Source organism: Streptomyces sp. NPDC031497, from assembly GCF_055580905.1.
The window spans coordinates 56,819-113,079 of record NZ_JBVIKO010000030.1 but is presented as its reverse complement, the minus strand read 5'-3'; the positions used below and the strand labels follow the sequence as shown (position 1 = coordinate 113,079).

Annotated in this window: 52 protein-coding genes (2 of these 52 running past the window's edge); 15 read left to right on the top strand and 37 right to left on the bottom strand. The window is 70.3% G+C overall.

Annotated features, from left to right (window positions below; translation table 11 throughout):
* On the bottom strand, positions 1 to 587 hold the 5' portion of the coding sequence (locus ACZ5K7_RS40940; protein WP_468922251.1) for a TetR/AcrR family transcriptional regulator. The gene continues 46 nt to the left of window position 1, outside the view; only the first 587 of its 633 coding nucleotides appear in the window; it begins with the start codon at positions 585 to 587; its stop codon lies off the left edge, out of view.
* Between the two features lie 429 nt (positions 588 to 1,016).
* Between ACZ5K7_RS40940 and ACZ5K7_RS40935 the strand changes: the two genes are divergently transcribed.
* From ACZ5K7_RS40935 to ACZ5K7_RS40925, 3 genes are all read left to right on the top strand, one after another.
* A complete protein-coding gene (locus ACZ5K7_RS40935; RefSeq protein ID WP_468922248.1) occupies positions 1,017 to 2,018 on the top strand; it encodes a type 1 glutamine amidotransferase family protein in 1,002 nt (333 codons plus the stop codon).
* Positions 2,019 to 2,108: 90 nt separating this feature from the next.
* Positions 2,109 to 2,483, top strand: a complete 375-nt coding sequence (locus ACZ5K7_RS40930) for an EthD family reductase (RefSeq protein ID WP_468922245.1) — start codon at positions 2,109 to 2,111, stop codon at positions 2,481 to 2,483.
* A 51-nt stretch (positions 2,484 to 2,534) separates the two neighbouring features.
* Positions 2,535 to 4,154, top strand: a complete 1,620-nt coding sequence (locus ACZ5K7_RS40925; protein ID WP_468922244.1) for an IS1380 family transposase — start codon at positions 2,535 to 2,537, stop codon at positions 4,152 to 4,154.
* 21 nt (positions 4,155 to 4,175) lie between these two features.
* Here ACZ5K7_RS40925 and ACZ5K7_RS40920 read toward each other — a convergent pair whose 3' ends face one another.
* A complete protein-coding gene (locus ACZ5K7_RS40920) occupies positions 4,176 to 5,624 on the bottom strand; it encodes a gamma-aminobutyraldehyde dehydrogenase (RefSeq protein ID WP_351712470.1) in 1,449 nt (482 codons plus the stop codon).
* Between the two features lie 165 nt (positions 5,625 to 5,789).
* Here ACZ5K7_RS40920 and ACZ5K7_RS40915 point away from each other — a divergent pair, with 165 nt between their 5' ends.
* The 7 genes from ACZ5K7_RS40915 (at position 5,790) to ACZ5K7_RS40885 (ending at position 12,582) form a co-directional block, all read left to right on the top strand.
* The gene (locus ACZ5K7_RS40915; protein ID WP_351712472.1) at positions 5,790 to 6,308 is read left to right on the top strand and encodes an Lrp/AsnC family transcriptional regulator; all 519 of its coding nucleotides are present in this window, start codon (positions 5,790 to 5,792) and stop codon (positions 6,306 to 6,308) included.
* Complete coding sequence (locus ACZ5K7_RS40910) at positions 6,293 to 7,675, top strand: aspartate aminotransferase family protein (protein WP_351712474.1); 1,383 nt, start codon at positions 6,293 to 6,295, stop codon at positions 7,673 to 7,675. Before ACZ5K7_RS40915 ends, ACZ5K7_RS40910 begins: the two co-directional genes overlap by 16 nt.
* Positions 7,676 to 7,865: 190 nt before the next feature.
* Positions 7,866 to 8,606: an ABC transporter ATP-binding protein gene (locus ACZ5K7_RS40905; protein ID WP_351712476.1), complete on the top strand. Its 741-nt coding sequence runs from the start codon at positions 7,866 to 7,868 to the stop codon at positions 8,604 to 8,606.
* The gene (locus ACZ5K7_RS40900; protein WP_468922239.1) at positions 8,588 to 9,982 is read left to right on the top strand and encodes a hypothetical protein; all 1,395 of its coding nucleotides are present in this window, start codon (positions 8,588 to 8,590) and stop codon (positions 9,980 to 9,982) included. Before ACZ5K7_RS40905 ends, ACZ5K7_RS40900 begins: the two co-directional genes overlap by 19 nt.
* Before the next feature lie 107 nt (positions 9,983 to 10,089).
* Positions 10,090 to 10,497, top strand: a complete 408-nt coding sequence (locus ACZ5K7_RS40895) for a VOC family protein (RefSeq protein WP_351712480.1) — start codon at positions 10,090 to 10,092, stop codon at positions 10,495 to 10,497.
* An 84-nt stretch (positions 10,498 to 10,581) separates the two neighbouring features.
* The gene (locus ACZ5K7_RS40890) at positions 10,582 to 11,712 is read left to right on the top strand and encodes an LOG family protein (RefSeq protein WP_468922236.1); all 1,131 of its coding nucleotides are present in this window, start codon (positions 10,582 to 10,584) and stop codon (positions 11,710 to 11,712) included.
* 138 nt (positions 11,713 to 11,850) lie between these two features.
* Complete coding sequence (locus ACZ5K7_RS40885; protein ID WP_351712484.1) at positions 11,851 to 12,582, top strand: LAETG motif-containing sortase-dependent surface protein; 732 nt, start codon at positions 11,851 to 11,853, stop codon at positions 12,580 to 12,582.
* Between the two features lie 90 nt (positions 12,583 to 12,672).
* Here the strand turns inward: ACZ5K7_RS40885 and ACZ5K7_RS40880 are convergent, their stop codons facing one another.
* The 10 genes from ACZ5K7_RS40880 to rpsB form a co-directional block, all read right to left on the bottom strand.
* Positions 12,673 to 13,695: an ABC transporter ATP-binding protein gene (locus ACZ5K7_RS40880; RefSeq protein ID WP_351712486.1), complete on the bottom strand. Its 1,023-nt coding sequence runs from the start codon at positions 13,693 to 13,695 to the stop codon at positions 12,673 to 12,675.
* Positions 13,695 to 15,293 (bottom strand): ABC transporter permease, encoded by a 1,599-nt coding sequence (locus ACZ5K7_RS40875; protein WP_468922232.1) that lies wholly within the window; start codon positions 15,291 to 15,293, stop codon positions 13,695 to 13,697. The genes ACZ5K7_RS40880 and ACZ5K7_RS40875 overlap by 1 nt, the downstream gene beginning before the upstream one ends.
* A 65-nt stretch (positions 15,294 to 15,358) precedes the next feature.
* Complete coding sequence (locus tag ACZ5K7_RS40870) at positions 15,359 to 16,426, bottom strand: thiamine ABC transporter substrate-binding protein (RefSeq protein ID WP_468922229.1); 1,068 nt, start codon at positions 16,424 to 16,426, stop codon at positions 15,359 to 15,361.
* 212 nt (positions 16,427 to 16,638) lie between these two features.
* Positions 16,639 to 17,745 (bottom strand): dual-specificity RNA methyltransferase RlmN, encoded by a 1,107-nt coding sequence (gene rlmN / locus ACZ5K7_RS40865; protein ID WP_351712492.1) that lies wholly within the window; start codon positions 17,743 to 17,745, stop codon positions 16,639 to 16,641.
* A gap of 951 nt (positions 17,746 to 18,696) precedes the next feature.
* Positions 18,697 to 19,938, bottom strand: coding sequence for a cytochrome P450 (locus tag ACZ5K7_RS40860; protein ID WP_468922225.1), 1,242 nt, complete (start codon positions 19,936 to 19,938; stop codon positions 18,697 to 18,699).
* Positions 19,939 to 20,092: 154 nt separating this feature from the next.
* Positions 20,093 to 21,436 carry a phosphatidate cytidylyltransferase gene (locus ACZ5K7_RS40855; protein WP_468922223.1) on the bottom strand — a complete coding sequence of 448 codons (1,344 nt, stop codon included), beginning with the start codon at positions 21,434 to 21,436 and terminating at the stop codon, positions 20,093 to 20,095.
* Positions 21,436 to 21,993, bottom strand: a complete 558-nt coding sequence (gene frr / locus ACZ5K7_RS40850) for a ribosome recycling factor (protein WP_351712500.1) — start codon at positions 21,991 to 21,993, stop codon at positions 21,436 to 21,438. Before frr ends, ACZ5K7_RS40855 begins: the two co-directional genes overlap by 1 nt.
* 145 nt (positions 21,994 to 22,138) lie before the next feature.
* A complete protein-coding gene (pyrH, locus tag ACZ5K7_RS40845; protein ID WP_351712502.1) occupies positions 22,139 to 22,897 on the bottom strand; it encodes a UMP kinase in 759 nt (252 codons plus the stop codon).
* Positions 22,898 to 23,105: 208 nt separating this feature from the next.
* Entirely contained in the window at positions 23,106 to 23,942 is an 837-nt protein-coding gene (gene tsf / locus ACZ5K7_RS40840) for a translation elongation factor Ts (RefSeq protein WP_351712504.1), read from the bottom strand.
* Positions 23,943 to 24,122: 180 nt separating this feature from the next.
* The gene (rpsB, locus tag ACZ5K7_RS40835; RefSeq protein WP_351712506.1) at positions 24,123 to 25,061 is read right to left on the bottom strand and encodes a 30S ribosomal protein S2; all 939 of its coding nucleotides are present in this window, start codon (positions 25,059 to 25,061) and stop codon (positions 24,123 to 24,125) included.
* 241 nt (positions 25,062 to 25,302) lie between these two features.
* Here rpsB and ACZ5K7_RS40830 point away from each other — a divergent pair, with 241 nt between their 5' ends.
* Positions 25,303 to 25,929, top strand: a complete 627-nt coding sequence (locus tag ACZ5K7_RS40830) for a murein hydrolase activator EnvC family protein (RefSeq protein WP_468922217.1) — start codon at positions 25,303 to 25,305, stop codon at positions 25,927 to 25,929.
* A 103-nt stretch (positions 25,930 to 26,032) separates the two neighbouring features.
* On the opposite strand, the gene ACZ5K7_RS40825 is transcribed toward ACZ5K7_RS40830, so the two are convergent.
* The 17 genes from ACZ5K7_RS40825 to ACZ5K7_RS40745 all read right to left on the bottom strand — a co-directional run bounded on the left by ACZ5K7_RS40825 (position 26,033) and on the right by ACZ5K7_RS40745 (position 39,304).
* Positions 26,033 to 26,590 (bottom strand): TetR/AcrR family transcriptional regulator, encoded by a 558-nt coding sequence (locus ACZ5K7_RS40825; RefSeq protein ID WP_351712573.1) that lies wholly within the window; start codon positions 26,588 to 26,590, stop codon positions 26,033 to 26,035.
* A gap of 138 nt (positions 26,591 to 26,728) precedes the next feature.
* Entirely contained in the window at positions 26,729 to 27,571 is an 843-nt protein-coding gene (gene whiG, locus ACZ5K7_RS40820; RefSeq protein ID WP_384485635.1) for an RNA polymerase sigma factor WhiG, read from the bottom strand.
* A 328-nt stretch (positions 27,572 to 27,899) separates the two neighbouring features.
* Complete coding sequence (gene dprA / locus ACZ5K7_RS40815) at positions 27,900 to 29,048, bottom strand: DNA-processing protein DprA (RefSeq protein WP_468922213.1); 1,149 nt, start codon at positions 29,046 to 29,048, stop codon at positions 27,900 to 27,902.
* Positions 29,045 to 30,655 (bottom strand): YifB family Mg chelatase-like AAA ATPase, encoded by a 1,611-nt coding sequence (locus ACZ5K7_RS40810; protein ID WP_468922211.1) that lies wholly within the window; start codon positions 30,653 to 30,655, stop codon positions 29,045 to 29,047. Before ACZ5K7_RS40810 ends, dprA begins: the two co-directional genes overlap by 4 nt.
* A 1-nt stretch (position 30,656) precedes the next feature.
* Positions 30,657 to 31,028 (bottom strand): YraN family protein, encoded by a 372-nt coding sequence (locus ACZ5K7_RS40805; protein ID WP_351712516.1) that lies wholly within the window; start codon positions 31,026 to 31,028, stop codon positions 30,657 to 30,659.
* 152 nt (positions 31,029 to 31,180) lie between these two features.
* Entirely contained in the window at positions 31,181 to 31,489 is a 309-nt protein-coding gene (locus ACZ5K7_RS40800) for a DUF2469 domain-containing protein (protein ID WP_043444228.1), read from the bottom strand.
* 56 nt (positions 31,490 to 31,545) lie between these two features.
* Entirely contained in the window at positions 31,546 to 32,070 is a 525-nt protein-coding gene (locus ACZ5K7_RS40795; RefSeq protein ID WP_468922208.1) for an NUDIX hydrolase, read from the bottom strand.
* Positions 32,060 to 32,845, bottom strand: coding sequence for a signal peptidase I (gene lepB / locus ACZ5K7_RS40790; protein ID WP_468922203.1), 786 nt, complete (start codon positions 32,843 to 32,845; stop codon positions 32,060 to 32,062). The genes ACZ5K7_RS40795 and lepB (ACZ5K7_RS40790) overlap by 11 nt, the downstream gene beginning before the upstream one ends.
* 121 nt (positions 32,846 to 32,966) lie before the next feature.
* Positions 32,967 to 33,995: a signal peptidase I gene (gene lepB / locus ACZ5K7_RS40785; protein ID WP_468922198.1), complete on the bottom strand. Its 1,029-nt coding sequence runs from the start codon at positions 33,993 to 33,995 to the stop codon at positions 32,967 to 32,969.
* A complete protein-coding gene (lepB, locus tag ACZ5K7_RS40780; RefSeq protein ID WP_450973418.1) occupies positions 33,886 to 34,974 on the bottom strand; it encodes a signal peptidase I in 1,089 nt (362 codons plus the stop codon). Before lepB (ACZ5K7_RS40780) ends, lepB (ACZ5K7_RS40785) begins: the two co-directional genes overlap by 110 nt.
* Positions 34,967 to 35,662 (bottom strand): signal peptidase I, encoded by a 696-nt coding sequence (gene lepB, locus ACZ5K7_RS40775; protein ID WP_351712526.1) that lies wholly within the window; start codon positions 35,660 to 35,662, stop codon positions 34,967 to 34,969. Before lepB (ACZ5K7_RS40775) ends, lepB (ACZ5K7_RS40780) begins: the two co-directional genes overlap by 8 nt.
* An 83-nt stretch (positions 35,663 to 35,745) precedes the next feature.
* On the bottom strand, positions 35,746 to 36,096 hold the full coding sequence (gene rplS / locus ACZ5K7_RS40770) for a 50S ribosomal protein L19 (protein WP_351323547.1): 351 nt from the start codon (positions 36,094 to 36,096) through the stop codon (positions 35,746 to 35,748).
* A 139-nt stretch (positions 36,097 to 36,235) separates the two neighbouring features.
* Positions 36,236 to 37,069: a tRNA (guanosine(37)-N1)-methyltransferase TrmD gene (trmD, locus tag ACZ5K7_RS40765; RefSeq protein ID WP_468922193.1), complete on the bottom strand. Its 834-nt coding sequence runs from the start codon at positions 37,067 to 37,069 to the stop codon at positions 36,236 to 36,238.
* Positions 37,069 to 37,611, bottom strand: a complete 543-nt coding sequence (gene rimM / locus ACZ5K7_RS40760; RefSeq protein ID WP_450973417.1) for a ribosome maturation factor RimM — start codon at positions 37,609 to 37,611, stop codon at positions 37,069 to 37,071. The genes trmD and rimM overlap by 1 nt, the downstream gene beginning before the upstream one ends.
* A 121-nt stretch (positions 37,612 to 37,732) precedes the next feature.
* Positions 37,733 to 37,972, bottom strand: coding sequence for an RNA-binding protein (locus ACZ5K7_RS40755; protein WP_014176063.1), 240 nt, complete (start codon positions 37,970 to 37,972; stop codon positions 37,733 to 37,735).
* Positions 37,973 to 37,977: 5 nt separating this feature from the next.
* Positions 37,978 to 38,397: a 30S ribosomal protein S16 gene (gene rpsP, locus ACZ5K7_RS40750; protein ID WP_351712532.1), complete on the bottom strand. Its 420-nt coding sequence runs from the start codon at positions 38,395 to 38,397 to the stop codon at positions 37,978 to 37,980.
* Between the two features lie 304 nt (positions 38,398 to 38,701).
* On the bottom strand, positions 38,702 to 39,304 hold the full coding sequence (locus ACZ5K7_RS40745) for a hypothetical protein (RefSeq protein ID WP_351712534.1): 603 nt from the start codon (positions 39,302 to 39,304) through the stop codon (positions 38,702 to 38,704).
* Positions 39,305 to 39,892: 588 nt separating this feature from the next.
* Between ACZ5K7_RS40745 and ACZ5K7_RS40740 the strand changes: the two genes are divergently transcribed.
* A complete protein-coding gene (locus tag ACZ5K7_RS40740) occupies positions 39,893 to 40,753 on the top strand; it encodes a methyltransferase domain-containing protein (RefSeq protein WP_351712536.1) in 861 nt (286 codons plus the stop codon).
* A gap of 106 nt (positions 40,754 to 40,859) precedes the next feature.
* Here the strand turns inward: ACZ5K7_RS40740 and ftsH are convergent, their stop codons facing one another.
* From ftsH to nsdA, 6 genes are all read right to left on the bottom strand, one after another.
* Complete coding sequence (gene ftsH, locus ACZ5K7_RS40735; RefSeq protein WP_468922187.1) at positions 40,860 to 42,803, bottom strand: ATP-dependent zinc metalloprotease FtsH; 1,944 nt, start codon at positions 42,801 to 42,803, stop codon at positions 40,860 to 40,862.
* Between the two features lie 49 nt (positions 42,804 to 42,852).
* Positions 42,853 to 44,403, bottom strand: coding sequence for a signal recognition particle protein (ffh, locus tag ACZ5K7_RS40730; RefSeq protein ID WP_351712540.1), 1,551 nt, complete (start codon positions 44,401 to 44,403; stop codon positions 42,853 to 42,855).
* Between the two features lie 93 nt (positions 44,404 to 44,496).
* Positions 44,497 to 46,953 (bottom strand): [protein-PII] uridylyltransferase, encoded by a 2,457-nt coding sequence (locus ACZ5K7_RS40725; protein ID WP_351712542.1) that lies wholly within the window; start codon positions 46,951 to 46,953, stop codon positions 44,497 to 44,499.
* A 35-nt stretch (positions 46,954 to 46,988) separates the two neighbouring features.
* Complete coding sequence (locus tag ACZ5K7_RS40720; RefSeq protein WP_093498850.1) at positions 46,989 to 47,327, bottom strand: P-II family nitrogen regulator; 339 nt, start codon at positions 47,325 to 47,327, stop codon at positions 46,989 to 46,991.
* The gene (locus tag ACZ5K7_RS40715; protein ID WP_351712544.1) at positions 47,324 to 48,661 is read right to left on the bottom strand and encodes an ammonium transporter; all 1,338 of its coding nucleotides are present in this window, start codon (positions 48,659 to 48,661) and stop codon (positions 47,324 to 47,326) included. The genes ACZ5K7_RS40720 and ACZ5K7_RS40715 overlap by 4 nt, the downstream gene beginning before the upstream one ends.
* A gap of 332 nt (positions 48,662 to 48,993) precedes the next feature.
* Positions 48,994 to 50,478, bottom strand: a complete 1,485-nt coding sequence (nsdA, locus tag ACZ5K7_RS40710; RefSeq protein ID WP_468922182.1) for a transcriptional repressor NsdA — start codon at positions 50,476 to 50,478, stop codon at positions 48,994 to 48,996.
* A 456-nt stretch (positions 50,479 to 50,934) separates the two neighbouring features.
* Here nsdA and ACZ5K7_RS40705 point away from each other — a divergent pair, with 456 nt between their 5' ends.
* Positions 50,935 to 51,591, top strand: a complete 657-nt coding sequence (locus ACZ5K7_RS40705) for a bifunctional DNA primase/polymerase (protein ID WP_468922179.1) — start codon at positions 50,935 to 50,937, stop codon at positions 51,589 to 51,591.
* 284 nt (positions 51,592 to 51,875) lie between these two features.
* Here ACZ5K7_RS40705 and ftsY read toward each other — a convergent pair whose 3' ends face one another.
* Positions 51,876 to 53,069, bottom strand: a complete 1,194-nt coding sequence (ftsY, locus tag ACZ5K7_RS40700) for a signal recognition particle-docking protein FtsY (RefSeq protein WP_351712550.1) — start codon at positions 53,067 to 53,069, stop codon at positions 51,876 to 51,878.
* A gap of 128 nt (positions 53,070 to 53,197) precedes the next feature.
* On the opposite strand from ftsY, the gene ACZ5K7_RS40695 reads away from it, so the two are divergent.
* Both ACZ5K7_RS40695 and ACZ5K7_RS40690 read left to right on the top strand, forming a co-directional pair.
* The gene (locus ACZ5K7_RS40695) at positions 53,198 to 54,670 is read left to right on the top strand and encodes a cytosine permease (protein ID WP_468922175.1); all 1,473 of its coding nucleotides are present in this window, start codon (positions 53,198 to 53,200) and stop codon (positions 54,668 to 54,670) included.
* Between the two features lie 58 nt (positions 54,671 to 54,728).
* Positions 54,729 to 55,700, top strand: a complete 972-nt coding sequence (locus ACZ5K7_RS40690) for an LLM class flavin-dependent oxidoreductase (protein WP_351712552.1) — start codon at positions 54,729 to 54,731, stop codon at positions 55,698 to 55,700.
* A gap of 244 nt (positions 55,701 to 55,944) precedes the next feature.
* Here the strand turns inward: ACZ5K7_RS40690 and ACZ5K7_RS40685 are convergent, their stop codons facing one another.
* On the bottom strand, positions 55,945 to 56,261 hold the 3' end of the coding sequence (locus ACZ5K7_RS40685) for a sugar porter family MFS transporter (protein ID WP_351712554.1). Its footprint extends 1,102 nt past the window's final position; 317 of the gene's 1,419 nt are visible here — the last part of the coding sequence; its start codon lies off the right edge, out of view — the gene reads right to left on this strand; the stop codon is at positions 55,945 to 55,947.

Sequence of the window (56,261 nt, the reverse complement as noted above, 5' to 3'; positions counted from 1 at the left end):
AGGAGCGTGCTCACCGCCTCCTCGACGGCGGAATCCGTCTCGCTGTCGGTCAGGACGAACTCCGTGAGCAGGAGCCGCGGCCAGAAGATCTGGCCGGAGATCATGCCGAGAAACTGGGTGGCGGCGGTCTCCACCGCGCAGGGTACGAGGGTTCCGGCTTCCTGCTCCGAGCGGAGGTAGGAGCACAGTCCCTCCAGGAAGTCCCGCTTCCCGAGGTCGAAGTTCATCCGCCCCAGCTCGGGGAATCGCGAGGTCTCGGCGATGACGGTCCTGAAGAGAGACGTCATGCCAGGGCTAGTCAGCAGGGACGCGTACTCCCCGCCGATCTGCCGGAGAGCGGCCCGGAGATCTCCGGGCTCGGGCGAGATGTGCCGGCGGCCCTCCAGCGTCCAGTACCGGCGCACGATCGCCTCGAAGAGCGCCGCCTTCGTGGGAAAGCGTTTGAAGAGCGTCGCCGTCGAGACGTCGGCCGTCCGCGCCACCTGAGCGAGCGAGGTGCGTTCGTAGCCGTTTTCCAGGAAGAGCTGGGTCGCGGCCTCGACGATGGCAGCGGCCTTCTCCTCCTTGACACGTTGCTGGTAGCCCATCCCGGTAACTGCTTCTCCTGAACCGTCGCAATCCCGCGTCGCGTGTCTGTCACCCCGCGTCGTCCGTCTGTGTCCTCGCCGGTGGCGGGTTGCGGCGGCTGTGCCGCAGACGCGGAGGACTCCATGCTACAAGCCCGGATGAGCTGAGTCACTCGACTCTGACCTGGGAACACGCGGGCCCAGTACACCGGCAATGAGTCGAGTGACTCACCTTGACATGCCCCGAGGGGTGTTCTACTTTTCGATGAAAGGTGAGTGACTCGACTCACCATTGCGTGTTCGAGGCTACGCCCAGACCTGGGCAAGCAGCATCCGGGGAGAGAACCCCATGTCGCGGCACCTCGGCTCAGGGGTGACCCGGAGTCGGCGCCTGGCACCGACCGCGCAGCGCTCCCCCGCCCCATCCTCATTCGTCCGTCAGGAGCCGGCATGCCCGCACAGCCCCAAGCACTGATCATCATGTCCTCGGCGAGGACCCTGAAGCTGGCCGAACCTCTGGACCACCCGGAGGTCCCCACCGGCTTCTACCTCAACGAACTCGCCAAGTTCATCCAGGAGTTCGGCGACGAATACGAGTTCGTGCTCGCCACCCCGGACGGAAATCAGCCGCAGCTCGACATCAACGGCTTCTCGCTGTGGCTCCACGCCTCCGACCCGCAGGCAGCAGCGCAGGCGACGGCGGAGCTCGCACCGACCAAGGACGCCGCGGCACTCAGGGAACGGCTCCCCGAGGCCCATGCGCGCCGCGAGGCCGAGGTCGCCGCCGCCGCGCCCGTCCTGGGCCGCCTCGATGTCTCAGAGCCGCTGCCGGGGACCGACTGGGAAGCGCGGATCTACCGTGCCGAACTGGAGAAGGCGCTCGCCGACCTCCCCCCGCGCCGCTACCTGTCCCTGCGCGAACTCGTCGCCATGGACCGCGATCCGCAGAACTCGTTCAGCTTCAGCGACGTCGCCTTCATGCACATGCCCGGCGGGCACGCGCCGATGGTCGACTCCGTCGACGACCCCTACCTGGGAGAGGTGCTGAATCGTCTCAACGAGGAGCGCGTCCTCGCCTCCCTCATCTGTCACGGTCCTGCCGCGCTCCTCTCCAGCCGATACCGCGTCGCGGCAGACGGCTCGACGGTCGAGGCGGCCTCCCGGTTCACCGGGGCGCGCATCACGGTGCTGCCGAAGAACGTCGAGCGGTACGTCCTCGAACAGGGCTATCTGAAGGTCCCGGGACGCACCACCCGCCTCGCCTTCAACCTCGACGACGCACTGAGCGACGCCGGGTTCGACGTACAGCCCTCCGAATTCGGCGAGATCCTGGTGGAACTCGACGAGCGGGCCCGCCTCCTGACAGGTAACGGGCCCGCGGCCTGCAGCCGTCAGGTAGAAACCCTGCGCGCATGGCTCAACACACGCGTAACGCCCAGCACTAGTAGCTGACGACCCACTCACCGACCGGGCCGCTCCAGGCCCCTCGACGATCCGATGACGAGACCGTCGGCGCCCCCACCATGAGAGAGGAAGGACAGCATGTACAAGATAGTTTCGTTCTGGACGGCCCCGCGGCCGCAGGACGTGGAAGCCTTCGAGGAGTACTACGAGAACGTACACGGGCCGATGGCCGCGCGGCTGCCGGGTCTGCTGAAGTTCGAGTCGTGCCGGACCACCGGGACCGGCGACGCTCTCCCGGCCTTCTACCGGGTGGCTGAGCTGTACTTCGAAGACCAGGCCGCAATGGAAGCGGCCACCACCACGCGCGAGTGGACCGAGATGTACGAGGACGCAGGCTTCATCATCAAGCACTTCGGTGTGACCCTCGAGAGCGGCGCGGGTGTGCCGGTCGAGGGACAGCTGACGCCGGGCGGCCCGCGCCCCGCGCTCGTCGACCAGCTGCGAGCCCGCTAGCCTCGGGCTTCAGCTAGGGGTTTGTCCGGTCGTTGATCAAATAAGTGGAAAGTGCTACTGAGCTGCAATGATGGGACTTGTCTGGGGTCCTGTCCGCTGCAAGGAAAGAAGCACTCTCCAGGTGAACAAGCGTACGGGTCGTACCCGTCTGTCCGCGTCCAGGGCGACGGCGGCGCGGTAGTCCCGCAGGCTGGCGGGATACTCCTGCTGGAGACTGTCCGCAGGTCCGGCCTGGACACGGCGATATCGACGGCGTTGACGCCGTGGCGCAAACCACGTGCGGTGCACGACCCGGGCAAGATGCTGCTGGACCTCGCCCTGGCGGTGGCGATGGGCGGGGACTGCCTGTCCGACGTGGCCATGCTGCGGGCCGAGCCGCAGGTCTTCGGGCCGGTCGCCTCGGACCCCACCGTGTCCGGGCCGGTCGAGACCCCGGCTGCCGCCGGACCGCGCGCGCTGACCGCGATCCGGCAGGCCAGGGCTGCAGTCCGCGAACGGGTGTGGAAGCCGGCCGGCACCGATGCCCCTGACGTAGGCGGCCAGGTCACCGTGGACATCGACGGCGTCCTGGTGCCGGCCCACTCCGAGAAGCAGGATGCGACCGCGACGTGGAAGCGGACCTTCGGGCACCACCCGCTGGTCGCGTTCGTCGACCACGGAGCGGTCGGGTCCGGAAAACCGGTGGCAGGGCTGCTGCGGCCGGGCAACGCGGGCAGCAACACCGCCGCCGACCACATCACCACCACCAAGCCGGCCCTGGGGCAGTTGCCGAAGCACTACCGGCGCGGCCGCCGCACCCTGATCCGCACCGAGTCCGCCGGCGGCACCCACGACTTCCTGAACTGGCTCACCGCGCGTGGCCGGTGGCTGTCCTACTCGGTCGGGATGACGATCACCGACGCGGTCCCCTATGCGGTTCTGCAGGTCCCGGCCTCGGCCTGGACGGCGGCGGTCGAACCCGACGGCCAGGTCCGCGACGGCGCCTGGGTTGCCGAAACTGACCGGCGACGTCCTCAAGGGCTGGCCGACCGGGATGCGGCTGATCGTCCGCAAGGAACGGCCCCACCCGGAGCCCAGTTGAGGTTCACCGACGCCGACGGCATGCGCCTGACCTGCTTCGCCACCAGCACTGTCGACACCGCGATCGCCGCCCTGGAACTGCGGCACCGCCAACGTGTCCGCGCCGAGGACCGCATCCGCGCCACCCGCGACACCGGCCTGCGTAACCTCCCCCTGCACCACACCGCACAGAACCAGGTCTGGCTGGAGATCGCCCAGATCACCCTGGACCTCCTGGCCTGGATGCCGATGCTCGCCCTGACCGGCACCGCCCGCCGCTGGGACCCCAAACGCCTACGCCTGCGACTGTTCTCCGCCGCCGCCCGCCTGGTTACCACCGGCCGCCGACGCACCCTCCGCCTGGCCCGCCACTGGCCCTGGACCGACGTGATCACCGCTGCCTTCGCCAAGCTGCAAGCACTGCCGAATCCTGGCCGACCAGTAACGACGACCCATCCCAACGAGCAGCCGAATGCCTCCGAAGCCGTGGAACCCGGCGCACACCCGACGCGACAGCCGGGCGCTCGGCCTGCCCACCACTACCCGGACAACTCGAAACGGCCCGTCGAACGCACCGACGGACCGTCACGAAAGATCGAGGCTAAGGCCTAAGGCCTGCCCAAGACCTAAGACCTACGAGTCCAGCGACGTCATCACGTGCTTGATCCGCGTGTAGTCCTCGAACCCGTACCCCGACAGGTCCTTGCCGTACCCGGACTTCTTGAACCCGCCGTGCGGCATCTCCGCGACCAGCGGAATGTGCGTGTTGATCCACACGCAGCCGAAGTCCAGCTTCTTGGACATCCGCATCGCCCGCCCGTGGTCCTTGGTCCACACGGAAGACGCCAGCGCGTAGTCGACGCCGTTGGCCCACTCGGTGGCCTGATCCTCGTCCGTGAAGGACTGGACGGTGATGACCGGTCCGAAGACCTCGTTCTGGATGATCTCGTCGTCCTGCTTGAGCCCGGAGACGACGGTCGGGGCGTAGAAGTAGCCCTTGTCGCCGACCCGCTGCCCGCCGGCCTCGACCTTGGCGTGGGCGGGAAGCCGCTCGATGAAACCGGAGACCTGCTTCAGCTGGTTCGGGTTGTTCAACGGCCCGAACAGCACGTCCTCGTCGTCCGGCTGGCCCGTCTTCGTCTCGGCCGCGACTTTCGCGAGCGCGGCGACGAACTCGTCGTGGATGGACTCCTGGACGAGGACGCGGGTGGCGGCCGTACAGTCCTGGCCCGCGTTGAAGAAGCCCGCGACGGAGATGTCCTCGGCGGCCTTCGCGATGGCCGCGCTGTCGAGGTCCTCGAAGACGACGACCGGCGCCTTGCCGCCCAGCTCCAGGTGGACCCGCTTGAGGTCCTTGGACGCGGACTCGGCGACCTGCATGCCGGCACGCACGGAGCCGGTGATGGAGGCCATCGCCGGAGTCGGGTGCTCGACCATCAGACGGCCGGTGTCACGGTCGCCGGTGACGACGTTGAAGACGCCCTTGGGGAGGATCCCGCCGATGATCTCGGCCATCAGGACGGTCGACGCCGGGGTGGTGTCCGACGGCTTCAGCACGACCGTGTTGCCCGCCGCGATCGCCGGGGCGAACTTCCACACGGCCATCATCATCGGGTAGTTCCACGGCGCGACCTGCGCGCAGACACCGACCGGCTCGCGGCGGACGATGGAGGTCATCCCCTCCATGTACTCACCGGCCGACCGGCCCTCCAGCATCCGCGCCGCGCCCGCGAAGAAGCGGATCTGGTCGACCATCGGCGGGATCTCCTCGGAGCGGGTGAGCCCGGTCGGCTTGCCCGTGTTCTCCACCTCGGCCGCGATGAGTTCCTCGGCCCGCTCCTCGAACGCGTCGGCGATCTTCAGCAGGGCCTTCTGCCGCTCGGCGGGCGTGGTGTCGCGCCAGCCCGGGAACGCGGCGGCCGCGGCCGCCATCGCCGCGTCGACGTCGGCCTCGCCGGACAGCGGGGCGGTGGCGTACGCCTCGCCGGTCGCGGGGTTGACCACCTCCGTGGTCCGTCCGTCGGCGGCGTCCCGGAACTCACCGTCGATGTAGTTGCGCAGACGACGCAGCTCGGTGCTCACTGCCGGCCCTCCAAGTTCGGGTGTCCATTGACTGAGACACCCACAGTAATCCGAGATCCCACGTTTTCAACACCCCTACGGCCGCCGCGTCTGCGAAATCCGCAAAACGGGGTACCTCAAACAACGAATTTCATCGATGCGGCCTTGCGGAACCGTCGAGACGTCGTGCACAGTGAGGTCGTGGCCAGTCGAAGCGCAGACCAGAGGGACTCGTCCCGCGAGTCCAGGAACGGCACCCCCCAGTTGGACGCCGTTTCCCTCGCCATCATCCAGCAGCTCCAGGAGGACGGCCGCCGGCCGTACGCCGCGATCGGCAAGGCCGTCGGCCTGTCGGAGGCGGCCGTGCGCCAGCGCGTCCAGAAGCTGCTGGACCAGGGCGTGATGCAGATCGTCGCCGTCACGGACCCGCTCACCGTGGGCTTCCGCCGGCAGGCGATGGTCGGCGTCAACGTCGAGGGCGATGTCGAGTCGATCGCGGACGCGCTGACCGCCATGTCGGAAGTCGAGTACGTGGTGATGACCGCGGGCTCGTTCGACATCCTCGCGGAGATCGTCTGCGAGGACGACGACCACCTGCTGGACGTCATCAACAAACGCATCCGGTCACTGCCCGGAGTGCGCTCCACCGAAAGCTTCGTCTACCTGAAGCTGAAGAAGCAGACCTACATGTGGGGAACCCGATAACCGTGAGCCAGAAGGACCTCAGCAAGACCGCGTACGACCACCTGTGGATGCACTTCACCCGCATGTCCTCGTACGAGAACTCGCCCGTCCCGACCATCGTCCGGGGCGAGGGCACCTACATCTACGACGACAAGGGCAAGCGCTACCTCGACGGTCTCGCGGGCCTGTTCGTGGTCCAGGCCGGTCACGGCCGCGTCGAACTCGCCGAGGCGGCCTTCAAGCAGGCGCAGGAGCTGGCCTTCTTCCCGGTGTGGTCCTACGCCCACCCGAAGGCCGTCGAGCTGGCGGAGCGTCTGGCCGACTACGCCCCCGGCGACCTGAACAAGGTCTTCTTCACCACGGGTGGCGGCGAGGCCGTGGAGACCGCCTGGAAGCTCGCCAAGCAGTACTTCAAGCTCAAGGGCAAGCCGACCAAGTACAAGGTCATCTCCCGCGCGGTCGCCTACCACGGCACCCCGCAGGGCGCGCTGTCCATCACCGGTCTGCCGGCCCTGAAGGCGCCGTTCGAGCCCCTCGTCCCGGGCGCGCACAAGGTGCCGAACACCAACATCTACCGCGCCCCGCTCTTCGGCGACGACCCGGAGGCCTTCGGCCGCTGGGCCGCCGACCAGATCGAGCAGCAGATCCTCTTCGAGGGCCCCGACACGGTCGCCGCGGTCTTCCTGGAGCCCGTCCAGAACGCGGGCGGCTGCTTCCCGCCCCCGCCCGGCTACTTCCAGCGGGTCCGCGAGATCTGCGACCAGTACGACGTGCTGCTCGTCTCCGACGAGGTCATCTGCGCCTTCGGCCGCCTCGGCACGATGTTCGCCTGTGACAAGTTCGGCTACGTCCCGGACATGATCACCTGCGCCAAGGGCATGACCTCGGGCTACTCCCCGATCGGCGCGTGCATCATCTCCGACAAGCTCGCCGAGCCGTTCTACAAGGGCGACAACACCTTCCTGCACGGCTACACCTTCGGCGGCCACCCGGTGTCGGCGGCGGTGGGCCTGGCCAACCTCGACCTGTTCGAGCGCGAGGGCATCAACCAGCACGTGCTCGACAACGAGAGCGCGTTCCTGTCCACCCTCCAGAAGCTGCACGACCTGCCGATCGTCGGCGACGTCCGCGGCAACGGCTTCTTCTACGGCATCGAGCTGGTGAAGGACAAGGCCACGAAGGAGTCCTTCAACGACGAGGAGACCGAGCGCGTCCTGTACGGCTTCCTCTCCAAGGCCCTGTTCGACAACGGCCTGTACTGCCGTGCCGACGACCGCGGCGACCCGGTCGTCCAGCTCGCCCCGCCGCTGATCTCCAACCAGGAGACCTTCGACGAGATCGAGCAGATCCTGCGCGCCACGCTGACGGAGGCGTGGACGAAGCTCTGATCATCGGATCAGCGGTCCGATCCGGCCCCGGTGCCGTCCGTTCGAGTGAGAACGGCGGCCCGGGGCCGTGTGCTGTCCGGGCTCGGCCCCCCGACCTGCCTAGCGTGCACGTGACCGATCGCCCCGGCCTTCGTTCCCCCGGACGGGGGATCGAAGACGGGAAAACGGATCAGAACCGAGGTGTACGCCCATGGAGGCCCCGCCGGACAACGACGTGCTGTGGGCACGCTCCCTGCACTTCTGCCACCCGGACGGCTCGCCCGGTGTCGCCGGTGTCTCGCTCGGCGTACGCGAGGGCGAGATCCTCGCCGTCAGCGGGCCGCGCGGCAGCGGTAAGACCACGCTGCTGAGGTGCCTGTCCGGTCTGGTCCCGGCGCAGCACGGCGAGGTCTGGTTCAACAGCACGGCCGTGCACCGCATGGGCCCGCTCACCCGCGAACGGCTCCGCCGCGACCGCTTCGGCTGGATCGACCCGGCGCCGACGCTGGTCCCCGAGCTGAACGTCTGGGAGAACACCGCCCTGCCCCTGATGCTGCGCGGCACCGGCCGCCGCCGGGCCAAGGTGGCCGCGCTGGAGTGGCTGGAGCGCCTCGACATCGGCGACAAGGCCCGCAGCCACCCCGCGGGACTCCAGCAGGCCGAACGTCAGCGCGTCTGCATCGCCCGCGCCCTCGCCCCCGCCCCCACGATCCTCTTCGCGGACGAGCCGACGGCACCGCTGCACCGCGCCGATCGCGCCCATGTGCTGCGCACCCTCACCACGGCGGCCCGCTCGCACGGCATCACGGTGGTCCTCGCCACGCACGACGCGGAGACGGCGGCCCTCGCCGACCGCAAGATCTCGCTCCTGGACGGGCGCCGGGTGAACACGGTCCACCTGCCGCCGGTCCCCGAAGCGGAGGGCCGGGCCGAGTGCTCGCTCTCCGTCTGACCCGCGCCGCCCGCCCGGCCGTCCACCTGCGCCGCCTCCTGGTGGCCACGGCGGCCGCCGGCACGGGCTTCCTGCTGCTGTCCGCCCTCGGCTACGCGATGGTCCACCCGACCCACTCCTCGGCCGCCCTGCTGCGCCTGTCGTGGTGTGCGATCCCGCTCGCCGCCACGGTGTACCTCGCGATCGCGGTGGCCCGCACCGACCCCGGCACCAAGCCGCGCCCGGGCCTGTCCGCCCTGGGCCTGGGCCCCGCCCGGCTGATGGCCATCGCCGCCCTGAACACGGCCCTGGCCTGCACCCTGGGCTCGCTGCTTGCCCTCCTGGTCTTCCTCCACCTGCGCGGCGACCTCACGGGCATGCCCTTCGACGGCGCGGCGAAGGACTTCCTGGCGGCGAACAGGTCCCTGCCCGTCCCGGCGGCCCTGACCCTCCTGGCCGTGCTCCCGGTGCTCGCGTCCTCGGCGGTGGCGGTGACCCTCCGCCCGAGGGACCTGCCGGGTCCGGCGGGCCGGGCGCGCATCTACGGCCGTTTCGGGGCCTACGACACAAAGGCAGGGCGCGAGACCTTCGGAGCGTACGGCCGCTTCGGCGCCCGCCTCTTCGCACCCCCGTCCCGGCCCACACCGCCGCCCACGGCCGGCCGCGCCACCGAGACGGCACAGGCGGCCGCCGTGGACGCCCCCTCCGGGGAAGGCACCCCGCAAGCGCCGGCGGGCGAAACCCCCCTCCCGGCCCCCGCGGACGTTCCTGAGCTGATCGCGGTCACGAAGTCCCCCACCGGCCTCCCCTGGGGCATCGCCGTGCTTGCCGCGGGCCTCGCCGTGGAGTCCTACGCGGGCGCCACCGAAGCCACCCCGGAGACCACCCTCCCCGGCGGCCTGGCCGCGGGCCCCGTCGGGGTCCTCGCCGGCTGGACCCTCACCGCCCTCGGCCTGATCCTCGCCGCCCCCGGCCTCACCCATCTCTGCGGCCGCCTCCTCCAGACCGCCCGCCCCGGAGCCCTCCGCCTCCTGGCCGGCCGCGTCCTGATGGCGGAGGCCACCCGCATCGGCCGCCCCCTCGGCGTCGTCTGCGCGGTGGCGTCGGCGGCCTTCGCGGCCCTCACGCTCTACGACGACGGCGGCACCCTCGCCTTCGGCCCGCTCACCACCCTCGGCGGTGCCGTGGTCGCCGGCTGCACGCTGGCCACTCTTCTGACCGCCGCCGTGGAGGCCCGCCAGTCCCGCGCCGACACCACCGAGGCCCTGCTCCGCCTCGGCGCCCCGGCCACGGTGCTGCGCAGCGCCGCGGCCCTGCGCTCCGGTGCCCTGCTGGCCCTCTTCGCCCCGCTCACCCTGCTGGTCGCCGACCTCGCCGCGCTGCCCCTCGCGCGCTGAGACGCCGTACGAAAGTCACGGGACAAGAGTGCGAATCCACCGATGACTTTCGGACCACCCCGCGGTCTGTACCCCCGAACGGCACGACACCCGAGGGAGAGACCCCCATGTACCAGCAGATGATCTTCGTGAACCTGGCCACCAACGACGTCGCCGCGTCGCGGAAGTTCTTCACGGAGCTCGGCTACCCGATCAACCCGCAGTTCAGCACCGACGACTGCTCCTGTGTCGTGATCAGCGACACGATCATCGCGATGCTGCTGAGCAGGCAGCGCTACGCCGACTTCACGAAGAAGGAGATCGCGGACTCGACGAAGACCAGCGAGGTGCTGATCTGTCTGAGCGCGGAGAGCCGCGAGAAGGTCGACGAGCTGGTGGAGAAGGCGGTCGCGGCCGGCGGCACGGCGAACGACGACGTCCAGGACCAGGGCTTCATGTACGGCCGCTCCTTCGACGACCTCGACGGCCACAGCTGGGAGGTCACGTGGATGGACCCGGCGGTGGTCGAGGGCTGACCGGCCCGGCCCCGACCGCTCCTTCGCCACGGGGCCCTACGCATCGCTCCGAATCCCTACGAACAGCTGTGCCAGCATGGGCGGGTGCATCCGACACCCGCCCAGCCTCAGCCCCACCGTGCCGCCCGCGACCGTGAGATCGAGTCCCTCGCCGAGTTCGACGAGGTCGTCGCCGCGCACGGCACGCTCGCCCGGTACCGCGTCCAGGCCGTCGACCTGACGGACCGTACGGACGTCCTGCTCACCACCGACGCCGCAGGCGCCGTCTTCCTCGGCTGCCCGATGTCGGCCGAGGCCGCCGCCCGGGTCCGCGCCTTGGGCGCCCTCGTCTTCCCACCCGTCCCGGACCTCCCCTTCGACCCCTACCGCGCCTTCGTCTACACGCCCGACGAACTGTTCGACGCGCTCGGCGACGGCTACGAGGCGACTCCGGACGCCCGTTCGTACGCCTGGTTCCAGGGGACCAAGGCGGACGGCGACATATTCGCCTCGATGCTGCGGTCGATCCACGACGACGCGGTCTCCGACGCGCTCGACGAACTCCTCGTCGGCGCCCGGGTGGTGGGCGTCATGGGCGGGCACGCGATGGCGCGCGGCACGCAGGCCTACGCCGGCGCCGCCCGGCTCGGCCGGGAGCTGGCGCGGGCGGGCTTCACGGTGGCGACCGGCGGCGGCCCGGGCGCGATGGAGGCGGCGAACCTGGGCGCGTACGCGGCGCCCTTCGACGACGGGATGCTGGAGGAGGCGCTGCGGCTCCTCGCCAAGGCGCCGTCGTTCCGGCCGTCCGTCACCGACTGGGCGCGGGCCGCCTTCGAGGTCCGCGAGCGCTGGCCGGACGGCGGGCCCTCGGTCGGCATCCCCACCTGGTTCTACGGCCACGAGCCGCCGAACGCCTTCGCCGCGCACATCGCCAAGTACTTCGCCAACGCCACCCGCGAGGACGGCCTGCTGGCCCGCTCCAACGCCGGTGTGGTGTTCCTGCCGGGCGCCGCCGGGACCGTACAGGAGATCTTCGACAACGCGACGCCCAACTACTACGAGTCACGGGGCGAGCCGACCCCGATGGTGCTCGTGGACGAGGCGCACTGGAGCGAGCGGCTGCCGGCTTGGCAGCTGCTGACCTCGCTTGCCCAGGAGCGGCCCATGGCGTCCCGTATCGCCCTGGTTGACCGGATCGAGCAGGCTTCCGAGGCACTGAAACGTCTCGGCGATTAATAAGCAGGCAAAGTCAACGCCCGTGGACCGCATATGCATTGACACTACTTACGGCACACTTATAGACCTGTGAGCCTCCCGGGGTTGCTGATGCCTCACCTCACGTTGCGTCAACTCCCCTGCAAACCCCCCGCAGTTATGCACCCAGTAAGGACAAACGTGTCCATATCCCGCCGCAGTGCACGTCGTTCCGTGCGCATCCTGGGAGTTGCCGCTGCGTCGGCCGCGCTGACGCTCGGCGTCTCCGGTTCCGCCCTCGCGTGCAACATCTCTGATTTCTCCGCCGAAGCCACCTGCGACGGCGCCAATGGCGTCATTACGGTCACCGACACCGACGCCTCCGGTACTCCTGCCACGATCACCGTCTTCCTCGAGAGCAACGGCGGCGACGCGAAGCAGGTCGGCGAAGCCCAGACCGTCAAGGGCTCCAAGGAGGGCACCCCGGTCACCTTCTCCGAGGACTGGCAGCCGAACGCGGTGTACCGCGTTCACGTCAAGGTCGACAGCGGCAAGATCCAGATCGACAAGGACATCACGCCGAACCTGACCACCTCGTCCACCGCCTGCAAGGGCGAGGAGAGCTCCAGCCCGTCCCCGTCGGATTCGGCCACGCCGTCGCCGTCGGAGTCCGCGTCCACCCCGGCCGAGTCCGACTCCCCGACCCCGTCGGCCTCGGAGAGCAGCAGCACCGCCCCCGCGGGCACGTCGGACAACGCCCCGTCCCCGGCGGTCGGTGAGTCGAACCTCGCCGAGACCGGTGCCAACTCGAACACCGGTCTGATCGCCGGCGTCGCGGGCGCGCTGGTCGTGGTCGGCGGCGGCGCCGTGTGGTTCGGCATGCGCCGTCGTGGGGCGAACAGCGGAAGCTGACGCACCCGCCTTCGTTACACCGCTTTCGTACACGTCGAGGCCCGTCCCCGTATCCCCGGGGGACGGGCCTCGGCCGTGTCCTGAAGGGCCTCAGTCCAGTACGACGGTCTCCGCCGCGTCGAACTCGACGCCCACCGCGTCCCCGGCCTCCGGTGCCTCCCGCAGCGCGCAGGCCGCCTCCAGGCGCGGGCCGTCCTGGGGCTGGAGGTGGACGGTGACATGGGTGCCCTGGAAGGTGCGGGCGGTCACCGTGCAGGGCAGTCCCGCGTCGGCCGCCACGAGCCGTACGCCCGCGGGCCGTACCAGCACGGTGCGCGGCCCCTGAGGCGCGTTCCCGGGCAGCGGCAGCTTCCCCCAGGGCGTCACCGCGGCCGAGCCCTCGACGGTCGCCGGGACCACGTTGCCGAAGCCGAGGAAGCGCGCCACGAACTCGTCGGCCGGCCGCTGCCAGACGTCGAGGGGTGTGCCGGACTGGGCGATCCGGCCGTCCCGCATCACCACCACCCGGTCGGCCAGCGCGAAGGCCTCACCCTGGTCATGGGTGACCGCGAGCACGGTCGTGCCCAACCTGCCGAACAGCTCCCGCAGTTCGACCACCAGCCGCTCCCGCAGCGAGCGGTCGAGCTGTCCCAGCGGTTCGTCGAGCATCAGCAGCCGGGGCCGGGGCGCCAGCGCCCGCGCGAGCGCCACCCGCTGCTGCTCACCGCCGGAGAGCCCGGCCACCGCCCGCCGGGCGGCCCCCGGCAGCCCCACCAGTTCCAGCAACTCGCCGACCCGCTCGGCCTGTTCCCCCTTGCCCGCACCACGCATCCGGAGCCCGAAGGCCACGTTCCCGCCCACGTCCCGCTGCGGGAACAGCTGATGGTCCTGGAACATCAGCCCGACCCCCCGGCGATGGGCCGGTACCCGCGTCCGGTCCTGCCCGTCGAGCAGCACCCGTCCCGCGTCCGGCGGTTGCAGCCCCGCCACCAGCCGCAGCAGCGTCGACTTGCCGCTCCCGCTGGGCCCGAGCACACACACCACCTCGTGCTCGGCGACCTGAAGGTCCACGGCGTCGAGCACGGCCCGCCCGCCGAACCGCACGGTGGCCTGCTCCAGTTCGAGAAGCGGCATCAGAACTCCCCCGTCCGGTCGGTCCGCAGCCGCTCCAGCACCAGCAGCGCCACCGCGCACACCACCATCAGAATCGTGGAAAGGGCCATCGCCTGGCCGTAGTTGAGGTCGCCGGGGCGGGACAGCAACCGTGCCACGGCCACCGGCAGCGTCGGGTTGTCCGGCCGCGCGATGAACACCGTCGCCCCGAACTCCCCCAGCGACACCGCGAAGGCGAACCCGGCCGCGACCAGCAACGCCCGCCGCACCATCGGCAGATCGACCTCCCGCCACACCCGCCACGGCGAGGCCCCGAGCACGGCCGCCGCCTCCCGCAGCCGTCCGTCCACGGCACGCAGCACGGGCAGCATGGTCCGTACGACGAACGGCGCCCCGACCAGCGCCTGGGCGAGCGGCACCAGAATCCAGGACTGCCTGAGGTCCAGCGGCGGCTTGTCGAGGGCGATCAGGAACCCGAAGCCGACGGTCACCGCGGACACCCCGAGCGGCAGCATCAGCAGCGCGTCGAAGCCCCGTACCAGCCGCCCCGCGTCCCGCCGGGCCAGCGCGGCGGCGGCGAGCCCGCCGATCACCACGGCGATGGCGGTGGCGGCGACGGCGTATTCGAGCGAAGTGACCACCGACTGGACGGGCGCGACCAGAAAGGTGCCCCCGTCGGCGTCACCCAGCGCCCGGTAGTAGCCGAACCCCCCGTCGAACGACCGCCGTACCAGCACGGCCGGCGGCAGCACCAGGAGCACGGCGACGGTGGCGAGGACCCCGCCGAGCAGTGCCCACTGCCCGGCCCCGCGCGGCCGGCGTGCCGTCACCGACGGGTCCACCAGCCGCAGCGCGCTCTCCCGCCGCCGTACCGTCCACGCGTGCACGGCGAGGATCGCGCCGACCGCCACGAACTGCACGATCGTGAGGACGGCGGCGGTGGAGAGGTCGAAGATCTCGGAGGTCTGCCGGTAGATCTCCACTTCGAGGGTGGAGAAGGTCGGCCCGCCGAGGATCTGGACCACGCCGAAAGAGGTGAAGGTGAACAGGAAGACCATCAGCGCGGCGGCGGCCACGGCGGGCGCCAACGCGGGCAGGGTGACCTTCCGCCACGCCTCCAGCGGCGAGACGCCGAGCATCCGCGCGGCCTCCTCCTGCCGTGGGTCCAGTTGGGCCCACAGCCCGCCCACGGTCCGTACGACGACCGCGTAGTTGAAGAAGACATGCGCCAGCAGGATGGCCCAGACGGTGGTGTCCAGTCGTACGCCCCACAGCTCGTCCAGCAGTCCGCCGCGGCCGACCAGCGCCAGGAACGCCGTACCGACCACCACCGTCGGCAGCACGAAGGGCACCGTCACCACGGCCCGCAGCACCTGCTTGCCCGGGAAGTCGAGACGGGCGAAGACATAGGCGGCCGGCAGCGCCACCAGCAGGGTGAGCGCGGTGGAGGCGAGCGCCTGCCAGGTGGTGAACCACAGGACGTGCCGGATGTCGGACTGACCGACGACGTCGGCGATCCGCCCGAACCGCCACGCCCCGTCGGCCTTCAGCCCGCGCGTGACGATCGCCGCGACCGGCCAGGCGAAGAAGACGGCGAAGAACGCGACGGGCACGGCCATCAGGCCGAGCCGCGCCACGCTCCCGCGCCGGGCTGCTGATTGACCACGAGCTGCTTGAGTACGTGCTACTTGAGTACGAGTGACGTCCACGTCTTGACCCACTGGTCACGGTTGGCGGCGATCCTGTCGGGCGCCATGGTCTCGGGGTCCGCGGCGGCGGGACCGTACTTCGTGAACTCGGCGGGCACCGCGGCCCCCTTGACCACCGGGTACACGAACATGTTCAACGGCATGTCCTCCTGGAACTCCTTGGAGATCAGGAAGTCGACGAGCGCCTTGCCGCCCTTGGTGTTCTCGGCGTTGCTCAGCAGCCCGGCGAACTCGATCTGCCGGAAGCAGGTGCCGGTCGCGACACCGGTGGGCGCGGTGCTGGGCTTCGGGTCGGCGTAGATGACCTCGGCGGGCGGGGAGGAGGCGTACGACACGACGAGCGGCCGGTCGCCCTTCGCCTTCCTGCCGCCGGCCGAGCCGGAGAACTCCTCGTTGTAGGCCTGCTCCCAGCCGTCGACGACCTTGACGCCGTTGTCCTTGAGCTTCTTCCAGTAGCCCTGCCAGCTGCTGTCCCCGTACGCGGCGGCGGAGCCGAGCAGGAAGCCGAGCCCCGGCGAGGAGGTGGCCGCGTTCTCGGTGACGAGGAGGTTCTTGTACTGCGGCTTGACGAGGTCGGCGTAGGACGTGGGTGGGGTCAGCTTGTGCTTGCTGAAGTAGGCCTTGTCGTAGTTGACGCAGATGTCGCCGTAGTCGATGGGGGTGACCCGGTGCTTGCCCGCGTCGAGTTGGTAGTCCGTGCCGACCTGGTCGAGGCCCTTGGCCTGGTACGGCTGGAAGAGACCGTTGTCGAGGGCGCGGGAGAGCAGGGTGTTGTCGACGCCGAAGAAGACGTCGCCCTGCGGGTTGTCCTTGGTCAGGATCGCCTTGTTGACGGCCTGGCCGGCGTCGCCGTCCTCGAGGACTCTGACCTTGTAACCGGACTGCTTCTCGAAGTCCTGTAGCACGGTCTTGGAGACGGCCCATGAGTCGTGGCTGACCAGGGTGACGGTCTTGGAGTCGGTCCCGGTACCCGACGACGAACACGCGGACAGCGTGACGAGACCGAGCCCCACGGCCGCGGCCAAGAAGGTCCTTGTGTGCACTGGTGTTTTCCTCCTGGGGTGGACCAGGAAGAGACGCGGCCCTGCCCAGAGGATCTGATCTTCTGGGCAGGGCGCAACAGCTTGAGTGATGACCGAACTTCCTACCCAGAATGACCTGGGCGAGGTTCAGAGGGTCTGCGGCCCGATTGCCGCACTCTCAGCGCTGTGGCGCTCCCCTGTCGGAATATGAAGATGTACCTGCGGCCCTCAGATTACCGCTCGGTGGCCGCGAGCTGACCGCAGGCTCCGTCGATCTCCTGACCACGGGTGTCCCGGACGGTGACGGGCACCCCGTGCGCGGCGATCGCCTCGACGAACGCCTTCTCGTCCTCGGGCCGCGACGCGGTCCACTTCGAGCCCGGCGTCGGGTTCAGCGGGATGAGGTTGACGTGCACGGGCTTGCCCTTGAGCAGGCGGCCCAGCCGGTCCCCTCGCCACGCCTGGTCGTTGATGTCGCGAATGAGGGCGTACTCGATCGACAACCGCCGCCCGCTCTTCTCGACGTACTCGAACCCGGCGTCGAGCACCTCGCGCACCTTCCACCGCGTGTTCACGGGGACGAGGGTGTCGCGCAGCTCGTCGTCGGGGGCGTGCAGGGAGATCGCGAGCCGGCACTTGAGTCCCTCGTCGGCGAACCGGTGGATGGCCGGCACGAGCCCGACCGTCGACACGGTGATCCCGCGCTGCGAGAGGCCCAGCCCGTCCGGGGCCGGGTCGGTCAGCGCCCGGATGGCGGTGACGACCCGCTTGTAGTTGGCGAGCGGTTCGCCCATCCCCATGAACACGATGTTGGAGAGTCGCGCCGGACCGCCGGGCACCTCCCCGTCCCGCAGCGCCCGCATCCCGTCCACGATCTGGTGGACGATCTCCGCGGTGGACAGGTTCCGGTCGAGGCCCGCCTGCCCGGTCGCGCAGAACGGGCAGTTCATCCCGCACCCCGCCTGCGAGCTGATGCACATGGTCACCCGGTCCGGGTAGCGCATCAGCACGGACTCGACGAGCGTGCCGTCGAACAGCCGCCACAGCGTCTTGCGGGTGGTGCCCTCGTCGGTCGACAGATGCCGTACGACGGTCATCAGCTCGGGGAACAGCGCGTCCCGCAGCCGGTCCCGGGAGCCGGCCGGGATGTCCGTCCACTGCTCGGGGTCGTGCGCGTACCGCGCGAAGTAGTGCTGCGCGAGCTGCTTGGCACGGAACGGCTTCTCACCGATCTCGGCCACCGCGTCCTTGCGCTCGGCAGGCGTGAGATCGGCAAGATGCCGCGGCGGCTTCTTGGCTCCGCGCGGCGCGACAAAGGTGAGTTCTCCGGGCTTGGGCATGGTGGTACCAGTGTCGCAGATCCACTTGGGTGACCTGCGGCTCACGGAACACCGGGGACGCACGCGGAGGGCACGCCTGGCCTTCTTCCGGTCGTGCAGGGCACGGACGGCACCCCTGGGCGTTGAAGCCTGGTCGGTCTTGAACGACCGCTCACGCCCAGATCGATCGGTCGTGTTCATGTCGCGCGGTCGGCCGACCTGTCGCAATCTGATGATGTGACGCACCGCGAAGCCAGACGCTGGCCATCGTGGAAGCCCCGAACGCCTGGCTCTGCCGAACGGTCTCGCTTGGTATGGGTTGGAGCTGCTCTGTTGTGCGTGAGCGTGGCTTTGCTCACGGTGGTCGTCTTCATCACCCGGCCCGATCAAGGGCTGGGCGGTTCGACGCAACCCACCGCTACGTCGACCAGCGGAGAAGCCACTTCACCGAGCGCCACTCCACCGGAAAGCACTCCGCCGGGAGCTACGCCACCCGGTGGCGGCGGCGCGGGCCCGGGCTCGGAGTCGCCGTCACCCATTCCGGCCATGACGGTAACGGTCACCGAAACGGTCCGGCTCCGGGATGCCGGCGACGCGTCGTCCGCCGGCAAGTCGGGAGCGGATCCCTCCGCGATCATCACCTCGGTCGCGGGACTGATCACCGCTGGAGTGGGGGCCGTATCGTTCGCCGTGGGAATGATGAAGGACCGTCGACGGCCTGGCGGACCGTGAAGACCACGCCATGCGATGCGCGCGGCCCCGCGGGCTAGCGCGGACCCGCGGGCTGCCGGTGCGCCCGACAGATCCCTCGCCCCCGCCGCTCTCGCCGGCTCCCGTCCCGTCCGCCGTCGCCCCAACCATCGCGGAGCGGGCGAGGTCCTCCCTGGCGTTCCGTTCAGGCGGAGCGCGCCACTGTACGAACGCCGCCCTGGACGCCGTGGGTCGCGCATCGCTCCGTTTCGGCCGCCTCGGTCACCACGTCACGGGCAGGGTGCGCGGGCCTCGGATCAGGCCCTGGCGCTGGAACTCGACCTCCTCGGCCGGCACCGCCAGGCGGATGCCGGGGAACCGGGTGAGGACCGAGCCGATCATGATCTCGGCCTCCATACGGGCCATGATGGCGGCCATGCAGTGGTGCGGACCGTGCCCGAAGGCCAGGTGGGGGCCGTCGGTGCGGTCGAAGTCCAGGTCGTCGGGGTCGGTGAAGACCGCGGGGTCGCGGTTGGCGGCGACATACGCGTTGTAGATGACCTCACCGGCCCGGATCAGCTGGCCGCCGACCTCGACGTCCTCGATGGCCACCCGCGGGATGCCGACACCGTTGCGGTGCGGGACGTAGCGGAAGAGTTCGTCCACGGCCTTGGGGAGCAGCTCCGGCTCGCGGCGCAGCCGCTCGAGGTGGCGGGGATGGGTGAGCAGCGCGTACATCATCGAGCCGCTGTTGTTGCGGACCGCGTGACCGCCGCTGACCTGGATCGCGGTGGCCAGGGAGATCGCCTCGTCGTCGGTGATCTCGTCGGCCTCGGTGGCCAGCGCGAGCACTCCGGCGAGGTCCTCGCGGGGCTCCTCGCGGCGGTGCTGGAGCAGTTCGGCGATCCGGGCCCGCGTGGTCCGGGCAGCCTCCTTGGCGCGCTCCTCGGAGTCGGGCCCGGCGGACAGCAGGGCCTCGCCGGTCGCCGCCCAGCGGTGCCAGTCCTTCTCGTCGACGCCGAGGAAGTCACGGATGACGGCGATCGGGAAGGGGCCGTGCAGATGCTCCATGAGGTCGGCCGGCGGCCCGGCGGCCGCCATCACGTCGAGCAGTTCGGCGGCCCTGCGCTCGGCCATCGGCCGCAGCCGCTGCATGGCCCGCCCGGTGAAGGCACGGGCGACGACCCGGCGCAGCCGGTTGTGCCGGGGCGGGTCGATGTACTGCAGGCCCGCCGTCTGTGAGGCGACGGGCTCCGGGCGCATGCTGGTGACGTCGCGGCCGACGACCTGTTCCCGGGAGAAGCGGGGGTCGGACGTGACGAAGCGGCAGTCCTCGTACCGGGTGATCAGCCAGGCGTGCCCCTCGCCGTGCGCGAGCTTGATCCGGGCGACCGGTTCGTCCCGCAGCATCTCGTCGAGGAACGGGTCGGGGTCGAGGGCGGGCAGGTCGTCGACGGGCCAGAACCGCACCGCAGGAGGCGGGGTCTGGGGCGGGGTGGAGGCAGGGGCCGGGTCGAGGGGCATGGGCACACTCCTGCGCGTCGGAGACACAGCGTCCTCACAGGGAGTGTGCCTCCCACCGGACTGACCATGCGATTTCTGCTGCGTCATCCGGGGCCGACAAGCCGATGAGCCCCCGCCCTGTGAAGGACGGGGGCTCGACTACGACAGGTGTACGTCAGCCGCTGCCGACGAAGAGCACCATCAGCAGCCACACCACCGGAGCCGTCGGCAACAGCGAGTCCAGGCGGTCCATGATGCCGCCGTGGCCCGGGAGCAGTGTGCCCATGTCCTTGATGCCCAGGTCCCGCTTGATCATGGACTCGCCGAGGTCGCCGAGGGTGGCGCTGGCCGCGACCGCGAGGCCCAGGAGCAGGCCCTGCCACCAGGTGCCGTCGTCGATCAGGAACTGCATGCACAGCGCGCCCGCGGCCATGGCGAACAGCACCGCGCCGACCAGGCCCTCGCGGGTCTTGCCGGGGCTGATGCGCGGGGCGAGCTTGTGGGTGCCGAAGCGCCAGCCGACCGCGTAGGCGCCGGTGTCGCTGACCACCGTGAGGAGGAGGAAGGTGATCACCCGGCGGGGACCGTCGTCGGCGGTGAGCATCATCGAGACGAAGGTCGCCAGGAACGGAACGTAGAACGCCGCGAAGAGGCCCGCCGTGACGTCCCTGAGATAGCCCTCCGGCGGTTCCGTCATCCGCCAGACCAGGACCGCCAGCCCGGTGAGTGCCAGGGCGACCCAGGCCCCCTCGGCACCGCGGGCGTAGCCGGCGACCACCATCGCCGCGCCGCCGAGCGCCAGCGGGACCAGGGGCGCCTTGATGCCCTTGCGCTCCTGGAGCCGGCTGGTCAGCTCCCACAGGCCCACCACGACCGCGACCGCGACCACGCCGACGAAGACGGCCTTGACGACGAACAGGGACGCCACGATCACGACGCCCAGTCCGACGCCGACCCCTATGGCCGCGCCCAGGTCCCGACCCGCGCTCTTCTTCTGCGGCGCGGGGGCCGGCTGCGGGGCGTCGGGCATGGGCTCCGGATTCTGCGGCGCCGCCGCATGCGGCAGAGGCTGCGCCGACGAGGTGTCGTTGCGGTACGTCCCGTCGCGGGACGTACCGTCCTGGAAGGTCTCGTCGCGGAACAGGGGGCCGCTCAGCCGAGCGGCCCCCCGGTCGTCGTCCTGGTCTCCGCCGTACGGTGGTGCGTCGTCGGGCACGATGGGCATGGGGCGAGTGTGCTGCGCGTCATGCGCATCGTACGCGGGACCCGCCGGGGCGGCTCCCTGGACGTGCCCCTGGCCATAGCCATGGGCATAGCCGTGGTCGTACCCCTGGCCGGGAGCATGGTCGTACCCCTGACCGCGGCCGGAACCGTCGGCGTACCCCTGGCCCTGGACAGGACCCTGGTCGTACCCCTGGCCGGAGCCCTGATCGGTCGGACCCCAGTACCCGGCCGGTGAGCCGGCCTGCCCGGCCTGCGGACCGGCGTGCGGCGGCGCTCCCCAGGATGAGTCGTTCATCAGACTTCGAGAAGCTCCGCTTCCTTGTGCTTGAGGAGCTCGTCCACCTGCGCGACGTACTTCGCGGTGGTGTCGTCGAGCTCCTTCTCGGCGCGACGGCCCTCGTCCTCGCCGACCTCGCCGTCCTTGATCAGCTTGTCGATCGCGTCCTTGGCCTTGCGGCGGACGGAGCGGATGGACACCCGGGAGTCCTCCGCCTTGCTCTTGGCGACCTTGATGTAGTCGCGGCGGCGCTCCTCGGTGAGCTCCGGGAACACCACACGGATGATGTTGCCGTCGTTGCTCGGGTTGACGCCCAGGTCCGAGTCGCGGATCGCCTGCTCGATGTTGCGCAGCGCGCTCTTGTCGAACGGGGTCACGACCGCCATGCGCGGTTCCGGTACGGAGAACGAGGCCAGCTGGTTGATCGGCGTCGGCGCACCGTAGTAGTCGGCCACGATCTTGTTGAACATCGCCGGGTGCGCACGACCGGTGCGGATCGCGGCGAAGTCCTCCTTGGCGACCACGACCGCCTTCTCCATCTTCTCCTCGGCTTCGAGGAGGGTCTCTTCGATCACCACTTGCTCCTGCGTGTCTTGAGTAAGGCCCGGCTGCGGTTCCTGTGCGGGCGGCGGCCGGCTGCGTCGCGTCTTCTTTCCTGCACGTTTCCCGACCGGCAGGACATTGTCCATCCCCCGGTCAGGGTGCGTCAGGCGGTGCCGGTCAGGCCCGGCCGCCCTGGTCACCCACCAGCGTGCCGATCTTCTCACCCTTGACGGCCCGCGCGATATTGCCCTCCGCGAGCAGCTCGAACACGAGGATCGGCAGCTTGTTGTCGCGGCAGAGCGTGATCGCCGTGGCGTCGGCGACCTTGAGCTCGCGGGTGATGACCTCGCCATAGCCGAGGGAGTCGAACTTGACGGCGTCGGGGTTTTTCTTCGGGTCGGAGTCGTAGACCCCGTCCACGCCGTTCTTGCCCATGAGCAGCGCCTCGGCGTCGATCTCCAGGGCACGCTGGGCGGCGGTGGTGTCGGTGGAGAAATACGGCATGCCCATACCGGCGCCGAAGATGACCACGCGGCCCTTCTCCAGGTGGCGCACGGCGCGCAGCGGGATGTACGGCTCGGCGACCTGACCCATGGTGATCGCGGTCTGCACCCGGCTGTCGATGCCCTCCTTCTCCAGGAAGTCCTGGAGGGCGAGGCAGTTCATCACGGTGCCGAGCATGCCCATGTAGTCCGAGCGGGCCCGGTCCATGCCGCGCTGCTGGAGTTCGGCGCCACGGAAGAAGTTGCCGCCGCCGATGACGACGGCGACCTCGGCGCCGTCGCGGACGACGGCCGCGATCTCACGGGCGATCTTGTGCACCACGTCGGGGTCCACGCCCAGGCCGCCGCCACCGGCGAACGCCTCTCCGGACAGCTTCAGCAGAAACCGGCCGCGTACTTTGCCGTCGTCGCTCTTCTGAGCCTTGGTGGTCATGGAGATCCCGCCTCTTTCACGTGGTGCACATACGAAGAAGGCCATTGCCGATGGGGTCGCTTTTCGCTGCCCATGCGCGGCAATGGCCTCCTCGTCAGATCTGCTGCCGTCCGTCACGACCCTGGGTCTGGCCGGGTACCCGGACGACTGCTGTCGACCGACCCTACCGGGATTTCCCCGCGGGTCGCGCGTCGATCGCGGTACGGACTCAGATGCCGACCTTGATGCGCGTGAAGCGCTTCAGGGTGACACCGGCCTCGTCCAGAACCTTCTGGACCGACTTCTTGTTGTCGAGCGCGTACGGCTGGCCGAGCAGCGTGGCGTCCTTGAAGAAGCCGTTCAGACGACCCTCGACGATCTTCGGGAGCGCGGCCTCGGGCTTGCCCTCGGCGCGGGTGGTCTCCTCGGCGATACGACGCTCGGACTCGACGACGTCGGCCGGCACGTCCTCCTTGGAGAGGTACTTCGGCGCGAAGGCGGCGATGTGCTGGGCGACGCCCTTGGCGATCTCGGCGTTCGGCTTGTCGAGCTCGACGAGGACACCGATCTGCGGGGGCAGGTCGGGCATCGTGCGGTGCATGTACGCGAGCACGAAACCGTCGGCGTACTGCGCGAAGCGGTCCAGGACGATCTTCTCGCCGAGGTTGGCGTTGGCCTCGTCCACGAACGCCTGGACGGTCTTGCCGGGCTCGATCTCGGAGGCGAGCAGGGCGTCCAGGTCCGCGTAGGTGGACTTGGCGACGTGCTCGGCGATGGTGTTGGCGGCGGCCTGGAACTTCTCGCCCTTGGCGACGAAGTCCGTCTCGCACTTCAGCTCGACGAGGACGCCGGAGGAGTTGTCGTCGGCGATGATCGAGACCACGGCGCCGTTCTCGGCGGAGCGGCCCTCGCGCTTGGCGACGCCCTTCTGGCCCTTGATGCGGAGCGCCTCGACAGCCTTGTCGACATCGCCCTCGGCCTCGTCCAGGGCCTTCTTGCAGTCCATCATGCCGGCGCCGGTGAGCTCACGGAGCTTCTTGACGTCAGCGGCGGTGTAGTTCGCCATGAGTCTGTAAGTCTTTCTCGAAGTCTGGAAGATCGAAGATCTGCACGTCTGCGATCCACATGGATCCCATGTGCGGATTCCACCTGTAGGGGTGGATCGCGGACCGTTGGCTGACCTACGGGTGAACGGTGGGGGCGGACTTCATGGCACCGCCCCCACCGTCAACGCTTCACCGGACGGTCAGGCCTGCTCGGCGTCCGCGGCCGGAGCCTCGGCGGCGGGGGCCTCGGCCTCGGCGGCCGGAGCCTCGACAGCGGCCTCGGCGGCGGCCGGAGCCTCGGCCTGCTCCGCGTCGGCGACCTTCTCGGTCTCGGCAGAGGTCTGGACCTCGGCCTCGTCCGCCTTCTTCTCGCCCTCGAGCAGGTCGCGCTCCCACTCGGCGAGCGGCTCGCCGGCGGCCTTCTCGCCCTTGTCACCGGTGGCGACACGGGAACGGGAGATGAGGCCCTCGGCGACCGCGTCGGCGATCACGCGGGTGAGCAGGGTGACGGAGCGGATCGCGTCGTCGTTGCCCGGGATCTTGTAGTCGACCTCGTCGGGGTCGCAGTTGGTGTCGAGGATGGCGACGACCGGGATGTTGAGCTTCCGGGCCTCACCGACCGCGATGTGCTCCTTCTTGGTGTCCACGATCCAGACGGCGCTGGGCACCTTGGACATCTCGCGGATACCACCGAGGGTCTTCTCCAGCTTGGCCTTCTCGCGCGACAGCACGAGAAGCTCCTTCTTGGTGAGACCGGACGCGGCGACGTCCTCGAAGTCGATCTGCTCGAGCTCCTTGAGGCGCTGCAGACGCTTGTAGACGGTGGAGAAGTTGGTGAGCATGCCGCCCAGCCAGCGCTGGTTGACGAAGGGCATGCCGACGCGGGTGGCCTGCTCGGCGATGGCCTCCTGCGCCTGCTTCTTCGTGCCGACGAACATGACCGTGCCGCCGTGGGCGACGGTCTCCTTGACGAACTCGTAGGCGCGGTCGATGTACGACAGCGACTGGAGCAGGTCGATGATGTAGATGCCGTTGCGCTCCGTGAAGATGAAGCGCTTCATCTTCGGGTTCCAACGACGGGTCTGGTGACCGAAGTGGACGCCGCTCTCCAGCAGCTCCCGCATCGTGACGACGGCCATGGCCGTATCTCCTTGAAGTTCTCGGTTGTGCCGCGGGTACCGGACGGCTCCCGCGCCTGACGCCCGTTTGCGCTGTGCCACGAAGGACCGAGAAGCGCTGACCCAGATCGTTTGCCGACCTGGTGTCGGGGCGTGCGAAGTCGACCCGGTGACCCGGATCGCCAAAGGAAGTGTACGGGACCCGCGAGGCACCGGGTGACGCCGCCGTCCACAACCGGTGAGTAGTCCACAGGTACCGGCCATGATCGGCGGTTTGCGGGACGGTTCGGTCATGTGGGCGATGCGACGAACGATGCGGTGGATGTGGGCGGCGACGGTGCCGCTGCTCCTGGCGGTGGCCGGGACCTGGGCCTGGACCTGGAACCGGGCTGTGGCCTGGGCGGCCGATCCCCCGCCCCCTCCCGCGACGGTCCCGGCGATCGGGCGTGCCTGGCCGGTGGGGGTACGGCCGCCGGTGCTGCGGGGCTGGGAGCCGCCGGCGACGGTGTACGGCCCCGGGCACCGCGGGGTCGATCTGGGCGCCGCGCCCGGCGCGGAGGTGCGGGCGGTGGCGGCGGGCCGGGTCTCTTTCGCGGGGCGGGTGGCCGGGCGGGGCGTGGTGTCGGTGCGACTCGCCGGGACGGATCTGCGCACGACGTACGAACCGGTGACGGCGCAGGTGAAGAAGGGGGAGGAGGTGACGGCGGGGCAGGTGGTGGGGACAGTGGAGCGGCTGGGTGCGCACTGTGGTGCGCGTGCGTGTGTGCACTGGGGGCTGCTCAGGGGGGACGTGTATGTGGACCCGTTGCTGCTGCTGCCGCCGTGGTTGCTGAACGGGGGGCCGTCGAGACTGCTGCCGGTGCTGGGGGTTCCGCTGCCGGAGGGGTGACGGGGGGGGCGCGCGAGTGCGGCCGGACGGTGGCTGGTCGCGCAGTTCCGCGTGCCCCTGAAGGGGCGCTCCACTCGCGCCGACCACCTGCGAGCCCTCGGGCTCAGCCCTGCACACCTCGCAGCGCCATGGCCACAGCCGCGTCCGTGATGACCGTCGGATCCTCCGCCGCGCCCAGCTCGATGCGCCGGACCGCCGCGTCCACCACCCCCTGCACCAGCATCGCCGCCAGCCGGGGCTGCGCATGCCCCAGCTCCCCCAGCGCCTCCACGATCATCGCGACCAGCCCGCCGTGCGCGGCCCGGATCTTCTCCCGCGCCCCTGCGTCCAGCTCGCTCGCCGAGATCGCGACCACCGCCCGGTGCCGGCGGTCCCCGACCAGCGCCAGCTGCTGCCGGACGTACGCCTCGACCTTGCCGTCGGGGGAAGCCGCGCGCTCCATCGCCGCCTCGACCTCCGCCGCCCACACGGGGAAGTCGACCTCGCACAGCTCCTCGACCACCGCGGCCCGGGAGCGGAAGTACTCGTACACGGACGAGCGTGCGAGTCCCGTCCGCTCGGCGAGCGCGGGGAACGTCAGCGCCTCCGTCCCGCCCTCGGACAGCAGGGACCGCGCCGCGTCCAGCAGGGCGGCTCGCTGCATCGACCGGTGCTCGGCCACGGAGGCCGCTCGAATCCTTGGCACGTCAACCACTCTACGGACGCGCCGCGCCGGACGGGAGACAGCGCCACCGGGACACGGGTCACTCCCCGGCGGCCACGCCCCTGAATCTCCGGGCCCCCGGCCGAAAGCCGCCGCTCAGCGGCCGAAACTCGCCAGCTTCGCCCGCAGCTGCAACACGGACTTCGTGTGGATCTGGCTGACCCGGCTCTCGGTGACCCCGAGGACGTTGCCGATCTCGGCGAGTGTGAGCCCCTCGTAGTAGTAGAGGGTCACCACGGTCTTCTCCCGCTCCGGCAGCGTGTTGATGGCACGCGCCAGGAACCGCCGCAGCTCCCGGTCCTCGGCCACCTCCACGGGGTTGTCCGCGGCGGTGTCCTCCAGCGTGTCCATCAGGCTCAGCCGGTCCCCGCCCTCGCCCCCGACGTGCAGCAGCTCCTCCAGCGCCACCACGTTGGCCAGCGACAACTGGCTGAAGACGGCATGGAGTTCGTCGACCTCGATGCCGAGCTCGGCGGCCACCTCGACCTCCGAGGGCGTCCTGCGCAGCCGGGCCTCCAGCGTGGCGTACGCCCGCTCGACGTTGCGCGCCTTCTGCCGTACGGACCGGGGGATCCAGTCCAGCGCCCGCAGCTCGTCGATCATCGCGCCGCGGATCCGGGTGATCGCGTACGTCTCGAACTTGATCTCCCGGTCGACGTCGAACTTCTCGATCGCGTCGATGAGCCCGAACACCCCGGAGGAGACGAAGTCGGCCTGCTCCACATTGGGCGGCAGACCGACGCTCACCCGTCCCGCCACGTACTTCACCAGCGGCGAGTAGTGCAGGATCAGCTGCTCCCGCAGCCGCTCGTCCCCCGTCGCCTTGTACGACCGCCACAGCTCGTCGAGCGTCGAGGGAGCGGGCGGCCGCACGCTGCCACCGTCGCGGGCGGCTGGGGGGATCGCCGCCCGGTCGGACCCGGAGGTGTGCTGGGGCATTCGTCGCCTTGTGCCGTTCTGCCGTGAAGTGCCAGGAAGTGCTGTGATGTGCCGTGAGGTGAGGTGAGGTGAGCCGCGGGTGATGGGTGCGGGGTGGTCGAGGTGTCGGTCCGGTGCCGGTTGGCGCGGTCTGCGTCAGGGCTTTTGTGAGCGTAGCGTGACTGAGGAGTCGCGGTGCGCGAACACCGAGGCTCCACCCCTGCGCGAACCCCCTGCACGGCGCGTCCGGCCGCGCTCGGCACGTCGCTCTGTGTGATCGACCGGAGGTGTCAACTCCGGGAATTCCCAAGGGCGTCGGGGGTTCCCCCGGACGGCCGAACACGCTCGGTCAGCGCCGACTCCGACCCTCTCGGACCGAGATCATCGCCTGGCGTGTCAACTTCCAGCCGTCGCCGTGTCGTTCGACGTAACCAAGTGCTCGGAGTTCGTACAGCCTCGCGACGGCCTCGTCCTCGGACGTCTGAGCGCCCCGTGCCACCTCTTCGGGTGACGCCGTCCGGTTCCCGGGCAGGGCGGCCAGGACCCGCCGGGCGGCGGGTTCCAGCAGGTCACGCGGGAGAACGGGACCGCGTCTGGCCGGTGCCAGCTCACCCATGTCGCCCACGAGTTCGACGACCTCCGCGGCGTCCGTGACGAGGACGGCCTCCCCTCTCAGTAATTCGTGCACTCCGGCCGAGAGGCCGCTGGTGGCGGGGCCGGGCACCCCCATGGTGAACCGGCCGAGCCGCTGTGCCGCCCGTGCGGTGACCAGCGAGCCGCTGCGGTGGGCGGCCTCCACGACGACGGTTCCCCTGGTCAGGGCCGCGATCACCCGATTGCGGAGCACGAATCTGCTCTGCGTCGGATGCTCACCGGGCGGCAACTCCCCCACCACCAGGCCCTGTTCCGCGATCCTGCCGATCAACTCGGTGTGCCCCCGCGGGTAGGGCCGGTCGACCCCGCAGGCCAGCACCGCAACGGTGGCACCATCGGCACCGAGGGCGCCGCGGTGGGCGGCCCCGTCCACGCCGTAGGCACCGCCGGACACCACCACCCAGCCGCGCTCGGCGAGTCCCGCGGCGAGGGTGGTCGCCATGTGCGCCCCGTACTCGGTGCAGGCCCGCGCCCCGACGACGGCGACGGCCCGCAGCGCCCACATCCGCAGGCTGGGGCGGCCCCGCACCCACAGCCCGAGGGGGCGGGCGTCCCCGAGGTCGTCGAGCTGGGTGGGCCACTCGGTGTCGCCGGGGGCGACGAAACGCATTCCGGCCTCCCGCGCGATCGCGAGGTCCCGCTCCGGGTCGGCGTGCCCGGCCCGGGAACGAAGGCCCGCCCAGCGGGTCTCGCTCACCCCGGGCAGCGCCGCCGCCCCGCCCGCACACAGCCGCCGGACCACCTCCTGGACCCCGTACTCGCGCAGCCACCGGCCGCCCGTCTCGTCGCCGGGTTCGATGACCCTGGTGAGGAGGATCCGGGCGTGCAGTCCGCCGGCGCTCATGTCGCGGTCCGTTCCAGGACCGCACCGCGCCGGACGCCGGTGCGCAGTTCCAGGGCCAGGTTGACGTCGTTGACGGAGGGCCGGTCGCGGCCCGCGAGGTCGGCCAGGGTCCAAGCGACGCGGAGCACCCGGTCCAGCCCGCGCGCGGTGAGCAGGCCACGGTCGAGATCCAGTTCGGCCTTGGCGAGCGCGCCGGGCCGGACGTGCCAGCGGGTGCGCAGCTCATGGCCGGGCACCTCGCTGTTGGTGTGCCAAGGCAGACCGTCGTAGCGGCGGGCGGCCCGCTCCCGGGCCGCGCGCACCCGGTCGGCCACGGCGGCGGAGGGTTCGGCGTTGGTATGGAGCCGCAGCAGTTCCTCCCGGGCGACCGGTTCGACGCTCACCCTGAGGTCCACGCGGTCCAGCAGGGGCCCGGAGAGCCGGGCCCGGTACCGCTTGATCGAGGAGGGCCGGCACTCGCAGGCGTCGCCGGGGATGCCGTGCCGGCCGCAGGGGCAGGGGTTGGCGGCCAGGACCATCAGGAACCTCGCCGGCATCCGCAGCATCCCGGCGGCCCGGGCGACCACGACGTGCCCGGACTCCAGGGGCTGGCGCAGGGCGTCCAGGACGCTGCTGTGGAACTCGGCTGCCTCGTCCAGGAAGAGCACGCCGTGGTGAGCCAGGGACACCGCTCCGGGGCGTGGCAGGCCGGTGCCGCCGCCGACCAGCGAGGCCATGGTGGCCGAGTGGTGCGGGGCGCAGTAGGGCGCCCTGTCGACGAGGGGATGGCCCGGTGGCAGCATCCCGGCGACCGAGTGGACGGCGGTGACCTCGAGGGACTCCTGCCGGCTCAGCTCGGGCAGCAGCCCCGGCAGCCGCTCGGCCAGCATGGTCTTGCCGGCTCCGGGCGGGCCCTTGAAGAAGACGTGATGGCGTCCGGCCGCGGCCACCTCCAGAGCGGCCCTGGCCACCTGCTGTCCGGCGACGTCGGCCAGGTCGGGAGCGTGATCACCGGTCGTCATGCCGGTGCCGAGCCCCATGCCGGGGAGGGCGAGCCCGGCGAGGAAGGGGTCGGAGCGGATCTCCCCGGGGATCGGCTCCTCGTCGGGCACCGGTTCGTCGGTGAGGACCGCGATGAGCTGGCGCAGGCTGCGCACGCCGAGCACCGACACTCCCGGCACCAGCAAGGCCTCCGGTACCGCGCTCTCGGGCACGACCACCTGCTCGTATCCGGCGTCGGCGGCGGCCAGCACCGCCGGCAGGATGCCCCGGACCGGCCGCACCCGTCCGTCCAGGCCCAGCTCGCCGATCATCACGATCTCGGCGAGCACCCGGGGATCGATCCGCTCGGCCGCGCCGAGTACCGCCGCGGCGACCGCCAGATCGAAGCCGCTGCCGCTCTTCGGTACCGACGCCGGGCTCAGCCCGACCGTGAGCTTCTTCGAAGGCCAGGCCGCCCCCGAGTTCACCACCGCCGCCCGTACCCGGTCCCTGCTCTCCGTCAGGCTCTTGTCCGGCAGCCCCACCAGCGTGAACGCCGCCACTCCCGGTTCCAGGTCGGCCTGGACCTCGACCACCACGCCCTCGACGCCCACCAGCGCCACCGAGCACGTCCGCGCGAACCCCATCTCACGCCACCCCCCGGGCGTGCTCGACCACGGGCGCCCCGCGCTGCGGCAGGAGCACGCCGATCACGTCGATGCGGACGCCGCCCGGCGGTGCTCCTCCGTGTGCGTGGATCCAGTGTTCGGCGAGGCCACGCAGGCGCTCCGCCTTCTCGGGGGTCACCCCGGCCATGGGGTGTTCGAAGAGCCCCGCCCGCCGGGTCTTGACCTCGCAGACCACCAGGACGTCCCCGTCCCGCGCCACGATGTCGATCTCGCCCGACCTGCCGCAGCGCCAGTTGCGCTCCAGGACCGTCAGACCGGCCTCCGCCAGCCGCCGCGCGGCCAGCGTCTCGCCGTACTTGCCGAGTGCACTGCGTGCCCGATTCGTGTTCATGTCGGCACCACCTCCGGCGCCAACCGTCACGCATCCCCGACCCAGAAGTGGATCTTGGTGGGTTACTCAGCGGTTGTGGACAACTCCGTCACTCACACGGGTGATCCCAAGCCGCCCTCGAAGCTGATCCCAAGCCGCTCTCGAATCCCGGCTCAGCCGCCCGGAAGCTCCAGATCGCTCTTGTTCAGCTCCTCGATATTCACGTCCTTGAACGTCAGCACGCGGACCTGTTTCACGAAGCGGGCCGGGCGGTACATGTCCCAGACCCAGGCATCCGCCATGGACACCTCGAAGAACACCTCACCCTGGACCGAGTGCACCTGCATCTCGTAGTCGTTGGTGAGGTAGAAGCGCCGCTCGGTCTCGATCACGAATTTGAACAGACCGACGACATCGCGGTACTCCCGGTAGAGCTTCAGCTCCATCTCGGTCTCGTACTTTTCGAGGTCCTCGGCGCTCATGGCATGTTCCCCTTCAGCCGTGCGATCCCACCATTGTGCGCCAGTCCCGCGTGCCCCTAGACGATTTCCGTGTCAAGGGTGACGGGCCTGACGGGGGGACCTTCGTCGAGCAGCCTACGGAACAGCTCGGCGAGTCTGGTCGGATACACCGTCTCATGCGCCCGGGTCAGTTCCCGGCACGTCCACCAACGTGCTCCCACGACACTGCGCCGCTCCAGCTCGGTCAGGGCTGTGGCCTCGGGCTTCACCTCGAACGTATGCGCCGTCCGGGCCAGGTAGTACCACTCGTCCTGGTCCCAGCGGCGGCCGGCGAACGGGAAGGAGCACATCCGCCGCCACAGCAGCGGGCCGAGTTCGACGTCCGTGATGCCGGTCTCCTCGGCGAGTTCCCGCAGTGCGGCCTGTTCACGGGTCTCGTCGCCCTCCAGTCCGCCGCCGGGCGTGAACCACCAGTCGTCGGTCGGGTCGTCCGGTTCATGGCCGTGCAGGAGCAGGATGCGGTCGTCGGGATCCAGGAGGACCACCCGGGCCACCTTGCGCGGGGCGCGCGGGGTGCCCTCCGGCAGCGCCTCAGCGGGCACCGGCGGGCTCCGTACGGCCACGGGAGCGGGAGCGGCCCAGCAGGCCGGCGATGGGGCCGTACGCGCCGCCGACCAGAACCAGCACGGCACCGCCCGCGATCATGAACTCGATGACACGCAGCGGGCCCGGCTGGGAGAGGGCGCCCAGCGTCTCGAAGCCGGTCGGGCGCTTGAGCAGGCCCTTCATGGGCCAGATGACGGCGTCCACGCGGGCGCTCACGGCGCTGCGGGCGACCGTGCCCTTCGCCGCGTCCGTGAGGTGGGCGGTGGAGTCCAGGGAGCCCTGGCGCTCGTCGCCGAGAAGGAAGAGCCGGCCCTTGGGGACGGTGACGGTCGGGAAGCCCTGGAGCTCGGCCAGGCTGCCCGCCGGCAGATACGGTTCGTCGATCTGCTTGCCGTTGACGGTCAGCTTGCCGTTCGTGCAGCAGGCGACGGTGTCGCCGCCGATCGCGACCACGCGCTTGACGACGTCCGCGTTGGAGACCCAGCTCGTGTCGTGGAAGACCACGACGTCGCCCCGGCGAACCTCGCCGCCGTCGATGCGCTGGCCGAGGACCCGGTCCCCGGCGTCGATCGTCGGTGTCATGGAACTGGTGGGCACGGTGTACGGCCGGTAGACCACCGCTGCCCAGGCGAACCCGCCGAGGAACAGGACGATGCCCAGCGCGACGGCGATCCCGGACAAGCGATTTCCGAGCGTGCTGCCGGTCTGCGCCGCGCCGGCGCCGGTGCCTCCGCTGCGCGGGGCCGTACGTATCGTGCTCTCGCCACCCATGAGGCCGCACCCTACCCGGCGGTACCGGGCAGGGGCAGCCCTTCTTCCCCGCCCCTGGTCACAAGCTCCCCAAGGGTTTCACACGGATGGGTCAGCGCCGCCTCGGGGCCGTCCGGCCCGGTCAGCGCTTGCCCGCGGCCGTCGGCCGCTTCCCGAGCTTCGACTCGAGGCGGTCGCCCCGCCGCCGGCGCCACACCACGACGGGCAGGACGGCCGCGACGGTCACGCCCTCCGGGGCCACCGACAGGGAGGCCGCGGCGGACGACTGCGTGTTGATACCGCTCTGGTCGAAGGTGTCCGGGACCGGCAGGGTGCCCCAGCGGTTGATCGGCCACGCCTTGACGATGGCACGGCCGACGACGTCCTTGACCGGGACCATGCCGTGGTGGCTGTCGGACTGGTTGTAGCGCGAGTCACGGGAGTTCTGGCGGTGGTCGCCCATCACCCAGATGTAGCCCTTGGGCACCTTCACCGTGAACTGGCCGCCCTGGTCGTCGACGCTGCACGGGGTGTTGCCCGGATACACATAGGGCTCGTTCAGTGCATGGCCGTTGACCATGAGGGGGCCGCTGTTCTTGCAGGAGACGGTGTCGCCGCCGACGCCGATGACCCGCTTGATGAGGTCCTTCTCCTCGGCGGACGGCATCAGGCCGATCCAGCTGAGGAAGGTCTGGATCGCGTTCGGCTGGGCCGTGGGCTCGCCCGCCAGCCAGTCGTCCGGGTCGTGGAAGACGACGACCTCGCCACGGTCCGGCTTGGAGCCGAACCACGGGGTGAGCTTGTCGACCAGGACCCGGTCACCCTGCTGGAGGGTGTTCTGCATCGAGTCCGAAGGAATCGAGAACGCCTGCACCAGGAACGTCTTGATCAGCAGCGCCAGCACCAGCGCGATGCCGATCAGGATCGGCAGCTCCTTCCAGAAGGAGCGGGGCTTCTTCGGTGCGGGCGCCGCCGAGTCGCCCGCATCCCCGTCCGTGTTCCCGCCGCCACCGCCGGGGTACGGACCGTCCGCCGGACCGCCGTCCCCGGTCGGCCCACCGTCATTCCCGGAGGTGGAACCACCGTCGACGGGGGGGACATTCTCCACGGGGCGCCCGCTGTGCTCCTCGCCGTCGTGTCCCGACCGTGCGCCAACCGCCACATCCCCCACGCCAACTCCTTACTCCGTGCCGCCGCCCGCGCCATCCCCGGCGCAGACCCACCACTCCCATAACGAGCGGGAGTTCCGCAGGGCTCGGGAGTTGGATGTATCCGTTCGGATCGTCGGAGGCAACCCTATGCGACAGTCGGGGAGCCGCGGTCGACCCCGACACGGAGTTGGAAACGCTTGCGAAGGTTTTAGGTTCGTCCAGCGAGGCCCAGTGCCCGAACGGCCAGCCGATCCACTTGGCCCGGCCCACCACCAGGCTCACCGGGACCGTACCGCCGTAGTCGGTGTCCTGGTGCGCCCTGGAGTCGGCCGAGTTGCCGCGATGATCGCCCATCACCCACAGCCGCCCCTGCGGGACGGTGATGTCGAACTCGGTGGCGGACGGCACGTTCCCCGGGTAGAGATAGTCGCCCTCGGTCAGCGGTACGCCGTTGACGGTGACCCGGCCCTGCGTGTCGCAGCACTTGACGTGGTCGCCGCCGACGCCGACGACCCGCTTGATGAGGTCCTTCTCGTTGGCGGAGGGCAGCAGACCGATGAAGGTGAGCCCTTCCTTGATCTGCTTGACGACGATCGGGTCGTTCGTCTTGGTGGTCTGCTCGTCGTTCAGCCAGCCGCCCGGGTCGTGGAAGACGACGACATCACCGCGGTGCGGCTTGGAGCCGAACCACGGGGTGAACTTGTCGACCAGGACACGGTCGCCGATCTGGATCGTCTGCTCCATCGAACCCGAGGGGATCACGAAGGCCTGGACGAGGAACGTCTTCAGCACCAGGGCTATCAGGACGGCCACCCCGACCAGCAGCGGTATCTCCCGCACCGCGCCGCGCCGGCGCTTGCGCTTGACCTTGCGCTGCAGCTTGCGCCGCTCCGCGCGGGACCGGCCGCCGGACGAGCCGGAGGCGCGCCGGACCCCGGTGGGCAGCAGATTGGCGGTGGCGTCCGCGGGCACGCCACGCGGTTTGCCGCGGTTACCCATGTGCCCCTCCCGCGGCCGGCACGTGCGCGTAGGCGGCGGGACGGGTGAGCCGGGTCCAGTGGGCGTAAGGCCAGACGATCCAGTCGGCCCGGCCGATCACGTCCTTGACGGGGATCATGCCGCCGCCGGGCGAGCCCAGATGGTCGCGGGAGTCGCTGGAGTCGCTGCGGTGGTCCCCGAGGACGAAGAGCGTGCCCTCGGGGACCTCTACGTAGAAGGGCACGGTGGACGGGGTGTCCCCGGGATAGAGGAACGCGGTCTCGTCGACCGACCGGCCGTTCACTTCGATCCTCCCCTCCTTGTCGCAGCAGACCACGCGGTCTCCTCCCACACCGACGACGCGCTTGATGTAGTCGGCGTCCCCGAAATAGCCGGTGCCGTCGAACACGACGACATCGCCCCGGCGCGGCTCGGCACCGAAACGGTACGCCAACTTATTTACGAGAACTCGGTCCCCGATCCTCAATCCCTGTTCCATGGATCCGCTGGGAATCTGGAATGGTTGCGCCACGAAAGTGTTGAGGACGAGCAAAAACGCCAGGCAGGCGAAGAGGGTCAGGGTGATCCAGCCGCCCGGCAGCCAGTCGGTGACGCGCGCCAGGAACGCGAAACGCGACCGGTCCTCCGCGGCCTCTGGTTCGGGGCTGGAGGAGCGGTCGCGCTCCGTCGGCTGTGCTTCGGTGTCCATCGGGGCCAGATGTTATCCGGCCCCGGTAAGACGCCTGCTTATCGGCTCGCTCGCCTACGGCTCACGGGCGTCGTCGCGCGCGATCAGTTGTCGCGCTTCTCCTTGATCTTCGCGGCCTTGCCGCGCAGGTCGCGCAGGTAGTAGAGCTTGGCGCGACGCACGTCACCGCGGGTGACGAGCTCGATCTTCTCGACGATCGGGGTGTGCACCGGGAAGGTGCGCTCGACGCCGACGGAGAAGGAGACCTTGCGGACCGTGAAGGTCTCGCGGACACCGCTGCCCTGGCGGCGGATCACAACGCCCTTGAACTGCTGCACACGGGAGCGGTTGCCCTCGATGACGCGGACGTGGACGTTGACGGTGTCACCCGGGCGGAAGGCCGGGACGTCGCTGCGCAGCGACGCGGAGTCGACGGTGTCGAGCAGGTGAGACATTTTCGTCTGCTTTCTTCGCTGATGCCACAGGTCATCAACGGGAACTAGAGGTTCTTCGGAGGTGGGCCGTGCCGTCAGGGTGGGCGTCGTCTCCCCCTGTGGCAGGGGCGCACACCGGACGGTTCACAGCAACAGCCGCCTATTCTTCCACGCCGGGGGCCCGGCGCCAAAATCGGCCGTGGGGCTCCCCCTCCGGGTCCGGTTCCCAGCCCAGGATGGAGAGCATCTCGCGGTCCTTCTTGTCGAACGCCTTGGGCTCGCAGCGCTCGATCAGGTCGGGCCGGTGCGCGGTCGTGCGCTTCAGGGCCTCGTCGCGGCGCCAGCGGGCGATCTTCCCGTGGTGGCCGCTGAGCAGCACCTCCGGGATGTCGCGCCCCCGCCACTCCGGGGGCTTGGTGTAGACGGGCCCTTCCAGGAGGTTGGCCATCGCGCCGGGTGCGAAGGAGTCGTCCCGGTGCGACTCGGCGTTGCCGAGGACGCCGGGCAGCAGCCTGGCCACGGCCTCGGTGACGACGAGTACGGCCGCCTCACCGCCGGCCAGCACATAGTCGCCGATGGACACCTCGTGGACCGGCATCCGGGTGGCGTACTCGTCGATGACCCGCCGGTCGATGCCTTCGTAGCGGGCCGGTGTGAAGATCAGCCACGGCCGCTCGGAGAGTTCGACCGCGAGTTCCTGGGTGAAGGGGCGGCCGCTGGGGGTGGGCACGATCAGCGCGGGCGTGTGCGCGCCGGTCTCGTAGCCGTCGGCGAGGACGGTGTCGAGCGCGTCACCCCAGGGCTCGGTCTTCATGACCATGCCGGGTCCGCCGCCGTACGGGGTGTCGTCGACCGTGTTGTGCCGGTCGTACGTCCAGGTCCGCAGGTCGTGCACGCGTACATCGAGCTGTCCACGCGCGCGTGCCTTGCCGACGAGCGAGACGTTCAGGGGTTCCAGGTACTCGGGGAAGATCGTGACGACGTCGAGGCGCATCAGGACTCGTCCCGGGAGGAGGCGATCTCCGCGCGGTCGTCGATCAGGCCCGGCGGGGGCGCGATGACGGCCTTCTGCTCTTCCAGGTCGATCTCGGTGACGATCTCCTCGACGAACGGGATCATGACCTCGCTGCCGTCGGGGCGCTCGACGATGAAGAGGTCCTGGGAGGGCAGGTGCGAGATCTCGGTGATCCGGCCGACCTCGGTGCCGTCCTCGGTGACCACGTCCAGGTCGATGAGCTGGTGGTCGTAGTACTCGTCGTCGTCCTCGGGGAGTGCCTCGGGGTCGATCTCGGCGATCAGGAGCGTGTTGCGCAGGGCCTCGGCACCGGTGCGGTCCTTGACGCCCTCGAAGCGCAGGAGCAGACGGCCGCTGTGCACGCGGCCCGTCTCGATGGTGAGCGGTCCCACGCCCGCGGGATCGGTGGCGAGTACGGCGCCGGGTGCGAGCCTGAGTTCCGGCTCGTCGGTACGTACTTCGACGGTGACCTCGCCCTTGATGCCGTGGGCGCGGCCGATCCGTGCGACTACCAGCTGCACTGTGCTTGCTCTCCTGTCATACGACGCACACGACCGGCCGTACGACTACGACCGGCCGTACGACTACGGGCCGGGGACGGCCCAGTGGCCCTCCCCGGCCCGAGCCGGTTGCGATGAAGCGTCAGCGGACTTGGTCCACGTCGACGAGGTCGACACGGACTCCACGACCGCCGATGGCGCCCACGACGGTACGCAGGGCACGGGCGGTACGGCCGTTGCGGCCGATCACCTTGCCGAGGTCGTCGGGGTGCACCCGGACCTCCAGCACGCGCCCGCGGCGCAGGTTGCGCGAGGCGACCTGCACATCGTCGGGGTTGTCGACGATGCCCTTCACGAGGTGCTCAAGCGCCTCTTCGAGCATGCTGCTCAGGCCTCGGTCGACTCGGACTCAGCCGCGGCCTCGTCCTTCTTCTCAGCCTTCTTCTTCTGGGTGATGGCCTCACCCTTGCCCTCGTCGTCACCGCCGAGCGCCTCGAACGACGGGCGCGTGGCCTTCGGTGCGGCGACGAGCAGCGGCGCCGGGGCGGGCTCGCCCTTGAACTTCTGCCAGTCGCCGGTCTTCTTCAGGATGGCGAGCACGGGCTCGGTCGGCTGGGCGCCGACACCGAGCCAGTACGCGACGCGCTCGGCGTCCACCTCGATGACCGACGGGTTGTAGGTCGGGTGGTACTTGCCGATCTCCTCGATCGCACGGCCGTCACGACGGGTGCGGGAGTCGGCGATGACGATGCGGTAGTGAGGCGAACGGATCTTGCCCAGACGCTTCAGCTTGATCTTGACTGCCACGGGAGTGGGTTCTCCTGGATTTGACGTGTTTGGGCACGGCGAGACTGCCGCGTGGGGTTGCGGTACCCGAGTGCCCGATGGACGCGTCAGCCGGAGGAGAGAGGGGTCCTGTGCGGCTGTCGAGTACAGCTAGCCATTGTGCCACACCCTGCGGGTCGCTTTGGCCGACGGCGAGGTGAGAGGGGCCCTGGGCATGCCGGAGGCGCACCCGGCGTGGAGGTGAGGTACGTCGGGTGCGCTGCCCGCGGGGAGACCGGGGTGTGGCGACGAGCGATGGCTACGGCTGCCACGAGCAGCCGTGTGTTCAGCTCGCCGCCGCTCCCACGATCTCCGGGATGCGGAACGGCTTGCCGCAGCCGCCGCACACGATGGGTGCCTGGGCCAGGACCGACGGCACCACCCGGACGTTGCGTCCGCAGTCGCACACCGCCTTGACCCGGACACCGCCGCCGGACGAGCCATGGCGGGCGGCCGGGCCGCGGAAGGTGCGGGAGGTGTCGGCGGAGGTCGCCACCGTGTGCGCCTTGAGAGCGCGCTGCAGTCTGTCGATGGTCGGCCGGTAGCGGCGCTTGGCCTCGGGGTTGAGCGTGACCAGCGAGAAGCCGCTGCTGGGATGCGGCTCGTCGGGGTGGTCCAGGCCCAGCTCCTCGGCGATCGCGAGGAATCTGCGGTTGTGGTAACGGCCGGCCCGGGAGGTGTCGCGCACTCCACGGGCTGCGGCGATGCCGTGGACTGCCTCATGGAGCAGTCGTTCGAAGGAGAGCTCGTGTCCGCACGCGGACGACGACTCTCCGATCAGGGACTCTGGCGCGGCAAGGTCCGGCAGTTCGGGGTGGTACCGCTGAATGTCGGCCCACGCCTCTGCCAGCTCTGCGGCGAGAACAGGTGGTGTCTGTGTCGTGCTCACGTAATGAGAACGAGCGGGAGTGCCACTGTGTTCCTATTCCGGGGCATCCCAAATAATTTGCACGTACCCGTCAGTTGGCACTGATGCGTGGAGACGAGTACGGGTGCGCTGATCTGCGGAGAAGCCTCACAGCTCGTACCAAGCCGGTGCGTAGTCTGACGTACGACCCGACGCGTACCCCCGGCGTAGAGACCGGGACGGCTGGGGCCGGCGGATGCGCAAGAGGCCTTTCGGTCGCTCTCGTGGCGGAGGACCTCATCTCGGTCAGCGCCCGCGACGGTCCCGACGTTACCCGGATCCCGTCGTCATCCCGGCACCGGCCCGTCTCCGGCGACCGGACACCGTACGGCCACCGTGCCCGCCGACCATGGCCAGAACCGCCGTGTCGTGGGTCCGATGGTAGAGCCCCAAGTTGCGAGTATGTGAAATCTCGCCACAGTCACAGTCCCCGCACAAGCCGGGTCCCGCGACCTCTGGACGCCACCGCGAGCCCGGAGTTACCTGGCATACGTGGGAAGTGCGAGCGCACGACACGGGGACCACGGAATCGGTCAGTGCGTAACTCTCGGCGGATTGGGGCGCTTACCTATGACACCTACGCTCGTGCGGCATCACCCGTCTCACGCGGACTCCGCACCCCGCGTGAACCTGGGCGCACGCGCGCGTGACTGGTCAGAGATCCAGGAGCGGATGCTGGTGCCGCTCCACCAGACCGTCCACGAGCGACTCGAAGTGGGCCCTGCCACCCGGCTGCTCGGCCTGCGTTGCGGTTCCGGTCTCGCCCTGCTGATGGCGGCGGCCAGAGGGGCCGCGGTGACCGGTGTCGACCCCTCCCCCGAACGCCTCGCCCTCGCCCGTGAGCGCCTGCTGCCCGAGTCGGCCCTCGGGGCACGCGCGCGTGGCCGCGCCGCCCGGGTCGTCCAGGGCGGGCCGGCGGACGCGGCGGACGCGCAGGCACCGGCGTACAACCTGATCACCGCCTTCGACCCCATCGGCTGCCTGGCCGGCGACGCCGAACGGCTCGGTGGACTGCTCGCCGAGGCCACGCCCCTGGCGGAGCGCGGGGCGGCCGTGGTGCTGGTCGGCTGGGGTCCGCCGGAGCGCTGTGCGACCTCGTCCGTCCTGCGGGTGGCCGCGAAGTTGGCCGATCCTTTGCGCAGCGCGGGACGTTGGCGGCCGGCCTGCCGCGACGACCTGGAGGAGGTCGCCCAGCGGGCCGGGCTGCGGATCGACGGTTCCGGGCGGGTCTCCTGCCCGTTCGGATACGCCGACACGGACAGCGCCGTACGCGGGCTGCTCTCGACCGGCTTGTTCGACGCGGCGATCGCGGCGACCGACCAGGAGCAGGTCGGCAAGGAGCTGACCGAGGCGCTCCATCCGCACCAGCGCCCGGACGGCACGGTGTGGATGCCTAACGTCTTCCGCTACCTGATCGCCCGCGTGCGCTGACGCTCCGCTGGGAGGCCGACGTCTTTCGTCCGCGGCCGCGTTGTGGCTGGTCGCGCCCGCGCGGCGGAGCCACATATCGGTACAGCCCCGCGCCCCCTGGGGGCGCTCAGCTCCCGTCGGGATCCTTGGTCAGGCGGGTGATTCCGGCGATCCGGTACGCGTCCGCCTCCTCCAGCGTCTCGCGTTCCAGCAGGGCCTGGGCCAGCGCGTCCAGCTGGTCCCGGTGGTAGCGGAGTTTGCGGCGCGCCTCCTCGTAGCACTCGTCGACGATCCGGCGCATCTCGGTGTCGATCACGTCGAGGGTCTGAGGCGCGGCGGCGAGCCCGTAGGCCTGCTGGGCGTCGTTCGGGAGGGCGGAGAGGCGGCCGACCTCTTCGCTCATGCCCCAGCGGGAGACCATCCCGCGCGCGATGTTGGTGACCTGTTCCAGGTCGCTCTCCGAACCGGTGGTGATCACGTCGTAGACCTCCTGTTCGGCGGCCATTCCGCCGAGCGCGCCGATGATCCGGCCGCGCAGGTACTCCTCGGTGTACGCGTACTTGTCGGCGTCCGGCGTCGACAGCGTGACGCCGAGGGCGCGGCCGCGCGGCACGATGGTGATCTTGCGGACCGGGTCGGCGCCGGGCTGGAGCATGCCGAGCAGGGCGTGTCCGCTCTCGTGGTAGGCGGTACGCCTGCGCTCCTCCTCGGGCATCACCAGCGGCCGTTCGGCGCCGAGCTGTACCTTCTCCAGGGCCTCCGAGAGGTCGGACTGGGTGACCTTGTCCTGTTTGCGTTTGACGGCGAGCAGGGCGGCCTCGTTGGCGAGGTTGGCCAGTTCCGCACCGGTCATGCCCGGGGTGGTACGGGCGACCTGGGCGAGGTCGACGCCCGGGGCGAGCGGGATCTCGCGGGTGTGGATCTCCAGGATGGCCTCGCGGCCGGTGCGGTCCGGGGGCGACACCTGGACCACCCGGTCGAAGCGGCCGGGGCGGGTGAGTGCGGGGTCCAGGATGTCGGCGCGGTTGGTGGCCGCGATGACGATGACGCCCTCGGAGCCGGAGAAGCCGTCCATCTCGGTGAGGATCTGGTTGAGGGTCTGCTCGCGCTCGTCGTGCCCGCCCATGGAGGCACCGCCGCCGCGGGCCCGGCCGATGGTGTCGATCTCGTCGATGAAGATGATGGAGGGGGCGACCTTGCGGGCCTCCGCGAACAGTTCGCGCACGCGGGAGGCGCCGACGCCCACGATCATCTCGATGAACTCGGAGGCCGAGGCCGAGAAGAACGGCACGCCCGCCTCGCCGGCGACGGCCCGCGCGAGCAGCGTCTTGCCGGTGCCGGGCGGGCCGGCCAGCAGCACACCGCGCGGCATCTTGGCGCCCATCCGGCGATAGGCGTCGGGGTTCTTCAGGAAGTCGACGACGTCGTTGAGCTCGCCCTCGACCTCGTCGATGCCGGCCACGTCCTCGAAGGTGGTCCGTTGCTGTCCGGGCTCCAGTTCGACCGGCTTGGGCGGCGCCTTGCGGCCCAGCATGCCGCCCGCGCCGCCGAGGCCCGCGCTCATCCGGCGGGCGATGAAGACCCACACCGCGACCAGGATGATGATCGGCGCCAGCGAGATCAGCAGGTTGGCGAGGAAGCTGCGGTGCTGGACCACCGGTGCGGCGGTGACCGTGACGTTGTGCTTGGTCAGGCTCGCCCAGAGGTCGTCGCCCGCGAAGGACGGCCGTTCGGTGTTGAACTTGGTGTAGTTCCCGCCGCCCTCGGGGTTCTTCTGCTCCTTCTTGAGCTGCCCCTGGATCGAGTCGCCCTTGGCGTAGATCTTGTCGACGTTGCCGTCGTTGACCTGCTTGCTGAACTCGGTGTACGAGATCGTCGGCTCGTTGGCCTGATCGAAGTACGACAGCACCAGGTTGGCCAGCAGGTAGACCACCAGAGCGGTCATGATCAACCGCCACCAGCCGCCGCGCATCCTCGGCCCGCCGGACGGCGGCTTCGGCGGCTCCTCGGGGGCACCCTCGGTACGCCAGGGCTGGTCGGGCGACTTGCGCGGCGGCGCGGGGTTGGTCATATGCGGAAGGTACGACACCGACCAACCCCTGGCACGCGCACAGGTGGACTCAGCCCATGAACTTCTTGAACTCGTCCGGCAGCTCGAAGTCCTGGCTGCCCTGCTGCGGCACCCCGAAGGCGTTCCCGCCCTGGGCGGCCGCCTCGCGGCGCTGAGCCTCCTCCAGCTCCTGCTGCTTGCGCTTCATCGGGTTGCCGGAACGCTGCTTGCCCTTGGCCTGCTTCGGCTGCTTCTTGGTACGGCCGGGGCCACCGCCCATGCCCGGGATCCCCGGCATGCCCGGCATACCGCCGCCCTGGGCCATGCGGGACATCATCTTGCGGGCCTCGAAGAACCGCTCGACGAGCCCCTTGACCGCGCTGACCTCGACACCGGAGCCCTTGGCGATACGGGCACGGCGGGAGCCGTTGATGATCGTGGGGTCCTGGCGCTCGCCCGGGGTCATCGACTTGATGATCGCGGCGGTACGGTCGACGTCCCGCTCGTCCAGGTTGTTGATCTGGTCCTTGATCTGGCCCATGCCGGGCAGCATGCCGAGCAGCTTGGAGATGCTGCCCATCTTCCTGACCTGCTCCATCTGGGCCAGGAAGTCGTCCAGGGTGAAGTCCTGGCCCTTCTTGGACGCCAGCTTGGAGGCCATCTTCTCGGCCTCTTCCTGGCTGAACGTCTTCTCCGCCTGCTCGATCAGGGTGAGCAGGTCACCCATGTCGAGGATGCGGGAGGCCATCCGGTCCGGGTGGAAGGCGTCGAAGTCGTCGAGCTTCTCGCCGTTCGAGGCGAACATGATCGGCTTGCCGGTGACCTGGCGGATGGAGAGCGCGGCACCACCGCGGGCGTCACCGTCGAGCTTGGAGAGGACGACACCGTCGAAGCCGACGCCGTCGCTGAAGGCCTCGGCGGTGGTGACGGCGTCCTGGCCGATCATGGCGTCGACGACGAAGAGGATCTCGTCGGGGCTGACCGCGTCCCGGATGTCGGCGGCCTGCTGCATCAGTTCCTGGTCGATGCCGAGGCGGCCGGCGGTGTCCACGATCACGATGTCGTGGACCTTCTGCTTGGCGAACTCGATGGAGTCCTTGGCGACCTTGACCGGGTCGCCGACGCCGTTGCCCGGCTCGGGCGCGTAGACGGCGACCCCGGCGCGCTCGGCGACGACGCTGAGCTGGTTGACGGCGTTGGGGCGCTGGAGGTCGGCGGCGACCAGGAGCGGGGAGTGGCCCTGGCCCTTGAGCCAGTGGCCGAGCTTGCCCGCGAGGGTGGTCTTACCGGCACCCTGGAGACCGGCGAGCATGATCACGGTGGGCGGCTGTTTGGCGAACCGCAGCCGCCGGGTCTCGCCGCCCAGGATGGTGACCAGCTCGTCGTTGACGATCTTCAGGACCTGCTGGGCCGGGTTCAGGGCCTTGGAGACCTCGGAGCCGAGCGCCCGCTCCTTGACGTTCTTGATGAACGTGCGGACGACCGGAAGGGCGACGTCGGCTTCGAGAAGCGCGATACGGATGTCCCGCGCCGTGGCGTCGATGTCCGCTTCGCTCAGACGCCCTTTGCCGCGCAGATTCTTGAAGGTCGCTGAAAGGCGGTCGGAGAGAGTGTCGAACACGGCGGCGTCGGTCCTCGGAGTCGGGGGCAGTGAGCGTCTTCCAGGGTATCCGGCCGCGCAAGGAAGTGGTCCCCGCCTTACGTAACCGTGCGGTCAGGCCCTCAGCGTCTCCTCCAGTTTGCGCGCCACGGAGCTCGCCTCCTCCGCGGGCAGCGGCGCGTGGTCGGCGCCGGTCACGTAGAAGGCGTCTACGGCGTTCGACCCGAGCGTACTGACATGCGCGCTGCGCACCCGTACCTCGGCGTCCTCCAGCGCCTGCCCGATCCGGAACAGCAGCCCGGGCGCGTCCTGGGCCCGCACCTCGATCACCGTGGCGTGCCGGGAGGCCGCCGAGGCGACCGTCACGCGCGGCGGCGGGGCCACCCAGCCCCGGCGCCTCGGGTAGGCCGCGTCCCGCTCGGCAAGGCGTCCGGCGATGTCCAGGGAGCCGTCCAGGGCACGGACCAGGTCCGCACGGAGGCGGGCCGCCTGGGGCAGGGAGCCGTACTCGGCGGCGACCCGCCAGTCCAGGAGCAGGACGGCGCCGTCGTCGACGTCGTCGGGGAGCCGGAGGGAGCGCAGCTCGGCGGTGCGGACGGCGAGGCGGTGCATGGCCAGGACGCCGGCGACGGCCGGGAGGACGCCCGGCTGGTCGGGTACGGCGATGAGCAGTTCCACGCCGAGCGGCTCGGGGTCGCCGGACGGCTCGTCCTCCGTCGCCGCCGGTTCGGTCTGGGCGCGCAGCGACAGCACCGGGCTGCCGGTGCGGAACGCCTCGATCGCCAGCCGCTCCTGCTCGGCCGTGGGCGCGCCCGGCTCGGGCTCGTCGTCGGCGTCCCCGGCGAGGACCGCCGAGACCCGCTTGACCAGGTCAGCGACGAGCGAGCCGCGCCAGGACGACCAGGCGGCCGGGCCGGTGGCCAGCGCGTCGGCCTCGGTGAGGGCGTGCAGCAGCTCCAGGGTGCCCTGGCTGCCGACCGCTTCGGCGACCAGGCGGACGGTGGCCGGGTCCTCCAGGTCGCGCCGGGTGGCGGTCTCGATGAGCAGCAGGTGGTGCCGTACGAGCGTCGACAGGACCGTCACCTCCGCGCGGTCGAAGCCGATCCTGGCCGCCACGTCCTTGGCGATGATCTCGCCGGCCACCGAGTGGTCGCCGGGCCAGCCCTTGCCGATGTCGTGCAGCAGCGCGGCGACCAGGAGCAGGTCGGGGCGGTGCACGCGGCGGGCGAACTCGGAGGCGCGGACGGCGGTCTCGATGAGGTGCCGGTCGACGGTCCAGATGTGCACGGCGTTGCGCTGCGGACGGCAGCGGACCCGTTCCCAGTCGGGTAGGAGGCGGGTGATCAGGCCTTCGGCCTCCAGTGCCTCCCAGACCTCGACGGTGGGGCGGCCGGAGCCGAGGAGCGTGACCAGCTGCTCGCGCGCCTCGGCGGGCCAGGGCGTGGGCAGGGGGCGCGCGGTGGCGGCCATGCGCCGTACGGCGTGCAGGGAGAGCGGGAGGCCGGCCTGCGCGGCGGCGGCCGCGGCGCGCAACGGGAGCACGGGGTCGCGTTCGGGGCGTGCGGCGCGGGCGAGCACCACCTCGCCGTCCTGCTCCACCACCCCTTCGGCGAGCGGGGAGCGCTCGGCGACCGGTTTGCCGCCGCCCAGCATGGCGCGCAGCCGCGGCCGCACGGCGCGCGAACGCAGTACGCGCCCCACTTCACGCCAGGTGACATCACTGGCGTACGAGATGAGCCGCGCCGACTCGTAGACCTGGCGCAGCAGCGTGTCGGCGTCGAGGAGGTCAAGTTCGGCGGCCACCTGGTCCTGCTCCTGGAGCGCCAGGCGGTCGGTGGCGCGCCCGGTCGCGAGGTGCAGGGCGTCGCGGACGTCGAGCAGGCGCCGGCGGGCGTCGGCGAGGCCCTCGCGCGGGGCGTCGGCCAGCCAGGAGGCGGCGACGGCGCGCAGCGTGGTGGCGTCCCGCAGCCCGCCGCGGGCCTCCTTCAGGTCCGGTTCCAGGAGGTACTGCAGCTCGCCGTGGCGTTCGGCGCGCTCGAGGCAGAGCTCCTGGAGTTCGGGGAGGCGTTTGGGGGCCTGGTTGCGCCAGTCGGCGAGGATCGTGGTGCGCAGTCCGGTGGTCAGGCCCAGGTCGCCGGCGATGTGGCGGGCGTCCAGGAGGCCCAGCTGGACCTTGAGGTCCTCGCCGGCGGTCTTGCGGGCCTCGGCGGGCGTACGCACGGAGTGGTCGAGGGCCAGGCCCAGGTCCCAGACGGGGTACCAGAGCCGGTCGGCGACGGCGGCCACCGCGCCGGAGTCGCCGCCGTCGTGCAGCAGCAACAGGTCCAGATCGCTGCGGGGGGACAGCTCGCCGCGGCCGTAGCCGCCGACGGCGACCAGGGAGACGCCGCCCTTGATGCCCTCGGTGGCCGCCGCGAACAGGCCGGTCAGCCATTCGTCCGTGAGTTCGGCGAGGGCGGTACGGCGCGACGGCCCGGACCGCGCCCCCTCGGTGAGGAGGCGCAGCCGGGCCGCCGCGTAGCCGCTGGGTCCCGTGTTCTCTGCGTCGTTCCGAACTTCCGTGCCCGTCACCCAGCGACTCCTGCCTGTATTCAGATGGTTCTGTTCTACAGTGCGTCCGGTCCGCGCTCGCCCGTGCGGACCCGTACGGCGGTCTCGACCGGGAGGGACCAGACCTTGCCGTCACCGATCTTGCCGGTGCGGGCCGCCTTGACGATGACGTCGATCAGTTGTTCGGCGTCCTCGTCCTCGGCCAGCACCTCGATGCGGATCTTGGGCACCAGGTCGACCGTGTACTCAGCACCACGGTAGACCTCGGTGTGGCCGCGCTGCCGACCGTAGCCGCTGGCCTCGGTGACCGTGAGACCGTGGACGCCGAAGGCCTGCAGGGCCTCCTTGATCTCGTCGAGCCGGTGGGGCTTCACGACGGCGGTGATGAGCTTCATGCGTCCACCTTCTTGCTCGTGCCGGCCAGGGCCGCGGCGGAGACGGAGCCGAGGACACCGCCGCCCGCCCCGCTGAAGTCGTATGCAGTCTCGGCGTGCTCGGCCTGGTCGATGCCGGAGATCTCCTCGTCCTCGGAGACCCGCATACCGATGGTCTTGTCGAGGAGGAAGGCGAGGACCGCCGAGGCGACCAGGGAGTAGCCGAGGACCGCGCCGACACCGGCGAACTGCTTCCACAGCTGGGTGAAGGAGTGGTCGCCGTAGAAGACACCGGTCGCGGCGGACTGGCCCTTGCCGGTGGCGAAGAAGCCGATGAGCAGGGAGCCGATGATGCCGCCGACCATGTGGACGCCGACGACGTCCAGGGAGTCGTCGTAGCCGAACTTGAACTTCAGTCCGACGGCCGCGGCGCAGGCGACACCGGCGATGACGCCGACGGCGATCGCGCCGAGCGGGGAGACCGCACCACCGGACGGGGTGATCGCGACCAGACCGGCGACCGCGCCGGAGGCGGCGCCCAGCGTGGTGAACGCGCCGTGCCGGATCTTCTCGTAGGCGAGCCAGGCCAGCATGGCGGCGGCGGTGGCGACCTGCGTGTTGACGAACATCAGCGCGCCGACGCCGTCGTCGTTGCCGAGCCAGGAGCCGGCGTTGAAGCCGAACCAGCCGAACCACAGCAGACCGGCGCCGAGCATGACCAGCGGCAGGCTGTGCGGGCGCATCGGGTCCTTCTTGAAGCCGACCCGCTTGCCGATGACCAGGATCACGCCGAGCGCGCCGGCACCGGCGTTGATGTGGACCGCGGTACCACCGGCGAAGTCGATCACACCGAGCTTGTAGGCCCAGCCGTCGGCGCCCCACACCCAGTGGGCGACCGGGACGTAGACGACCGTGAGCCACAGGGCGACGAAGAGCGCCCAGGCCGAGAACTTGACGCGGTCGGCGATGGCGCCGCTTATCAGGGCCGGCGTGATGACCGCGAACATCATCTGGAAGACCATGAAGACGAAGATCGGGATCGTGTAGCCGTCCCAGAGCTCCGTCAGGCCGACGTTGCTCATGCCCAGCCAGTCGGAGTTGAAGCCGATGAAGCCGTTGCTGGAGCCGAAGGCCAGGGAGAAGCCGTAGAGCACCCACAGGATGGTGACGATCCCGATGCTGACGAAGCTCATCATCAGCATGTTCAGGGTGCTCTTGACGCGGACCATGCCTCCGTAGAAGAAGGCGAGTCCCGGCGTCATGAGCAGCACCAGGGCGGAACAGATGAGCATGAAGCCTGTGTTCGCGGAGGACAGCTTGGGTGCCTCCGCGGCAAGCATGATGGCTGGTGCCATCGGCGTCTCCTCGTCGATTGGTACGGCCCTGTGTGCGGGCGATGCCTGAGTGGTCCGGTCAAGCGGGGGGTGGGCCGGTTATGCGCCATGAGATTGGCGCAGCGCGGTTTCGGTCGTTGCCCCTCGTTGTTTCGCCGGAGTGACGAAGACGCTCTGCGTGTTACGCGTCGATGAACTGCGAGATACCGGGCTGCGGGATCGTTATCGTGGCGCAACCTTCTCGCGGACGAAGAGAACCGGCCGCGGCGGCCTTCCGATGACCTGGCGTGGGGGAGCCGAGTCGGGCAGTTCGGGAGGGCCGGCCGCGGCCGGGGTCCGTGGTGTGCCGGGGTTCAGACCGCCTCGGCGGTCTCCGGCAGATCGACGGCGAGCTGTTCGGTGAGGTCGACGACCGCGGCGAGATCACCGTGGTCACGGACGGCCGAGTCCACCGTCTTTCGAATACGAGTGTTCACGCGCTCCGAGCGCACTTTCTTGGCGATGCCCATGGCCTCGGAGGCGAGAACGGTGCTCTGCTCGGGCTCGCCCCGCAGCAGGTGCACGGTGGCCATGCCGATGAGGTTCAGTGCGTACGACCGCTGGTGCTCGGTGTCCTTGGCGAAAAGGTCCACGGCCCGCTGCATCAGGGGCTCGGCCAGCGAGGCGTAGGTGGGGCTGCGGCCGGCGACATAGGCGAGGTCGCGGAAGGAGTGGCTGTTCTCGCCGTAGAGCTCGGCCTCGGAGAAGAAGCGGATCCAGTCGGGGTCCGGCTCGTCCCACTCGTCGGCCTCGGCGAAGGTGTCCTCGGCCATCCGGACCGCCCGCTTGCACTTTCCGGGCTGGCCCATGTTGGCGTAGGCGCGGGCCTCCATCGCATACAGCATGGACTGGGTGCGCGGGCTCGCGCAGTCCCGGCTGCCGTACTGGGCGAGGTGGATCAGCTCCAGGGCGTCGTCGGGCCGGCCGAGGTGGATCATCTGACGGCTCATGCTGGAGAGGACGTACGAGCCCAGCGGCTTGTCGCCGGCTTCCTTGGCCGCGTGCAGGGCGAGCACGAAGTACTTCTGGGCGGTGGGCTGGAGCCCGACGTCGTAGGACATCCAGCCGGCCAGCTCCGCCAGCTCGGCGGCGACCTGGAAGAGCTTGCGGGTGGTGGTCTCGGGCTGAGGTTCCTGGAGGAGGTCGGTGACCTCGTGCAGCTGGCCGATGACCGCCTTGCGGCGCAGGCCGCCGCCGCACTGGGCGTCCCACTGGCGGAACATCTCCGTGGTGGACTCCAGGAGGGCCAGCTCGGGCCTGGAGAGGCGGCCGGGGCGGCGGGAGTCGGCCGCCGACTCGGGGGCCTGCCGCGGGGCGGTGGGCGAGGGGACGAGCCAGCGCTGCATGGGCTCGATGAGGGACGGGCCCGCCGACAGGATCAGCGAGGTTCCGAGGAAGCCGCGCCGCGCCAGCATCAGGTCGCTGCGCGAGAACTCGCTGAGCAGGGCCACCGTCTGCGGGCCCGTCCAGGGCAGGTCGACGCCGGTCGCGGAGGGTGACTGGCGGGCGGCCCGCAGACCGAGGTCCTCGACCGAGACGACACAGCCGAAGCGCTCGGAGAACAGCTCGGAAAGGATCCTCGGGATCGGCTCGCGCGGGTTCTCCCCGTCGAGCCAGCGGCGCACCCTCGACGTGTCGGTCGAGATGTGGTTGGCCCCCAACTGGCGTGCCCTGCGGTTCACTTGCCGCGCCAGCTCGCCCTTGGACCAGCCGCTGCGCACGAACCACGAGTTGAGCAGCTCATTGGGGCGCTTGTCCGTACTGGCCGCGGTCGTCCCGCTTCCGCCGTTGCCGCCCACTGGAACGCCCCCATCCCTGAGACCACTTGTTGCCGGATGCGCCAAGCCCTATCAGAATGCCGGTAAATACGGCCGCCCGCCCGCAGTTCTCACCCTTCGAACGGGATACCGAGTTGCCTCCGGCATACCCACGAATGCATGTGCCCCTAGGCCTCGTGCACTCAAAGTAATCCTACGATCACTGCTCCAGCCATGGCGATCCCGGAAACGCCACCATTCGCCACCCCTTCGAATGAACTCACGATGGCCTAGGCGCGATTCACTTGACATAGGACGGCCGGGAGTAGGCGGAGCGATGCACTCAGGGGCGCGCAGCCCCAGGTGCACCACCGGTAGCGCTTCCAGGCGCTGTCTTGACCTTGCGGGCGCGAGGGAAGGCGGAGCCGTAGCGTCACGTTCCGTTTCGGTCTCGTTCCGTGTCGTAACCACCGGCGCGCCGGACCCGTTGGAGGGGGCATGGGCTTCACGATCGGCGGCATTCGCGAGATCCGCTCCGGCACGCGCCGGCGCGGTCGTTCATCGGACTGCACCGCCGTCGCCGAGTTCACCGGCCTGTGGGGCTGGGACGTGGTCCCGGGTGCCCGGGCCGCGGCCGGCGCATGCTCGTGCGGGCACGCCGACTGTCCCGCGCCGGGAGCGCATCCGCTGGACTTCGCGCCCCAGGTGTCCGCCGGGGCCACGCTCGACGAGGTCACCAAGGCCTGGGGCGAGTTCCCGGGCGCGGCGGTGATGCTGCCGGTCGGCCGCGCGTTCGACGTCGTCGAGGTCGCCGAGGCCGCCGGGCGCCGGGCCCTGGTCCGCCTGGAGCGGATGGGTCTGCCCCTCGGCCCGATCATCGCCACCCCGGAGGGCCGCGCCCACTTCCTCGTCGCCCCCGGCGCCGCCGCCGAGCTTCCCGAACTGCTCTACCGCATGGGCTGGGACGACCCGACCTCCCTGGACCTGCGCGGCCTCGGCCCGGGCGCGTACGTCACCGCGCCACCGTCCGACCGGAGCGGCCTGGGCCCGGTGCGCTGGCTGCGGCCACCGGCCCTGGACTCGGCGACGAAGCCGCCGACGGCGAGGCTGCTGCTGGGGACACTGGCGTACGTGGCGCACCGGTCGCGGGCGTAAGCGCTCCGCCGGCATTGCCGCGATGCGCCGTCGTTCGTCCACGGCGACGTCGTGGCTGGAGGCGCTGACCCAGTCGTGCCCACGCGGCGGAGCCGCATGTCGATACAGCCCCGCGCCCCTTCGGGGAGCTGCCGAGCAACAGCAGACTTCACCCGACCTGCTTGGCAGGGGGCTCCTCATACGCCGAAGCGCCCGTCCCCGGCTGCACCTTGGGGATCGGGCGCTTCTCACGAAGGCTCACGAAGGTTCTCGCGACAGCGGCGGGTAAATTCACCCGGCTGGGGTCAGTCACCGATAAGGGCATCCACGAACGCCTCCGGCTCGAACGGTGCCAGGTCGTCCGCGCCCTCGCCGAGGCCGATGAGCTTGACGGGGACGCCCAGTTCGCGCTGGACGGCGATGACGATGCCACCCTTGGCGGTGCCGTCCAGCTTGGTGAGCACGATGCCGGTGATGTCGACGACCTCGGCGAACACCCGCGCCTGGACCAGGCCGTTCTGGCCGGTGGTGGCGTCCAGGACGAGCAGCACCTCGTCCAGCGGGGCGTGCTTCTCGACGACCCGCTTGACCTTGCCGAGCTCGTCCATGAGCCCGGTCTTGGTGTGCAGACGCCCGGCGGTGTCGATCAGCACGACGTCCACCCCCATCTCCTTGCCCTCCTTCACCGCGTCGAACGCGACGGAGGCGGGGTCGCCGCCCTCCGGTCCGCGCACGGTGTAGGCGCCCACCCGCTCGCCCCAGGTCTGGAGCTGGTCGGCGGCGGCGGCCCGGAAGGTGTCGGCGGCGCCGAGGACGACCGTACGGCCGTCGGCGACGAGCACGCGCGCGAGCTTGCCGGTGGTGGTGGTCTTGCCGGTGCCGTTCACGCCGACGACCATCACGATGCCGGGCTTGCGGTCGGCGGGCTCGGTCTTCACCACGCGGTCGGCATCGGTGCCGACCAGCTTGAGGAGCTCCTCGCGGAGCAGCCCGCGCAGCTCCACGGGGGTGCGGGTGCCGAGCACCTTGACGCGCTCGCGCAGCTGTTCGACCAGTTCGGTGGTGGGCTGCACACCGACGTCGGCGGTGAGCAGGATGTCCTCGATCTCCTCCCAGGTGTCGTCGTCGAGGTGCTCGCGCGAGAGCAGCGTGAGCAGCCCCTTGCCGAGGGCGTTCTGGGAGCGGGAGAGCCGGGCGCGCAGCCGGACCAGGCGGCCGGCCGTGGGCTCGGGGATCTCGATCTCGGGAGCCGGGGGCTCTTCTACGACGACGGGAGCCGAGCCGTCGGGAAGGTCGACCTCCTCTATCGTCCGGCGCGGTTCGTCGCGCGGCGTCTCGGCCTCGTCGCCGACGTGCGGCTCGGCCGGGGGCGCGGTGATGTCGGGCGCGGTGGGGGGCGGCGGGGGCAGCGACTTCTTACGCCGGCTGCCGACGACGAGCCCGCCGATCGCGCCGAGCACGACCACGGCGATGACTACAGCAAGGATGACGGTTTCCATAACCCGTCCAGTATCCATCCCTCCCCCGGGCACGACTTTGCTCCCTCGCGAGGGAGTTTCCGGACGATTCCCCGAAGCAAGTTGTCCCCTTTGGGGGTATTCGTCAGACTAAAGTACGATGACTGCCCATGAGGACCACCGCCCACCACGATGGCGCCCTCGAACATCTGGAAGAGTCACTGGAGCAGCACGGCCTCGAGATCCGGGGCATCGAACCGGTCCCCGACTCCGAGCGCACCGGGACACCCCGCGGACTGCTCCCCACCTGGATCGCCGCCAACATCACGGTCCTGCTGCTCACCGTGGGTGCGAGCCTGGCGGTGTCGTTCGGGCTGAACTTCTGGCAGGCGCTGGTGGTCGGCACCGCCGCGCCGATCGTGTCGTACGGCCTGGTCGGACTGGTCGGCATCGCGGGCAAACGGGGTGGCGCACCGGGCATGACCCTCTCCCGCGCGGTCTTCGGGCAGCGCGGAAACCTGCTGCCCGGCGCGCTGATCTGGGTGGCACGCTGGGGCTGGGAGACGATCAACGCGGTGACCGGCGCCTATGCGCTGCTGACGGTCCTGGACATCGTCTTCGGGATCAGGAGCAACACCACGCTGATCATCGTCGCCCTCCTGCTCTTCGTGATCACCACGTTCGCGATCTCGGGCATGGGCATCAAGGTGGTGCAGCGCTGCAACCGGTGGGCGACCTGGCTGTTCGGCGCCTTCACCCTGCTGGTCCTCGGCCGCCTGATCGTGAAGACGGACTGGAGCAGGGTGTTCGGGCAGCACGCCGGCCCCACGGCGGCGATGATCACCGGGGTCGGACTGATCGCGGCGGGCGGGATGAGCTGGGCACCGGCCTCGCCGGACTTCACGCGGTATCTGCCGGGTACGGCGTCCTCGGCGGCGATCGTACGCAACACGGTCGGCGGCGCCGTGATCGTCGTCCTCCCCATGGTCCTGATGGGTGCGGTGGTGGCGTCCGGCACTCCGGACCTCGCCAAGGCGGCCGACCCGGTCTCCTTCCTCGGCGAGATCCTCCCGCTGTGGCTCGCGGTCCCCTATCTGCTGATCGCGCTGGTCGGGATGGTGCTGATCAACGCGATGTCGATGTACTCGGCGGGCTTCACCGCGCAGACGCTCGGCTTCCGGATCCCCCGCCACTGGGCGGTCTCCGTCAACGCGGTGATCTCACTGGTCCTCGGCGGGGTGCTGATGCTGGCGGCGACCTCGTTCATGAGCTCGTTCATCGCCTTCCTGTCGCTGCTGGCGGTGGCGTTCTCGGCATGGGTGGGCGTGTTCGGGATCGACATGCTCCGGCGGCGGGAGTACGACGCCAAGGCTCTCCTCGACACCACCCGGGCCGGCGCCTACTGGTACCGGGCGGGCTTCTCCCCCGCCGCCGTCACGGCCTGGGCGCTCGGCCTGCTGGCCGGGTCCCTGTTCACCAGGTCCGACTGGTTCACCGGTCCGCTCGCCTCGAACAACCCCGTCGGCCGGTACGGGCTGGGCTGGATCGCGACGATCCTCGTCTCGGGTCTGCTGTACGCGGTGCTGCCGAAGCCGGCGGTGGTGCCGGCCACGGCCGGGGAGCGCGCACCTCTGGCCGTCTGACGCACCGTCAGCTAATGTCCCCGCCACACCCGCCCGGCCAAGGTGAAGGGGAACTCCCATGCCCGTCTCGGTCGTCCGCTTCAACCTCGTCGAGCCCGGGGCCGACTCCGCTTCCCTGGGCGCCCGCTACCGGGCCGCCGTGGAGATGGCCGCGTACGCCGACGAGCACGGGGTCACCACGGTCCAGACCGAGGAACACCACGGGGTCGACAACAACTGGCTGCCGTCGCCGTTCGCCTTCGCGGGCGCGGTGTTCGGGGCGACCCGGAACATCGCGGTGACCGTGTCGGCGGTGATCGGCCCGCTGCACGACCCGCTGCGGCTGGCGGAGGACATCGCGGTGCTCGACCTGCTCGGCGGGGGGCGGCTGGTGACGGTGGCCGGGATCGGCTACCGGCCGGAGGAGTACGCCCTGTTCGACGTGGAGTGGAAGCGGCGGGGCCGGCTGCAGGACGAGGTGCTGGAGACGGTGCTCAAGGCCTGGACCGGGGAGGAGTTCGAGTACCGGGGCCGTACGGTACGGGTGACACCGCGCCCCTTCACCGATCCGCACCCGCTGCTGCTGGTCGGCGGATCCTCCAAGGCCGCCGCCCGCCGTGCCGCCCGGCTCGGCCTGCCGTTCTTCCCCAGCGCGCATCTGCCGGAGCTGGAGGCGTACTACAAGGAGAAGCTCACCGAGTACGGCACGGAGGGCTGGACGATGATGCCGACGGCGGAGACTCCGCTGCTGCACATCGCCGAGGACCCGGACCGGGCGTGGGCCCAGTACGGGAAGCACTTCCTGCACGAGGCCATGACCTACGCGTCCTGGCAGTCCGGCGACATCCACTCGGCGGTGCGCTCGTCGGCCACGACGGTGGACGAACTCCGCGCGGAGGGCGTCTACCGCATCCTCACCCCGGAGGAATGCGTGACGGCCGGCCTGGACAACCTGGTCCTGCACCCCCTGGCCGGCGGCATGCCGGTGGAGGAGGGCTGGCGAAGCCTGCGTCTCTTCGGGGAAGCCGTGCTTCCGGCGCTGCCGGCGTAGCGGGGTGGGAGTTCCCGCACGGATGCCTGCCGGCGGGCGGGGCACCGCCGGTCACGGCCGTCGTGGCTGAGCGCCGTTACGGCGGAAGAGCGGAAGGGAAGAGCGCGGCGGACCTGTCGGGTGAGAGAGGGAGACGGACCGCCGCCCCGCCCGGGCAGTGACCGGGCGGGGCGGCGGCGGATACGAGGAGAGGGGCAGCGGGGACTTGGCCCTTCTCCTCGAGTCGGGGGCCTCGTGACGAGGGTCAGCCCATCTCCTCCAGGGCCTTGCCCTTCGTCTCCTTGACGTACTTGAGGACGAACGGGATGGAGAGGGCCGCGAAGACCGTGTAGATCACGTAGGTCGCGGAGAGGTTCCAGTCGGCCAGCGACGGGAAGCTCGCGGTGATGGCCCAGTTGGCGATCCACTGTGCGGAGGCTGCCACGCCCAGCGCGGCGGCGCGGATCCTGTTCGGGAACATCTCGCCGAGGAAGACCCAGACGACCACGCCCCAGGACAGGGCGAAGAAGAGGACGAAGACGTGCGCGGCGACCAGCGCGGTCCAGCCCTGCGCGGCGGGGA

What these genes read in the sequence shown, in the direction of transcription:
- lepB (WP_450973418.1), bottom strand. Translation starts at nt 34,974, where the DNA reads ATGGGTAACCGCGGCAAACCGCGTGGCGTGCCCGCGGACGCCACCGCC.
- ACZ5K7_RS40880 (WP_351712486.1), bottom strand. Translation starts at nt 13,695, where the DNA reads ATGCCGCTTCTCGAACTGGAGCAGGCCACCGTGCGGTTCGGCGGGCGG.
- ACZ5K7_RS40905 (WP_351712476.1), top strand. Translation starts at nt 7,866, where the DNA reads ATGGAGGCCCCGCCGGACAACGACGTGCTGTGGGCACGCTCCCTGCAC.
- ACZ5K7_RS40935 (WP_468922248.1), top strand. Translation starts at nt 1,017, where the DNA reads ATGCCCGCACAGCCCCAAGCACTGATCATCATGTCCTCGGCGAGGACC.
- ftsY (WP_351712550.1), bottom strand. Translation starts at nt 53,069, where the DNA reads ATGGAAACCGTCATCCTTGCTGTAGTCATCGCCGTGGTCGTGCTCGGC.
- ACZ5K7_RS40800 (WP_043444228.1), bottom strand. Translation starts at nt 31,489, where the DNA reads ATGAGCGCCGAGGACCTCGAAAAGTACGAGACCGAGATGGAGCTGAAG.
- ACZ5K7_RS40695 (WP_468922175.1), top strand. Translation starts at nt 53,198, where the DNA reads ATGAGGACCACCGCCCACCACGATGGCGCCCTCGAACATCTGGAAGAG.
- rpsB (WP_351712506.1), bottom strand. Translation starts at nt 25,061, where the DNA reads ATGGCCGTCGTCACGATGCGGGAGCTGCTGGAGAGCGGCGTCCACTTC.
- tsf (WP_351712504.1), bottom strand. Translation starts at nt 23,942, where the DNA reads ATGGCGAACTACACCGCCGCTGACGTCAAGAAGCTCCGTGAGCTCACC.
- ACZ5K7_RS40705 (WP_468922179.1), top strand. Translation starts at nt 50,935, where the DNA reads ATGGGCTTCACGATCGGCGGCATTCGCGAGATCCGCTCCGGCACGCGC.
- ACZ5K7_RS40830 (WP_468922217.1), top strand. Translation starts at nt 25,303, where the DNA reads ATGATCGGCGGTTTGCGGGACGGTTCGGTCATGTGGGCGATGCGACGA.
- lepB (WP_468922203.1), bottom strand. Translation starts at nt 32,845, where the DNA reads ATGGGTGGCGAGAGCACGATACGTACGGCCCCGCGCAGCGGAGGCACC.
- ACZ5K7_RS40930 (WP_468922245.1), top strand. Translation starts at nt 2,109, where the DNA reads ATGTACAAGATAGTTTCGTTCTGGACGGCCCCGCGGCCGCAGGACGTG.
- ACZ5K7_RS40885 (WP_351712484.1), top strand. Translation starts at nt 11,851, where the DNA reads ATGCACCCAGTAAGGACAAACGTGTCCATATCCCGCCGCAGTGCACGT.
- pyrH (WP_351712502.1), bottom strand. Translation starts at nt 22,897, where the DNA reads ATGACCACCAAGGCTCAGAAGAGCGACGACGGCAAAGTACGCGGCCGG.
- ACZ5K7_RS40855 (WP_468922223.1), bottom strand. Translation starts at nt 21,436, where the DNA reads ATGAACGACTCATCCTGGGGAGCGCCGCCGCACGCCGGTCCGCAGGCC.
- ACZ5K7_RS40755 (WP_014176063.1), bottom strand. Translation starts at nt 37,972, where the DNA reads ATGCTCGAAGAGGCGCTTGAGCACCTCGTGAAGGGCATCGTCGACAAC.
- ACZ5K7_RS40690 (WP_351712552.1), top strand. Translation starts at nt 54,729, where the DNA reads ATGCCCGTCTCGGTCGTCCGCTTCAACCTCGTCGAGCCCGGGGCCGAC.
- rplS (WP_351323547.1), bottom strand. Translation starts at nt 36,096, where the DNA reads ATGTCTCACCTGCTCGACACCGTCGACTCCGCGTCGCTGCGCAGCGAC.
- dprA (WP_468922213.1), bottom strand. Translation starts at nt 29,048, where the DNA reads ATGAGCGCCGGCGGACTGCACGCCCGGATCCTCCTCACCAGGGTCATC.
- ACZ5K7_RS40720 (WP_093498850.1), bottom strand. Translation starts at nt 47,327, where the DNA reads ATGAAGCTCATCACCGCCGTCGTGAAGCCCCACCGGCTCGACGAGATC.
- rlmN (WP_351712492.1), bottom strand. Translation starts at nt 17,745, where the DNA reads ATGCCCAAGCCCGGAGAACTCACCTTTGTCGCGCCGCGCGGAGCCAAG.
- ACZ5K7_RS40860 (WP_468922225.1), bottom strand. Translation starts at nt 19,938, where the DNA reads ATGCCCCTCGACCCGGCCCCTGCCTCCACCCCGCCCCAGACCCCGCCT.
- ACZ5K7_RS40895 (WP_351712480.1), top strand. Translation starts at nt 10,090, where the DNA reads ATGTACCAGCAGATGATCTTCGTGAACCTGGCCACCAACGACGTCGCC.
- ACZ5K7_RS40715 (WP_351712544.1), bottom strand. Translation starts at nt 48,661, where the DNA reads ATGGCACCAGCCATCATGCTTGCCGCGGAGGCACCCAAGCTGTCCTCC.
- ACZ5K7_RS40875 (WP_468922232.1), bottom strand. Translation starts at nt 15,293, where the DNA reads ATGGCCGTGCCCGTCGCGTTCTTCGCCGTCTTCTTCGCCTGGCCGGTC.
- lepB (WP_351712526.1), bottom strand. Translation starts at nt 35,662, where the DNA reads ATGGACACCGAAGCACAGCCGACGGAGCGCGACCGCTCCTCCAGCCCC.
- trmD (WP_468922193.1), bottom strand. Translation starts at nt 37,069, where the DNA reads ATGCGCCTCGACGTCGTCACGATCTTCCCCGAGTACCTGGAACCCCTG.
- whiG (WP_384485635.1), bottom strand. Translation starts at nt 27,571, where the DNA reads ATGCCCCAGCACACCTCCGGGTCCGACCGGGCGGCGATCCCCCCAGCC.
- ACZ5K7_RS40810 (WP_468922211.1), bottom strand. Translation starts at nt 30,655, where the DNA reads ATGGGGTTCGCGCGGACGTGCTCGGTGGCGCTGGTGGGCGTCGAGGGC.
- ACZ5K7_RS40805 (WP_351712516.1), bottom strand. Translation starts at nt 31,028, where the DNA reads ATGAACACGAATCGGGCACGCAGTGCACTCGGCAAGTACGGCGAGACG.
- ACZ5K7_RS40740 (WP_351712536.1), top strand. Translation starts at nt 39,893, where the DNA reads ATGACACCTACGCTCGTGCGGCATCACCCGTCTCACGCGGACTCCGCA.
- ftsH (WP_468922187.1), bottom strand. Translation starts at nt 42,803, where the DNA reads ATGACCAACCCCGCGCCGCCGCGCAAGTCGCCCGACCAGCCCTGGCGT.